58 protein-coding genes and 2 rRNA genes (1 of these 60 running past the window's edge) are annotated in these 55,004 nt (G+C 58.7%); 15 read left to right on the plus strand and 45 right to left on the minus strand.

Going from position 1 to position 55,004, the window contains the following annotated elements:
- From CWM58_RS22320 to CWM58_RS22335, 4 genes are all read left to right on the plus strand, one after another.
- Window positions 1-83 (plus strand): 23S ribosomal RNA (locus tag CWM58_RS22320); the annotation flags it as partial.
- Window positions 84-180: 97 nt separating this feature from the next.
- Window positions 181-296, plus strand: a 5S ribosomal RNA gene (gene rrf / locus CWM58_RS22325).
- 352 nt (window positions 297-648) lie between these two features.
- Window positions 649-924 (plus strand): DUF2574 family protein, encoded by a 276-nt coding sequence (locus CWM58_RS22330; protein WP_061155913.1) that lies wholly within the window; start codon window positions 649-651, stop codon window positions 922-924.
- A gap of 323 nt (window positions 925-1,247) precedes the next feature.
- The gene (locus CWM58_RS22335; protein ID WP_074387190.1) at window positions 1,248-1,565 is read left to right on the plus strand and encodes a hypothetical protein; all 318 of its coding nucleotides are present in this window, start codon (window positions 1,248-1,250) and stop codon (window positions 1,563-1,565) included.
- Between the two features lie 40 nt (window positions 1,566-1,605).
- Here CWM58_RS22335 and CWM58_RS22340 read toward each other — a convergent pair whose 3' ends face one another.
- From CWM58_RS22340 to CWM58_RS22350, 3 genes are read right to left on the minus strand one after another with little or no spacing between them, the layout of a single operon-like run.
- Window positions 1,606-2,730 (minus strand): ABC transporter permease, encoded by a 1,125-nt coding sequence (locus CWM58_RS22340; protein WP_100681819.1) that lies wholly within the window; start codon window positions 2,728-2,730, stop codon window positions 1,606-1,608.
- Complete coding sequence (rbbA, locus tag CWM58_RS22345) at window positions 2,730-5,474, minus strand: ribosome-associated ATPase/putative transporter RbbA (RefSeq protein WP_100681820.1); 2,745 nt, start codon at window positions 5,472-5,474, stop codon at window positions 2,730-2,732. The genes CWM58_RS22340 and rbbA overlap by 1 nt, the downstream gene beginning before the upstream one ends.
- Window positions 5,471-6,538 (minus strand): HlyD family secretion protein, encoded by a 1,068-nt coding sequence (locus CWM58_RS22350; protein ID WP_100681821.1) that lies wholly within the window; start codon window positions 6,536-6,538, stop codon window positions 5,471-5,473. The genes rbbA and CWM58_RS22350 overlap by 4 nt, the downstream gene beginning before the upstream one ends.
- A gap of 404 nt (window positions 6,539-6,942) precedes the next feature.
- Between CWM58_RS22350 and CWM58_RS22355 the strand changes: the two genes are divergently transcribed.
- Window positions 6,943-8,337, plus strand: coding sequence for a diguanylate cyclase (locus CWM58_RS22355; protein ID WP_100681822.1), 1,395 nt, complete (start codon window positions 6,943-6,945; stop codon window positions 8,335-8,337).
- Between the two features lie 48 nt (window positions 8,338-8,385).
- Here CWM58_RS22355 and trpS read toward each other — a convergent pair whose 3' ends face one another.
- From trpS to CWM58_RS22445, 18 genes are all read right to left on the minus strand, one after another.
- Entirely contained in the window at window positions 8,386-9,393 is a 1,008-nt protein-coding gene (gene trpS / locus CWM58_RS22360) for a tryptophan--tRNA ligase (protein ID WP_100681823.1), read from the minus strand.
- Between the two features lie 200 nt (window positions 9,394-9,593).
- Window positions 9,594-9,923 carry a DMT family transporter gene (locus CWM58_RS22365; protein WP_004204123.1) on the minus strand — a complete coding sequence of 110 codons (330 nt, stop codon included), beginning with the start codon at window positions 9,921-9,923 and terminating at the stop codon, window positions 9,594-9,596.
- 17 nt (window positions 9,924-9,940) lie between these two features.
- Window positions 9,941-10,354, minus strand: a complete 414-nt coding sequence (locus CWM58_RS22370; protein ID WP_100681824.1) for a DMT family transporter — start codon at window positions 10,352-10,354, stop codon at window positions 9,941-9,943.
- A gap of 31 nt (window positions 10,355-10,385) precedes the next feature.
- Window positions 10,386-11,054: a hypothetical protein gene (locus CWM58_RS22375; protein ID WP_100681825.1), complete on the minus strand. Its 669-nt coding sequence runs from the start codon at window positions 11,052-11,054 to the stop codon at window positions 10,386-10,388.
- Between the two features lie 12 nt (window positions 11,055-11,066).
- Window positions 11,067-11,687 (minus strand): phosphate propanoyltransferase, encoded by a 621-nt coding sequence (locus tag CWM58_RS22380; RefSeq protein ID WP_061155906.1) that lies wholly within the window; start codon window positions 11,685-11,687, stop codon window positions 11,067-11,069.
- Window positions 11,687-12,100 (minus strand): BMC domain-containing protein, encoded by a 414-nt coding sequence (locus CWM58_RS22385; RefSeq protein ID WP_100681826.1) that lies wholly within the window; start codon window positions 12,098-12,100, stop codon window positions 11,687-11,689. The genes CWM58_RS22380 and CWM58_RS22385 overlap by 1 nt, the downstream gene beginning before the upstream one ends.
- Before the next feature lie 12 nt (window positions 12,101-12,112).
- Window positions 12,113-13,060 carry a choline TMA-lyase-activating enzyme gene (cutD, locus tag CWM58_RS22390; RefSeq protein WP_047056429.1) on the minus strand — a complete coding sequence of 316 codons (948 nt, stop codon included), beginning with the start codon at window positions 13,058-13,060 and terminating at the stop codon, window positions 12,113-12,115.
- 85 nt (window positions 13,061-13,145) lie between these two features.
- Window positions 13,146-16,532, minus strand: a complete 3,387-nt coding sequence (gene cutC, locus CWM58_RS22395; protein WP_100681827.1) for a choline trimethylamine-lyase — start codon at window positions 16,530-16,532, stop codon at window positions 13,146-13,148.
- Between the two features lie 133 nt (window positions 16,533-16,665).
- The gene (locus CWM58_RS22400) at window positions 16,666-17,847 is read right to left on the minus strand and encodes a 1-propanol dehydrogenase PduQ (protein WP_100681828.1); all 1,182 of its coding nucleotides are present in this window, start codon (window positions 17,845-17,847) and stop codon (window positions 16,666-16,668) included.
- Window positions 17,848-17,864: 17 nt separating this feature from the next.
- Window positions 17,865-18,122, minus strand: a complete 258-nt coding sequence (locus CWM58_RS22405) for a EutN/CcmL family microcompartment protein (RefSeq protein ID WP_100681829.1) — start codon at window positions 18,120-18,122, stop codon at window positions 17,865-17,867.
- A gap of 24 nt (window positions 18,123-18,146) precedes the next feature.
- Entirely contained in the window at window positions 18,147-19,748 is a 1,602-nt protein-coding gene (locus tag CWM58_RS22410) for an acetaldehyde dehydrogenase (acetylating) (protein WP_100681830.1), read from the minus strand.
- 53 nt (window positions 19,749-19,801) lie between these two features.
- The gene (locus CWM58_RS22415; protein WP_004146125.1) at window positions 19,802-20,080 is read right to left on the minus strand and encodes a BMC domain-containing protein; all 279 of its coding nucleotides are present in this window, start codon (window positions 20,078-20,080) and stop codon (window positions 19,802-19,804) included.
- Window positions 20,081-20,092: 12 nt separating this feature from the next.
- Window positions 20,093-20,377 carry a BMC domain-containing protein gene (locus CWM58_RS22420; RefSeq protein ID WP_002442227.1) on the minus strand — a complete coding sequence of 95 codons (285 nt, stop codon included), beginning with the start codon at window positions 20,375-20,377 and terminating at the stop codon, window positions 20,093-20,095.
- Between the two features lie 17 nt (window positions 20,378-20,394).
- Window positions 20,395-20,673: a BMC domain-containing protein gene (locus CWM58_RS22425; protein ID WP_004182810.1), complete on the minus strand. Its 279-nt coding sequence runs from the start codon at window positions 20,671-20,673 to the stop codon at window positions 20,395-20,397.
- A 446-nt stretch (window positions 20,674-21,119) separates the two neighbouring features.
- Window positions 21,120-21,638 (minus strand): FidL-like protein, encoded by a 519-nt coding sequence (locus tag CWM58_RS22430; protein ID WP_061155900.1) that lies wholly within the window; start codon window positions 21,636-21,638, stop codon window positions 21,120-21,122.
- Window positions 21,635-22,438, minus strand: coding sequence for a winged helix-turn-helix domain-containing protein (locus CWM58_RS22435; protein WP_061155899.1), 804 nt, complete (start codon window positions 22,436-22,438; stop codon window positions 21,635-21,637). The genes CWM58_RS22430 and CWM58_RS22435 overlap by 4 nt, the downstream gene beginning before the upstream one ends.
- Window positions 22,439-22,459: 21 nt before the next feature.
- Complete coding sequence (locus CWM58_RS22440; RefSeq protein WP_023322005.1) at window positions 22,460-23,044, minus strand: TetR/AcrR family transcriptional regulator; 585 nt, start codon at window positions 23,042-23,044, stop codon at window positions 22,460-22,462.
- 141 nt (window positions 23,045-23,185) lie between these two features.
- On the minus strand, window positions 23,186-23,968 hold the full coding sequence (locus CWM58_RS22445) for an NAD(P)H-dependent oxidoreductase (RefSeq protein WP_100681831.1): 783 nt from the start codon (window positions 23,966-23,968) through the stop codon (window positions 23,186-23,188).
- Between the two features lie 86 nt (window positions 23,969-24,054).
- Between CWM58_RS22445 and CWM58_RS22450 the strand changes: the two genes are divergently transcribed.
- From CWM58_RS22450 to CWM58_RS22465, 4 genes are all read left to right on the plus strand, one after another.
- Window positions 24,055-24,963 carry a LysR family transcriptional regulator gene (locus CWM58_RS22450; protein WP_100681832.1) on the plus strand — a complete coding sequence of 303 codons (909 nt, stop codon included), beginning with the start codon at window positions 24,055-24,057 and terminating at the stop codon, window positions 24,961-24,963.
- Window positions 24,957-25,376, plus strand: coding sequence for a FosA5 family fosfomycin resistance glutathione transferase (fosA, locus tag CWM58_RS22455; protein WP_008807601.1), 420 nt, complete (start codon window positions 24,957-24,959; stop codon window positions 25,374-25,376). Before CWM58_RS22450 ends, fosA begins: the two co-directional genes overlap by 7 nt.
- A gap of 167 nt (window positions 25,377-25,543) precedes the next feature.
- A complete protein-coding gene (locus tag CWM58_RS22460) occupies window positions 25,544-25,831 on the plus strand; it encodes a BrnT family toxin (RefSeq protein WP_012542979.1) in 288 nt (95 codons plus the stop codon).
- Window positions 25,818-26,120 (plus strand): BrnA antitoxin family protein, encoded by a 303-nt coding sequence (locus CWM58_RS22465; RefSeq protein WP_012542978.1) that lies wholly within the window; start codon window positions 25,818-25,820, stop codon window positions 26,118-26,120. The genes CWM58_RS22460 and CWM58_RS22465 overlap by 14 nt, the downstream gene beginning before the upstream one ends.
- Window positions 26,121-26,199: 79 nt before the next feature.
- Here the strand turns inward: CWM58_RS22465 and CWM58_RS22470 are convergent, their stop codons facing one another.
- Window positions 26,200-27,612 (minus strand): PLP-dependent aminotransferase family protein, encoded by a 1,413-nt coding sequence (locus tag CWM58_RS22470; RefSeq protein WP_074387172.1) that lies wholly within the window; start codon window positions 27,610-27,612, stop codon window positions 26,200-26,202.
- Window positions 27,613-27,789: 177 nt separating this feature from the next.
- On the opposite strand from CWM58_RS22470, the gene CWM58_RS22475 reads away from it, so the two are divergent.
- From CWM58_RS22475 to CWM58_RS22490, 4 genes are all read left to right on the plus strand, one after another.
- Window positions 27,790-27,954 (plus strand): DUF1127 domain-containing protein, encoded by a 165-nt coding sequence (locus CWM58_RS22475; RefSeq protein WP_008807599.1) that lies wholly within the window; start codon window positions 27,790-27,792, stop codon window positions 27,952-27,954.
- Window positions 27,955-28,119: 165 nt separating this feature from the next.
- On the plus strand, window positions 28,120-28,584 hold the full coding sequence (locus CWM58_RS22480) for a MarR family winged helix-turn-helix transcriptional regulator (protein WP_074387171.1): 465 nt from the start codon (window positions 28,120-28,122) through the stop codon (window positions 28,582-28,584).
- A 6-nt stretch (window positions 28,585-28,590) separates the two neighbouring features.
- Window positions 28,591-29,658 carry an HlyD family secretion protein gene (locus CWM58_RS22485; RefSeq protein WP_100681833.1) on the plus strand — a complete coding sequence of 356 codons (1,068 nt, stop codon included), beginning with the start codon at window positions 28,591-28,593 and terminating at the stop codon, window positions 29,656-29,658.
- Entirely contained in the window at window positions 29,648-30,712 is a 1,065-nt protein-coding gene (locus CWM58_RS22490) for a DUF2955 domain-containing protein (RefSeq protein WP_074387169.1), read from the plus strand. The genes CWM58_RS22485 and CWM58_RS22490 overlap by 11 nt, the downstream gene beginning before the upstream one ends.
- Here the strand turns inward: CWM58_RS22490 and CWM58_RS22495 are convergent.
- The 8 genes from CWM58_RS22495 to CWM58_RS22530 all read right to left on the minus strand — a co-directional run bounded on the left by CWM58_RS22495 (window position 30,709) and on the right by CWM58_RS22530 (window position 37,362).
- Window positions 30,709-30,963: a DUF3343 domain-containing protein gene (locus tag CWM58_RS22495; protein ID WP_061155890.1), complete on the minus strand. Its 255-nt coding sequence runs from the start codon at window positions 30,961-30,963 to the stop codon at window positions 30,709-30,711. The genes CWM58_RS22490 and CWM58_RS22495 overlap by 4 nt on opposite strands.
- Entirely contained in the window at window positions 30,960-31,727 is a 768-nt protein-coding gene (gene yjiL / locus CWM58_RS22500) for a putative 2-hydroxyacyl-CoA dehydratase activator YjiL (protein WP_100681834.1), read from the minus strand. The genes CWM58_RS22495 and yjiL overlap by 4 nt, the downstream gene beginning before the upstream one ends.
- 9 nt (window positions 31,728-31,736) lie before the next feature.
- The gene (locus CWM58_RS22505; RefSeq protein WP_061155888.1) at window positions 31,737-32,888 is read right to left on the minus strand and encodes a double-cubane-cluster-containing anaerobic reductase; all 1,152 of its coding nucleotides are present in this window, start codon (window positions 32,886-32,888) and stop codon (window positions 31,737-31,739) included.
- 97 nt (window positions 32,889-32,985) lie between these two features.
- Window positions 32,986-33,225, minus strand: coding sequence for a DUF2164 domain-containing protein (locus tag CWM58_RS22510; protein ID WP_025713129.1), 240 nt, complete (start codon window positions 33,223-33,225; stop codon window positions 32,986-32,988).
- A gap of 25 nt (window positions 33,226-33,250) precedes the next feature.
- On the minus strand, window positions 33,251-34,498 hold the full coding sequence (gene mdtM / locus CWM58_RS22515; protein ID WP_100681835.1) for a multidrug efflux MFS transporter MdtM: 1,248 nt from the start codon (window positions 34,496-34,498) through the stop codon (window positions 33,251-33,253).
- 53 nt (window positions 34,499-34,551) lie between these two features.
- Entirely contained in the window at window positions 34,552-35,844 is a 1,293-nt protein-coding gene (locus tag CWM58_RS22520; protein WP_008807587.1) for a DUF445 domain-containing protein, read from the minus strand.
- A complete protein-coding gene (locus CWM58_RS22525) occupies window positions 35,837-36,499 on the minus strand; it encodes a LysE family translocator (protein WP_100681836.1) in 663 nt (220 codons plus the stop codon). Before CWM58_RS22525 ends, CWM58_RS22520 begins: the two co-directional genes overlap by 8 nt.
- A gap of 47 nt (window positions 36,500-36,546) precedes the next feature.
- Window positions 36,547-37,362 (minus strand): AraC family transcriptional regulator, encoded by an 816-nt coding sequence (locus CWM58_RS22530; RefSeq protein WP_100681837.1) that lies wholly within the window; start codon window positions 37,360-37,362, stop codon window positions 36,547-36,549.
- A 217-nt stretch (window positions 37,363-37,579) separates the two neighbouring features.
- Between CWM58_RS22530 and CWM58_RS22535 the strand changes: the two genes are divergently transcribed.
- Together CWM58_RS22535 and CWM58_RS22540 are read left to right on the plus strand one after the other, a co-directional pair.
- Window positions 37,580-38,518: an Rpn family recombination-promoting nuclease/putative transposase gene (locus CWM58_RS22535; RefSeq protein WP_064160787.1), complete on the plus strand. Its 939-nt coding sequence runs from the start codon at window positions 37,580-37,582 to the stop codon at window positions 38,516-38,518.
- Window positions 38,519-38,676: 158 nt separating this feature from the next.
- A complete protein-coding gene (locus CWM58_RS22540; RefSeq protein ID WP_100681838.1) occupies window positions 38,677-40,047 on the plus strand; it encodes an NAD-dependent succinate-semialdehyde dehydrogenase in 1,371 nt (456 codons plus the stop codon).
- 96 nt (window positions 40,048-40,143) lie between these two features.
- Here the strand turns inward: CWM58_RS22540 and CWM58_RS22545 are convergent, their stop codons facing one another.
- The 15 genes from CWM58_RS22545 to CWM58_RS22615 all read right to left on the minus strand — a co-directional run.
- Window positions 40,144-40,689 carry a YfaZ family outer membrane protein gene (locus tag CWM58_RS22545; RefSeq protein ID WP_004204167.1) on the minus strand — a complete coding sequence of 182 codons (546 nt, stop codon included), beginning with the start codon at window positions 40,687-40,689 and terminating at the stop codon, window positions 40,144-40,146.
- Between the two features lie 393 nt (window positions 40,690-41,082).
- Window positions 41,083-42,039 (minus strand): GTPase, encoded by a 957-nt coding sequence (gene yjiA, locus CWM58_RS22550; RefSeq protein WP_100681839.1) that lies wholly within the window; start codon window positions 42,037-42,039, stop codon window positions 41,083-41,085.
- Window positions 42,040-42,050: 11 nt separating this feature from the next.
- Window positions 42,051-42,254: a YbdD/YjiX family protein gene (locus tag CWM58_RS22555; RefSeq protein WP_004204171.1), complete on the minus strand. Its 204-nt coding sequence runs from the start codon at window positions 42,252-42,254 to the stop codon at window positions 42,051-42,053.
- A gap of 109 nt (window positions 42,255-42,363) precedes the next feature.
- A complete protein-coding gene (locus CWM58_RS22560; RefSeq protein ID WP_012542965.1) occupies window positions 42,364-44,514 on the minus strand; it encodes a carbon starvation CstA family protein in 2,151 nt (716 codons plus the stop codon).
- 295 nt (window positions 44,515-44,809) lie between these two features.
- Complete coding sequence (locus CWM58_RS22565; RefSeq protein ID WP_012542962.1) at window positions 44,810-45,322, minus strand: 4-hydroxyphenylacetate 3-monooxygenase reductase subunit; 513 nt, start codon at window positions 45,320-45,322, stop codon at window positions 44,810-44,812.
- A 19-nt stretch (window positions 45,323-45,341) separates the two neighbouring features.
- Window positions 45,342-46,904: a 4-hydroxyphenylacetate 3-monooxygenase, oxygenase component gene (gene hpaB / locus CWM58_RS22570; RefSeq protein WP_002887473.1), complete on the minus strand. Its 1,563-nt coding sequence runs from the start codon at window positions 46,902-46,904 to the stop codon at window positions 45,342-45,344.
- Window positions 46,905-47,129: 225 nt separating this feature from the next.
- Window positions 47,130-48,020, minus strand: coding sequence for a 4-hydroxyphenylacetate catabolism regulatory protein HpaA (hpaA, locus tag CWM58_RS22575; protein ID WP_061155881.1), 891 nt, complete (start codon window positions 48,018-48,020; stop codon window positions 47,130-47,132).
- 9 nt (window positions 48,021-48,029) lie between these two features.
- On the minus strand, window positions 48,030-49,406 hold the full coding sequence (hpaX, locus tag CWM58_RS22580; RefSeq protein WP_100681840.1) for a 4-hydroxyphenylacetate permease: 1,377 nt from the start codon (window positions 49,404-49,406) through the stop codon (window positions 48,030-48,032).
- A gap of 118 nt (window positions 49,407-49,524) precedes the next feature.
- Entirely contained in the window at window positions 49,525-50,316 is a 792-nt protein-coding gene (gene hpaI, locus CWM58_RS22585) for a 4-hydroxy-2-oxoheptanedioate aldolase (protein ID WP_100681841.1), read from the minus strand.
- 10 nt (window positions 50,317-50,326) lie between these two features.
- The gene (hpaH, locus tag CWM58_RS22590) at window positions 50,327-51,130 is read right to left on the minus strand and encodes a 2-oxo-hept-4-ene-1,7-dioate hydratase (protein WP_071033992.1); all 804 of its coding nucleotides are present in this window, start codon (window positions 51,128-51,130) and stop codon (window positions 50,327-50,329) included.
- Window positions 51,131-51,293: 163 nt separating this feature from the next.
- Entirely contained in the window at window positions 51,294-51,674 is a 381-nt protein-coding gene (locus CWM58_RS22595; protein ID WP_008807573.1) for a 5-carboxymethyl-2-hydroxymuconate Delta-isomerase, read from the minus strand.
- A gap of 9 nt (window positions 51,675-51,683) precedes the next feature.
- A complete protein-coding gene (gene hpaD, locus CWM58_RS22600; protein ID WP_061155878.1) occupies window positions 51,684-52,541 on the minus strand; it encodes a 3,4-dihydroxyphenylacetate 2,3-dioxygenase in 858 nt (285 codons plus the stop codon).
- A 1-nt stretch (window position 52,542) separates the two neighbouring features.
- Complete coding sequence (gene hpaE, locus CWM58_RS22605; RefSeq protein ID WP_100681842.1) at window positions 52,543-54,009, minus strand: 5-carboxymethyl-2-hydroxymuconate semialdehyde dehydrogenase; 1,467 nt, start codon at window positions 54,007-54,009, stop codon at window positions 52,543-52,545.
- Window positions 54,006-54,770, minus strand: coding sequence for a fumarylacetoacetate hydrolase family protein (locus CWM58_RS22610; protein ID WP_100681843.1), 765 nt, complete (start codon window positions 54,768-54,770; stop codon window positions 54,006-54,008). The genes hpaE and CWM58_RS22610 overlap by 4 nt, the downstream gene beginning before the upstream one ends.
- Window positions 54,767-55,004, minus strand: partial view of a fumarylacetoacetate hydrolase family protein gene (locus CWM58_RS22615; protein ID WP_100676424.1) — the final stretch only. It continues 395 nt past the right edge of the window; 238 of the gene's 633 nt are visible here — the last part of the coding sequence; its start codon lies beyond the right edge, outside the window; the stop codon is at window positions 54,767-54,769. Before CWM58_RS22615 ends, CWM58_RS22610 begins: the two co-directional genes overlap by 4 nt.

Raw genomic sequence — 55,004 nt, forward strand, 5'->3', positions numbered from 1 at the left:
GACGACGACGTTGATAGGCCGGGTGTGTAAGCGCAGCGATGCGTTGAGCTAACCGGTACTAATGAACCGTGAGGCTTAACCTTACAACGCCGAAGGTGTTTTGGCGATTTGAGAGAAGATTTTCAGCGTGATACAGATTAATCAGAACGTCTTTAAGACGGGCTGATAAAACAGAATTTGCCTGGCGGCACTAGCGCGGTGGTCCCACCTGACCCCATGCCGAACTCAGAAGTGAAACGCCGTAGCGCCGATGGTAGTGTGGGGTCTCCCCATGTGAGAGTAGGGAACTGCCAGGCATCAAATAAAACGAAAGGCTCAGTCGAAAGACTGGGCCTTTCGTTTTTGTGGTTTACGGCCAGACGCGCCGCCATCTCCCCGGTGGCGCTGTGCTTACCGGGGCTACAAACCGGGGCTGACTGGTAGCCAGGACAAGGTGCGCAGCACCGCCTCCGGGGAAACATCCGGCCCGACCGCCTGGTTCGTTAACATCAGTAATACCTATCACATTAATAGGTTATCCTGTAATTGTCCTTATTAATAATATGGATTATCTTCCCTGCGTGATGAATCAACGCATCATCTCTCCTGAGGGAGAAAAATAGAAAGCAACTCGCTTATTTCTCATCCTGTTAACTGGTTATAAATTCAATGAAAAAACCGCTAATTGGGATCCTAACCTTCGCTTATGGACTAAGCTTACCTCTGTTTGCTGCTGATACCGCCACATTAACGCTCTCCGGGCGGGTGGTTTCAGAAACCTGCAGCACCGATATCGTCAATAAACAACCTCAGCAGCGTTGCGGAAAGAATACCTATCTTATTGCTTCGCAAAATAGCGTGACGAATGCTCGTGGCGTGGTCACCCGGACGGTGAATTTACCGGATGATGCAAGTCGGAAAATAATTATCAGCAGCTACGATTAATATCATTTCTCTATTTCAGCGCCATTATATTGTACGTCGGTGAAATAATGGCGCTGCCTCTTCCTCCCGCAAAATAACGCGTTTACGATTCATAAAAAATATTTCCGTGACTGAATACTTCGCTCCCGGATGTATTGTGGCGAACGGCATGCTTCTTCCCTGTTTTTGTCTTAATGAGCTACATCATTAACACTTTGTTAACTTGATCTGGTTTATATGGCGGAAAATTTGTTATACAAAGAGGGATGATTGCCTGTATGGATGCTGCCCGAAATACCTTGCGAGACATATGCAGGTTATCGGCTGGCAATATGAGAATAGAAATGAAAATCCTGCTTAACTGGTCGCCACTGCGCCAGCTCTTCACTTACATTCAGGAGCGCTTTACCTTTCTGGTGCTGCTCTGCTGGCCAGCAATTATCTGGCTGTTCTGCCGGGTCGGGGTGTGGCTCACCGATAACGTGTACGAGCTGTTGGGGAAATCACCCGCGGAGTCCTTCACCGTCTACCTGCAGCCGTTTATGACCCCCGGTACGTTGCTGCGCATCTCCATCAGCTGGATTGTCTTATTGTTTATCCTGTTTAGTATGGCGATGGCCTTCACCTGGGGTTTACGTCGCTTTATGAACCGCCACAAATAAATCCCTGGGCCGCCGTCAGTCGACGGCCCTTCTTAAGCCCTTACGCCATCTCGCCAATAGTCTTACGAAAACGCAGCAACGCGATAGTAAAGAACACCCCGCCGATAGCCAGCAAGGTTAAGAACTGCGGCCAGACGATGGCAAAGCTGGCGCCACGGTACAGTATCGCCTGCGCCAGACTGACGAAGTGGGTGGTCGGCATGGTCACCATAATATCCTGTACCAGCTGCGGCATACTTTCCCGCGGTGTGGATCCGCCGGAAAGCATCTGTAGCGGCAGCAGCACCAGAATCATCAGCAGCCCCAGCTGCGGCATCGAGCGGGCGAGGGTGCCCATAAAAATGCCGATTGAGGTAGTAGCGAACAGGCTGAGCGCCACCCCCAGCATAAACAGTGGGATCGACCCCTCAATGGGCACCTGCAAAATCCCCTGCACCATCAGTATCAGCGACAACCCGGAGACCACCAGCACCACCAGGCCCATCGACCAGATCTTGGCCATCATGATTTCAAACGGCGTTACTGGCATCACCAACAAGTGCTCTATGGTGCCATGTTCCCGCTCGCGGATCAGCGCCGAACCGGTGAGGACGATCGCCAGCATGGTGATGTTGTTGATGATTGCCATCACCGCGCCAAAGCGCTCCTGCTCAAGGTTAGGGTTAAAACGCATCCTTACCGCCAGCTCTACCGGCAGCACGCTGTTATCCCGATAACGGGCGACAAAGCTGTTGACTTCGCCACTGATAATATTCTGGATATAGCCGTTACCGGTAAAGGCCTGACTCATTCGCGTGGCGTCAACGTTGACCTGGACTTCCGGCTGCCGACCGGCCAGCACATCGCGCTGGAAGTTAGGCGGGATGTTGATGGCGAAAGTGTAGCGCCCGGCATCCAGCCCGGCGTCCATCTCATCAGCGGTGATCAGCTCCGGCTCGAGAAACCAGGGACGGTAGAAAGCGTTAATAATGCGTGAAGAGAGCTGGGATTTATCCATATCAGCAACCGCGATCGGCGCCAGGTGCAGCGAACCGGGCATCACCGTGGCCGAGGAGTACACCGACACGGTAAAAGCAAACACGATCAGCGCCAGCATTGCTTTATCGCCGAGCAGGCTGCGCAGCTCTTTGACGCCAAGATTATAAATATTGCGTAATCCGCGCATCATCCCTCCTGTTTCTTCAGCAGCAGCACGCTCAGCCCGAGCACCAGCGGCACCGCAATCAATAGCGGAATGAAGGAGCCCCACAAATCACTGAGATTCAGCGCCTTGGAGAAGGTGCCGCGAGCGATAGTCAGGAAGTGGCTGGTCGGATAAATTTGCCCAATCCAGCGCCCGGGCCCTTCCAGCGACGCCACCGGATCGATCATTCCGGAGAACTGGGTTGCCGGGATCAGCGTAATGATCGCGGTACCGAAAATGGCGGCGATTTGGCTCTTCATAAAGGTTGATATCAGCAGCCCCAGACCGGTGGCGATGGTGACATACAGCAGCGCCGCCAGGGTCAGCGTCAGGAAGCTGCCCTTATGCGCGACGCCAAAGACAAAGACCGACAGCGCGCACAGCAGGAAGAAGTTAAACATCCCCAGTACGATGTAAGGCAGCTGCTTGCCGAGCAGGAATTCGCTGCGGGTAGTTGGCGTCACGTACAAGTTGATAATCGATCCGAGTTCTTTCTCACGGACTACGCTCAGGGCGCTAAGCATCGCCGGGATCATCATCAACAGCAGCGGGATCACCGCCGGGACGATGGCCGGCAGGCTCTTCACGTCCGGATTATAGCGATAGCGGGTCTCGATGGAGATGAGTGAGGTATCGCGCTGTGGGCTGCTCTGCCGGCCGGCCATCTCCTGCAGCCAGGCGAGATGCATCGCCTGCACGTAGCCGCGCACGGTTTCCGCGCGGTTGGGCATCGCGCCGTCCACCCAGACGCCGATTTGCACCGGTGTGCCGCGGGCGATATCGCGACCAAAGTTCGGCGGGATCTCTATTGCCACCGCCAGTTCGCCGTCGCGCATCCGGCGGTCCAGTTCGTCATAACTGTGCAGCGGCGCCTGTTCGATAAAGTAGCGTGAGCCGGCGATATTCTGCGACCAGCCCTGGCTGCTGATGGTTTGATCGCGGTCGAGGACGGCAAAGCGCAGATCCTCAACGTCCATGCTGATCCCATAACCCATGATAAACATCAGGATCACCGTCCCCAGCAGCGCCAGCGTCGATCGCACCGGATCGCGGCGCAGCTCCAGCGCCTCGCGGCGGCTGTAGCTAAACAGGCGGCGTAGACTGAAGGCCTGCCGTGGGGCCGTGTGTTCCGAATGCGATGCGACAGCAGACGTGGGTTCATCTGGTACTGGAGAGGACGGTTGGGCCTCTTTAAGCCAGGCGATAAACGCCTCTTCGAGGCTGGCGGCTCCGCGCTGCTCGACCAGCGCCTGTGGCGTATCGCTGGCCAACACCTTGCCAGCATGCATCAGGGAGATGCGATCGCAGCGTTCCGCCTCATTCATAAAGTGGGTGGAGATAAATATAGTAACGCGATCCTGGCGCGCCAGATCTACCATCAGCTGCCAGAACATATCGCGCGCCACCGGGTCGACGCCGGAGGTCGGCTCATCGAGGATCAGCATCTCCGGGCGGTGGATGACCGCCACCGCTAACGACAGGCGTTGACGGATCCCCAGCGGCAGATCGGCGGGAAGCGCGTCTTCAACCTCGGTCAGCATAAAGCGCTCGCTCATCTCAGCGACCCGGTTGGCTATTTCGTCGTCCGGGATATGAAACAGGCGGGCGTGCAGCTCGAGGTTTTGCCGAACGCTCAGTTCGCTGTAAAGCGAGAAGGCCTGTGACATGTAACCGACCCGCTGGCGGGTGGCGATATCCTTCGGGTCGACCGGCTGGCCGAACAGCCAGGCTTCACCTTCGCTGGCGGGCAGCAGGCCGGTGAGCATCTTCATGGTGGTGGATTTGCCGCAGCCGTTAGATCCAAGGAAGCCAAAGATTTCGCCGCGGGCGATGCGAAAGTTAACGTGGTCGACGGCAACAAAGTTGCCGAAGCGCATGGTCAGGCCGCGTGCTTCGATGGCGATCTCTTCCTCGCGGCTGTCGCGCGGCGGGATAACTACCGTCTTATGCGCTTGACGTTGTGCTTCAGGTAGCAGGGCGATAAATGCCTGCTCCAGGGTCTGGCTGCCGGTCTGGGCTTTGAGCTCCGCGGCGCTGCCGGTCGCCAGCACCTCGCCGGCATTCATCGCCACCAGCCAGTCAAAGCGCTCGGCCTCTTCCATGTAGGCGGTAGCCACCAGCACGCTCATCTCCGGCTGGCGCTGGCGAATACTGTCGATAAGCTCCCAGAACTGCGCCCGGGAAAGCGGGTCGACGCCGGTGGTCGGTTCATCAAGGATCAGCAGCTGCGGGTCGTGGATCAGCGCGCAGCACAGGCCGAGCTTTTGCTTCATCCCACCGGAGAGTTTACCGGCGGGGCGATCGCGAAACGGCGCCAGCCCGGTGCTCTGCAGCAGCTCGTTGATGCGCAGTTCGCGCTCGGCTTTATCGTGGCCGAACAGGCGGGCGAAGAAGTCGACGTTTTCATACACCGAGAGGGTGTGATAGAGGTTTTTCCCCAGCCCCTGTGGCATCCACGCGATTTTCGGGCACACGTCGCGGCGGTGATGCACATCACGCATATCGCCGCCAAGCACCATCACGTTACCCTGTTCAATGGCCCGCGCCCCGGCGATCAGCGAGAGCAGGCTCGATTTGCCGACGCCGTCCGGGCCAATCAGACCAACCATACGCCGTGCCGGGATCGCCAGGCTGATATCCCGCAGCGCGATGGTGGCGCCAAACTGCTGGCCAACGTTTTCCAGCAGGGCGACGGGGGGCGAGGTATCCTGCGGCGTCAGTTTCATTGCGGCAACCTCACCGTTAGCGCCTCAGGCCAGGGTTGTTGTTTATCCAGCCGTACGTAAGCCATGCCGGGCAGGCCGGTTTTGACATATTCCAGATGCTGCGCCAGCAGCTCCGGCGGGATGCGCGCTTTGACGCGGAACATCAGCTTAAGACGTTCGTCGCTGGTTTCTACCGTTTTCGGCGTGAACTGGGCGACGCTGGCGACAAAGCTGATGTTGGCCGGGATCACCAGATCCGGCGCGGCATCAAGGATCAAGCGCGCTTCGCTGCCGAGCGCCAGCAGACCTGCCTGCTCGGTTGGCAGAAAGAAGGTCATATAGACATCGGCGAGATCGACCATGTTCAGCACCCGGCCACCGGCGGCCAGGACTTCGCCTGGCTCAGCGACGCGATACTGAATGCGGCCATCACGCGGTGCTTTCAGCTCGCTATCGTCAATATCGGCAAGGATCCGCCGTTCGGTCGCCTGGGCGGCTTCGACGCGGGTTTGCGCCTGAATAATGCTGGTGCGGGCAGCTTCGATGGCGGCGCGGGCGGCAGAGACCTGGGCTTTTGCCGATTCCAGCGCCGCGCGGGCGCTCTCTGCTGCCGCGCGGTCGTCATCCAGCTGCTGGGCGGAGACGGCGCCTCGCTGCGACAGGGCATTCGAACGGACATGGCGTTTCGCCGAGGAGTCCAGCTCCGCCTGGCGCTGCTTCACGACTGCTTCACTGGCGCGCATTTCACTCTGCCGCTGATCGAGCAAGGCTCTGGCGGCGAGCACCGCGCTTTCCGCCTCCTTGATTTGTGCGGCGGCTTCAAGACGCTGCTCGTTCAGTACGCGGGTATCCATCCTCGCGAGGACTTCTCCCTGACGCACAAACTGGCCCTCTTTGACCAAAATCGTGTCGATACGCCCGGCGATTTTACTGGCAATATCGACTTCGGTGGCTTCGATTCGGCCGTTGCTGCTGGCAAAACCGTCCGGGAGGCCTGGCGGGCGCAGCAGCCACCATGCGGCGGCGGCGAGCACCACCAGTAAGCCGACAAGATACCCTGCCCAACGTTTCTTTAATTTGTCCATACGCGACTCGCTTGATTCCCTTTGCTGAGTGGTGCGCGTGTTTCCTCCGCCGAGCGGAGCGTCCTCCTTGCGAGGGACGAAAAGGTGGGGGTAAAGGCCGCTGACGCAGCGCTCTGCCGCGTCGATGCGCAGCCGATCGCTGTGCTACTTATGTGGTCATCATCAGCGATCCAGGCCTTAATGAAACACGCATAGTGAGAGCTATCGTCATCGCGATAGTAACATTCGTGGCGATGTTGTCCATACGAAGTGCGTGGTCTTGTCGGTGCGTTAACAGAAAACCCCAATGTCAGGATAAAACAGCGAAAACAGGCTGGTCCGTTTTGTTATCTGGTTGCCCCCCGGTAACTACGATATGATTCCGCTCCTGGCATTAAGAAACATCCGACGAGTGCTTTAATTTCATGAATGAAGAAAGCCAAAAATATATCGCCGTGATTTTTAAGGAATGGCTACCGCTGTATGACAGCCTGACGCCGGACGTCCGTGCATTGCTTAAAAAAATGGCTGATGAGCGATCGTCGATGTTAGCGACCCGCTTTTACGATTTTATTTTTCAGGATCCGGATATCGCCAGGCACCTCTCTTATGAGCTGGTTGAGGAACGTCTGAGCCGCTCTCTGGCGGGATGGGTGCAGCAGATCCTTACCTGTGAAAAAGAGGAGCTTCAGGCCCTCGCGGAGCGCCAGTATCAGATCGGCAGCATTCATTCGCGGATTGGCATCCCGGCTGAGGCGGTGCTGCGCGGCGCGCGGCAGATAAAAGCCGGGCTGGTGGAGGCGATTCGTGACAGCCAGGTGGAGCGGGACACCGGGATAGCGGCTATCCATTACGCGATCATGGCGATAAATATGGCAGTGGAGATGATGTGTCACGCCTATACGCTGTCGCATTATCGGGCTACCAAAAATGAAGAAGCCTTTCGTCTGTACAGCCTGATGGATAACGTCCCGATGGAGTATGGCAAGCAGCAGGCATCGCTTTCGGGTTGGGAAAATAGTGCGATTTTTAATATCGTCAGCGAGAACAGGACGGACCTTAACGCAACGTTATTATCTGAATCCGAATTTGGTTTGTGGTTTCGCCATAAATGCGTTCGCTATTTTAACCACAATCCGCAGATGGGGGAGATTACTGAATTAATCGGTCAGGTGGATGCGTTGATTACCGAATGGCGTACCGCGGAACAGGATGCTGGTTATAAAAATACTCAGAGCTTGCTGCAAAGGATCCATATCCATTGTCAGCACATCAGCAGCCAACTGGGGGTATTGTTCAGCAGTCTGTCGCAGATGCAAAACGGCAAAGACGCGCTAACCAGCCTGCTTAACCGTCGCTATCTGCCGGTGGTGCTCAAGCATGAAGTCACTCTGGCGATTGAGTATGACCTACCGCTGACGGTGGCAATTATCGATATTGATTTCTTTAAAGAGATCAATGACAAATGGGGCCATATGGTCGGCGACCGCGCCATTAAGCACGTAGCCGATCTGCTCAGCGATAATATTCGCTCCAGCGACTATCTCTTCCGCTACGGCGGTGAGGAGTTTCTGCTGGTGCTGGTGGAGACCCGTGCGGCAGAGGCTTCCCCTCTCCTTGAACGCCTGCGTAAAAAGATTGGTCAACTGGCGTTTAACGTTGGCGGCGACACGCAGATCCCGATTACCGCCAGCATTGGCTTTGCCGTCCACACGGGGCACCCCGATTACAACCTGCTGCTGCGTGACGCTGATAACGCGCTGTATGCCGCCAAGCGCGATGGGCGCAACTGCGTGAAGATGCACAAAGGTGGGGGATAAAACCGTAGCCCCGGTAAGCGTAGCGCGTCCGGGGAAGGGCTCTGAAACTCAGAACAGCACCGGCAGCCCCAGCCCGCGCTTCACTTCATGTAGCGTCTGCTGCGTGAGATGGTGGGCGCGTTCGCTGCCTTGACGCAACAATTCCAGCAGCATTCCTTTATCCTGACTGTAAGTGGCCCGGCATTCGCGGATTGGCGCCAGTAGCGCCTGCAGGCAGGTTTCCAGTTCATTCTTACACTGGCGATCGCCCAGCCCACCACGCTGATAGTGGGCTTTCATCTCAGCAACCAGCGCCTTATCGCTATGGAAAGCGTCGAGATAGGTGAACACCACGTTGCCGTCGACGTGCCCCGGATCGCTGACTCTCAGATGCGTCGGATCGGTATACATCGCGCTGACCGCGCGGTGGATCTCCTCTTCACTGGCCGATAACGTCAGCGTATTGCCCAGCGATTTCGACATTTTGGCGTTACCGTCGACGCCCGGCAGGCGGCCCACTTCGCTGAGTAACGCTTTGCAGTGGCGCAGCACCGGTTCGCCGGTCAGGCTATTCATTTTGTGGACGATCTCGTTGGTCTGCTCAATCATCGGTAGCTGATCGTCGCCCACCGGCACCAGCTCGGCTTTGAAGGCGGTGATATCGGCGGCCTGGCTAATCGGATAGGCGAGAAAGCCCACCGGCAGCGAGCGGGCGAATCCCTTCTGGGCAATTTCATTTTTGACCGTTGGGTTACGCTCCACGCGGGCGACGGTGACGATATTCATATACAGCGCGCTGAGCTCCGCCAGCGCCGGCAGAGCGGACTGCAGGCAAATAGTGGTGAGCCTGGGGTCGATGCCGATGGCCAGATAATCGGCCATGACTTCGAGGATATGGTGGCTGATTTTTTGTGGGTTGCTGCCGTTATCGGTGAGCCCTTGCAGGTCGGCGATCAGGATAAATTGCTGGTGGTCGTGCTGCAGCGCGACGCGCTGGCGCAGCGAGCCGACGTAGTGGCCAAGATGTAGTTGGCCGGTCGGGCGGTCGCCGGTGAGGATGGTTTGTGGATGGTTCATTAGGGACTCCTTATCAGACTGTTCAGCCGAAAGACGTCCTGGAAATAACAAAGCCGCCTTCCGGCGGCTTTGAAAATGGAAACGTGTATCATGCCGCCTGTTATGCAGGCAGCCACCAACGACGGGAGTAAGTAACGATAACGTTTCTGTTCATCTTTTTATCCTGCCACGAAATCACGGCGGGGTAAACCCGCCTCGTATTACATGGTCGAGAAGACGTTCATGATCACGCCGCCGGAGATAATCAGCGCCATGGCGATAATGGCCGCCAGGTCCGGTTTCTGCTTATAGAGGATCATGGAGCAGATAGTCACGCCGACGATACCGAAGCCGCACCACAGCGAGTAGGCCACGCCCACCGGAATAGTGCTCATCGCGCGGGTGAGGGCGAAGTAGCACAGGCCGTAGGCGCAGACCACCAGCACGGAAGGCGCCAGTTTGCTGAAGCCGTTGGTTTTTTTGATCATCGAGGTGCCGGTGATTTCGGAGCCGATAGACAGCGCCAGCCATAAAAATCCGAGATTAAACATAGGGTATTCCTTTCCTGTTAGTTGGCGATTTTCTTATCCATGGAGGCGACTGGCGCGACGGGGGCGGCCTCTTCGCTCTCTTCCGAACCCATTTTCGAGAACAGGTTCATGATAACGATGCCGCTGGCGATCACTGCCATGCCGATGATGGCGGCGGTATCCGGGTGCTGGCCGTAAAACGCCATTCCCAGCGTCGAGACCACCAGGATACCGGTGCCGGACCAGGTGGCGTATGCCAGACCGACCGGAATATCTTTCACCGCCCGCGACAACGAGTAATAACAGGTGCAGTAGAGCGCAATCAGCAGCCCGAGCAGCAGCATTTTGGTGCTGCCTTCGCTGCTACCGAACATTTTTAACGTCGAGGTTGCCGAGGTTTCGGAGAGGATAACCAGCAACATCCATAACCAGCATTTTGTTTTCGAAGACATCGTTAAGCTCCAGGTTTATCGTTGGGTAAGGTCATATCTTTCTGTTTTTTAAGTAATCAATGGCCGCATCGGTCAGCTGCGCGTGCGGGGTCGCTGCCAACGCTGGATTATTCACCACGTCTGTGACGGTGAGATAACGGCGCGGTTCACTACCCACAGCGGCAGGTGCGGCGGGCGCCTCCAGCTTCGCCAGCAGCTCATTCATGGTGCCGAGGAAGACGCCGCAGGCTTCCAGGCGAGTCAGCGTGGCCTGCAGATGCCCGGTATAGGCGCTGTCGGCCTGCGCCCCGCGCAGTTGATTGAGCTCGCTGTGCGGATCGCAGTGATAGCGCAGCGCCAGCACCGGAATACCCGTCAGCAGCGCCTCGTGCGCGCAGCGGGCGAGCGGGCTACGCAGCGTGCCGTTCAGCAGATCCGAGGCCAGCGTATAATCGAGAAACGGTAGCAACACCGCCCGCCACGGCGCTGACGGCAGGGCATCCTGCCACGCTGACGGAGCGAGAATTTCGCCCGTCTCCTGCCACGCGGCGGCGTCGGCAAGGCCCTCCTCCAGCGCGAGGCGCAGCGGGTAGCCGCAGCTTGCCAGGCGCTGGCGGATTGCCGCGCGGTAGCCGTCAGCGGCGGTCACCATCACCAGTACTGGTGGCCGCAGGCGTTGCAAAATCCGCGCAACTACACCTTCAATCTGTTCGTCGGTCATGGTGAGTCTCCGTTAGCCGATGAGCGTCACCTGCGCGCCGTTTTTCAACCCGGCGGCATTGGCTTCTTCGGTATCGATATGGAACTCAAGCGCGAAGTCATCGCGCACCCGCACCACCACTTCATCGAAGGTCAGCTGGCGTTCGCCGTTGCTGCGCACGCTGACCTTCTGGCCATTGCTAACGTTGAGTTGGCGCGCGTCCTGCGGCGACATATGAATATGCCGCCAGGCGCAGATCACCTGCGAATGGAGTTCAACGTGGCCAGCGGGCCCAATCAGCAGCGCGCTACCGGCATTCTCCAGTTGCCCGGACTCACGAACCGGCGCCTTAATCCCGAGCGTGAAACAGTCGGCGCGCGATACTTCCAGTTGCGATACCGGGCGGGTCGGCCCGAGGACGCGGACGTTGGTCAGCGAGCCTTTCGGCCCGACAACGGTCACGCACTCCTGGGCGGCGAACTGCCCCGGCTGGCGCAGCGGTTTGAACGGCGTCAGGCTGTAGCCTTTGCCGAATAGCGCCTCGACGTCCTGTTGCGCGAGATGGACGTGGCGGTTGGAGATCCCCACCGGGATCGCCGGCGCCGTTGCGCTCAGGCGGGTGGTGATTTTTTCGCGAAGCAGGGTGTCGATCATCACTTCTTCCCTTTCTTCAGCGTTGGGTTTTTATCTTCCGTTGCCTGCGGGGCGGCCTGCGGCGCGGAGGGAACGATCGCTTCTGGCGCGGCGGCGACAGCGACAGCTGCTGGGGCGGAGGGCTGCTTCGCAGGCGGCGGGTTGCCTTTGAGGTTGCTTAACGCTTCAACCACGCAGCGCTCCGGGCGGGCAATCACCAATGACTTCACGGTGTGCTCGGCGCCTGCCACCGCCACGCCGCGTTCAATGGCGGTGTGGATGGCGCTGATCTCCCCTTCAAAGCAGACGCTCACCAGCCCGGAGCCTGGTTTGCGATAGCCAATGCAGGTCACTCCCGCAGCTTTACAGGCGGCGTCGACGGCCTGAATGGCGGCGACCCATCCTCGCGTTTCAATTACGCCTAAACTTTTCATGGTCGGCTCCTGTTAATGGCGGACTAAGCGAATATCAAAATCAAATTGCTGGAAGAAGGTTTCCAGCCGGTCCAGTTCTTCCGGTGTATAAGACGGGTCCTGGGTAATCGGGTAGGGCATATCCAGGCGTTCGTACTTTTTGCGTCCCAACTGGTGGTACGGCAGCATGTCGATGCGGCGGATATTTCCACGCTTCGCCAGCTTCTGTACGTAATCAATGGCGCCGGTAATGGCGTCGAATGAGTCGTTGTAGCCGCGAATGAGCGGCATACGCACAATGACGTTGGCGCCGGAATCCACCAGCCATTCGAGATTGCGGCGGATCCCTTCGTTGCCGATGCCGAGCATCGCCTTGTGGTGTTCGCTGTTAATCTGCTTTATGTCGAACAAGAAGGTGTCGGTGACCGGCGCCAGCTTCTGGTAGTTGGCAAGCGGGGTGGTGCCCTGGGTTTCGACGGCGGTGTTAATCATCATTTTTTTGCATTCGCTGAATAAGGCGACGGCAAAATCGGTCTGCAGGCTCATCTCGCCGCCGCCGATGGTCACGCCGCCGCCGGAGGAGATGTAGAAGTCGTAGTCCTGCATGATGATCTCCATCAGCTCGCTGACGGTGACGTCCTTGCCCATAATGTCCAGCGCGTTCTGGGTGCAAATCTCTTCGCATTTGCGGCAGCCGATGCAGTCTTTATTGCGGTTGACGAAGTGCTTCATTTCGCCGTTCTCTTCCGCCCGATAATGAATACCCGCCGGACAGACGCTGACGCAGTCGCCGCAGTTAATGCATTTGTCGTGCGAGAACATCACCTGGAACTGGCTGTTCAGCCCTTCCGGGTTGGCGCACCACGGGCAGCGAATGTTGCAGCCCTTAAAAAACACCAGCGTGCGAATGCCATCGCCGTCATAGATCGAATATTTCTGGATATTGAAAATTCGGCCCGTTAATTCTTGTTTTGCGATCACGCTTGCCTCCCGCTCCGTCCCGTTACGGGACGGAGAACTTCCGGTTATTTCTCAAATACAGCTCATTTAATTCTCTTTAAGAGAACTAGAACTTCTCAATCACCGTACGGCTGATGATCTCGTCCTGGACCTCTTTGCACAGCTCAACGAAGTAGGCGCTGTAGCCAGCGACGCGAACGATCAGGTCGCGGTATTTCTCCGGCTCCTGCTGCGCCTTCTTCAGCACTTCGTTATCGACATAGCTGAACTGCATCTGGCCATTGCCGAGAATCGAGGCGGTACGCAGCAGGGTAATCAAGCCATGGCGGCCTTCCGGGGTATCCAGCAGCCCTTTGAGGAACTTGAAGTTGTGCACCATGCCGATGTTCATGGTTTCCACGTTCATCTTGCTGACCGACTTGATAATCGCCGTCGGGCCTTGTTTATCCGCGCCCTGAGTCGGGCTGATGCCGTCGGAGAGCGGCATCCACGCCAGGCGGCCGTTCGGCGTGGCGTTGGTCAGCTCGCCGATTGGTGTGTTGTTGGAGATAGACAGGGTGCCGTGGCTGAGGGTCGAGTAGAGCATCTTGTACTTACGGCACTCTTTCTCGGTCCATTCGGTAATATCCAGCGCGTACTGGTCGACGTAGTTATCGTCGTTACCGTATTTCGGCGCGTTCAGGCAGTCGCGGCGCAGCGCTTCGTAACCTTCAAAGTTGGCCAGCAGCGCATCGCGGATCTGCTCAAGGGTGTATTTCTTCTCTTCGAACACCAGCTTGCGGATCGCCGCCATCGAGTCGACGTAGGTCGCCAGACCGGAGAAAATCAACCCCGGCCCGTGGTTGACCATCGCCCCGCCGGCGGCGACGTCTTTACCGCTTTCCATACAGCCTTCAACCAGTAACGACATCAGCGGCTTCGGCGCCACATCGCGGTGGACGCGCTGGCTGATGACGGTACCGATGGCCGACAGGCGCACGATGTGGGCGATCTGCTGTTTCACCGCCGCGTCGAAATCGTCGAAGGTGCGCAGGTCGCGCAGGTCGCCGGTATCCAGCCCCTGATAGCTATCGAACAGCACCATCCGCCCGCGGTTGAGCACGAACTCGATAGCGATAGGCCACTGGGTGTAGCCGGTGGAGGTCCACTGGTAGATGCGCCCGGATTTCTGCGGCTCAACGCAGCCCATCAGGCAGTAATCACGGGCGTCTTCAAAATCGAAGCCCTTGCGCAGCATCATTTTGATGTGGGAGTCATCGAAGTGGCAGGCCGGGAAGCCCATTCCCGCTTTCACCACGTCGACGATTTTTTCCATGTATTTCTGCGGCGACTGGTTGTGGATACGGCAGGCCAGCGACGGCTGATACACCTTCACAAAGCGCACGGCGTCCATAATCAGGTAGGTCAAATCGTTGCAGGCGTCGCCGCCGCTACGTTTCTGGCCGCCAACGGTGAGGTTGATAAACGGCTGATAGCCAGCGAAATATTTCGCTCCCAGCTCGCTCGACATCCACATCAGTTCGGCACATTTGATGATGAACGCCTGCAGCAGCTCCAGCGCGCTGTCGTGGGTCAGGCGGCCTTCGCGGATATCAGCTTCGAACATCGGGTAGCAGTACTGGTCTACGCGGCCCAGCGACAGCCCGGTCTGGTTCTCTTCGATTTCAAACAGCGATTCGACGGTCCAGATGCTCTGCAGCGCTTCCTGAAGGGTCTTTGGCGGGTTGGCCGGTACGTTTTCATTGACGTCGGCGATGGTCAGCAGCTCGGCGCGGCGCTGGGCGTTTTGCTCTTTAGCCGCCAGCTCGCGGGCGCGGTCGGCGATACGGCGGGCATAGTTGACCACCCCTTCACAGGTTTCGATTGCCGCTTTGTAGTAGTAGATACGGTCGATATCTTCCGGGTTTTCCATGCTCAGGCTGGCCAGATGCGCCTCGGCATCGGCTTTAATCCCATTCATCCCTTTGGTGAACAGCAGCACGTCGTAGCCCGGGCAGGTATCGCCGCCGCCGTTAATCTGGTGATAGGAGAGGTCGCTGACGAAGGTCTCGCCGCTGAAGGCCCAGACGCCAGCCTCACGGTATTGCGCTTCGCAAATCTCATCCAGCGAACGGCCTTCCCAGAACGGGACGATCTCTTCGCGAATGGTTTTTTTATCTGCTTCGCTGATTTCAAACGGATCCTGCGGGCGGGTGCTCATGGTGTCGAGCTCGTCGCGCACCCAGCGCCAGGCGATATCCGGCGAGAAGGCGCCCGCGCGCGGCTTGCCGCACGGATGGCCGACGATCAGCTCATCGTCCTGAATCAGAATCGGCGCGGTTTCACAGGCGTGGCGGAAAGCTTTGGCGCGCAGCAAAATGGTCGGCATGCCAGGGTTGGCTTTGACCACTTCGGTAAAGGCCAGCGCGCGATAGATAGAGACGCTCGGGCGTACCGTCAGGTAGTGGTTACGCAGGCGCTGCATACGCGGGGTTAAGCCTTCCATCACCGGCGTGTCGGCGCAGGCGGCGAACGGCACGTGGCTGACCGGCTGTACGCCGCTAAACAGACGCACCGGCAGATTCAGCGCGCTGAGGTTGCGCTGGGCGCTGATAAACATGGCGGAGAGTTCGTTCACTTCAGCATGGTCAAAAGCGGCGCCGTGCAGCATGGCGTCGAGCATCGGATAGCCGTCAATGGCGCAGGCGGCGCGGACTTCGCTCAGTTCCGCCAGCTTGAACCACAGGCACTCCACGATCTCATACGCCTGTTGGGCATTGAGCGCGCCGCTGTTGATATCGCGCTGATAATAAGGCAGCAGCGCGATATCCGCCCCTTGCGGGTTAACCGCATAGCTGCCGTTGTCCAGCTGTAGCGCCAGCTGGAACAGATAGAATGCCTGGCAGGCTTCTTTGAAATTACGCGCCGGATGGGCCGGAACGTGGTGCAGAATGGCCGCGCTATCGAGCAGCTCGGCTTTGCGATAAGCATTGATTTCCGCTGCCGCCAGCTGTTCGGCGCTGTTGGCCAGATTTTGCGCCAGCGCTAACAGAGCGTCACAGGCGTAGATGGCGGCGCGGCAGCCATTGACTTCATCCATACCGCTGCGGCTGACCGCGCTACCGAGGGCGCGGGTTTTCTCTTCTAACTGGTGCTTAATCGCCAGCACGCCTTTTTCGACTACCAGTTTGTAATCTGGCGAGTCCAGCTCGCTATTGAGGTTGAGGAACTGGAAAACCGATGGACGACGGGTCGCGTTTTCGTCATGGAAAATCGCCCCGTGCGGTTTACGGGTCTGGTTGCCGACGATCAGCTCGTCGGCGCTGATGGTCAGCGGCAGCTGGCGCATCAGTTCATAGAAGCGGCGCGCCGGTTTAACGGCGGCGGGAACGCCCGCGATGTCGCCATCAAGAGCGTTCAGTGTGGTGGCATGTTCGGTGCACAGAGTGCTTTTCTGGGCGAGTAAACGGTCTGCCAGCACTTTTACGCGCGGCGTTAAGTTGTAGTGTGCCATGAAGTATTCTCCAGATGTTCTTTTTCCGCGGCTGATGACAACCCGGTTGTGGATACAGTGTCCGTATTCCTGCCGGGTGGCGGCTGACGCCTTACCCGGCCTACAAATAATTCAGCGATCACCCGGTTATCTGTTACCCGTAGGCCCGTGCAAGCGGAGCGCCGCCGGGCGATTCCTGGCAACCGGACCACGCCTGGCGATAAAGTTCGGTTAACGCGTTAGCGTCTGGCGCGCGTGGGTTGGTCGGGGTACAGCTGTCGCGCAGCGCCTGACCGACCATCTCCGGCAAACGGCGGTCGAATTCAGCCGCCTCGATGCCGGTTTCGCTGATGCCGGAGGGCATGCTTAGTTCGTCTTTTAACGCCTGAATGGCGACCAGCAGGCTGGCGACGCCCTGGCGTGGCGAGGCGGCAGGCAGATCCAGCAGATGCGCCAGCCGAGCATATTTCGTTGCCGCGAGGGTGTCGCACTGGCCGTGGAAATCGGCGTTCCAGGCGACGACGTGCGCCATCAGCAGGGCGTTGGCGCGGCCATGGGGCACGCGGAAGACGCCGCCGAGGGCGTGCGCCAGGCTGTGGGTTATCCCCAGCGACGCGTTGGTGAAGGCCATCCCCGCCATGCAGGAGGCGTTATGCATCTTTTCGCGCGTCTGCAGGTTGTCGCCGCTGCGCCAGCAGGTCGGCAGGTAGCGGAACACCTGCTGCACCACTTTCTCCGCCAGCGCATCGGAAAAGTCGCTGGCGGCGCGGGAGACGTAGGCTTCAAGGGCGTGACACAGCACGTCCATGCCGGTGTCGGCGGTAATCGCCGGTGGCACTGAAGCCACCAGCGCCGGGTCAAGAATGGCGATATCCGGCAGCAATGACGCATCCACCAGCACCAGTTTTTCCGCGTTGGCTTTCACCACCGAAAAGGCGGTGACTTCCGAACCAGTGCCGCTGGTGGTGGGGATGGCGACAAAGCATGGACGCGGGCGATCAGTCTGCGGACGGGTTTGCGCCAGGGAGAAAATAACCGCTTTGGCGGCATCGATTACCGAACCGCCGCCGAGCGCGATAACCAGATCCGGATAGTGGCTATCCATTAACTTCATGCCGCGCACCACGGTGGCGATATCCGGATCCGCCACCACGTCGTCCCACATCTGCCAGGCGATCCCGCGCTGGCGCAGCAGGGCGGTGACGCGCTCGGCGAGGCCAAACTTGACCATCGCTTTATCGGTCACCAGCAGCACGCTGCGGGCGGAGAGTTCGTTCAGCACCGAGAGGGCGTCCTGACCGAAGCAAATCCGCGGTTTCAGTAAAAATTCACTCATTGGGCTATTCACTCCTGTTAGGCGTCCCGAAACACCTTCTCGACAATGGCGACCACCGACATCGCTTTGTAGCGCTCTTTATTGAGCGCGAAGTACTCTTCCGCCAGCACGATGTCGTGCATGCCGGCGCCGACGTTATCGACGGCGACCCAGGTCTGGTCCTTCATCGGCTGCTGATTGTCATCCAGTCGGGTGACCAACAGCAGGTTGCTGCCGCGTAGCTCATCGCATTTCTGCGTGGCGACGACATGGCCGGTTACCTTTGCGAGAATCATCGTTTATCGCCTTATATCAGTGCGTTACTTAGCAAGGCGCTCCAGCACCTGGCGGATAACGCGTTCCACGTTTTGCTCGTTGATTTCGCCTTCCATGCTGGCGGCGCCTGCGCTGGCGAAACGGTCATCGCTGCCTGCGGAGCGCGCTGGCGCGGCGCTGGCCGGGGCGTTGAAACGCACGTCATCAAGAATGCTGCGCTGCGGATCGCTCGCCGGAGTGACGATGGTCGGCTGTGGTTCAGGGCGGCTGCCCGGCGCGCGAAGCTCGTCAATCGACCGCACGCCGTAGCCGACTTTGCGGATATTGAGCAGGTTCATCGGGCCGACGTTGTCGGAGCTGGATCCGCCGCCGACTGCGCCGCAGCCGAGGGTCAGCGCCGGGGAGATGTTAGTGGTCGCGCCGATACCGCCGAGCGCCGCCGGGGTATTAATCAGAATACGGTTGACCGGTTTTTCGAGGCTGAACTGGCGGATGACGTCCTGATTACGGGTGTGGATCACCAGCGTATGGCCGAGTCCTTCGTTGGTCAGCAGCTCCACCACGCGGTGGCAGGCGGCTTTCCAGTCCTCTGCCACGTACAGGCCGAGCACCGGGCACAGTTTTTCACGCGAGTAGGGGTTTTTCGGCGACACGGTGGTCTGTTCGGCGATCAGCACTTTGGTGCTGGCCGGAACACAGAAGCCCGCCATCTGGCTGAGGTACAGCGCGGTTTTGCCGACCACTTTCGGGTTGATGGTGCCGTTCGGGCGCAGCAGCAGCGCCGCCATTTTCGCCGCTTCATCTTCATTCATGAAGTAGGCACCCTGCGCTTCCAGCTCGCGGTGAACCTCGTCGTAAATGCAGCCTTCGACGATGATCGACTGCTCGGAGGCGCAGATCACCCCATTATCGAAGGTTTTGCTGGTGATGATATCTTTCACCGCGTGGTGGATATCGGCGCTGCGTTCGATAAACGCCGGGCCGTTGCCCGGGCCGCCGCTGATGGTTGGGGTGCCGGACGCATAGGCCGCACGCACCATGCCTTCGCCGCCGGTGGCGAGGATCAGCGACACGTCTTTGCTGTGCATCAGCTCAGAGGTGGCTTCGAGCGTCAGTTGGGTGATGCCATCGACGCAGCCCTCCGGCGCACCGGCCGCTTCCGCCGCGCGTTTGACGATTTCAATCGCCTTCCAGCTGCACTGACGCGCGCCCGGATGCGGGGAGAAGATAATGGCGTTGCCGGCCTTGAGGGCGATCAGCGCTTTGTAGATAACCGTGGAGGTTGGGTTCGTTGAGGGGACCAGCGCACAAATCACGCCCAGCGGCACGCCCACGTCCATCACTTTTTTTACCGGGTCGTCATGAATGATGCCAACGGTCTTCATATCTTTGATGGCGTCGTAGACGCGCAGCGAGGCGAAGCGGTTTTTCAGCACTTTGTCCTGCCAGTTGCCAAAACCAGTCTCTTCCGCGGCCATTTTCGCCAGCGCTTCGGCGTGGTGCGCTGCTTCCTGGGCCACGTTTTTCACGATGGCGTCGATTTGCTGTTGCGAAAAGGTGGCCAGCATCGCCTGCGCCTTTTTGGCGTTGCGCACCAGTTCCCTCGCGTTCTGCCGGGACTGCAAATCGTTATCCAGTTCAATCATGAGTCTATCCTTCATCAGACGAAAAGAGTGGGGACGGGGCGCGCCCTGTCAGGTCATGCTTTGTGCTGCGCCGCGATTTTTTCGATGTCGTTATGTGGACGCGCAATGACGCGAGAGCTGACGACTTCGCCGATGCGTTTCGCCGCTTCCACGCCGGAGTCGACCGCTGCGTTGACCGCGCCGACGTCGCCTTTCACCATCGCGGTGACGAGGCCGGAACCGACGTTTTCATAGCCAATCAGCTCGACGTTGGCGGCTTTACACATCGCGTCCGCGGCTTCAATACAGGCCACCAGACCTTTGGTTTCGATAAGACCAAGCGCTTCTTTCATCAGGTTTCTCCGTTAGTCCGCAATCTTGTAATGCGAGACGATTTTGTTGATGTCGTTATGCGGACGCGCGATGACCAGCGAGGTCACCACTTCGCCGATGCGCTGCGCCGATTCGACGCCGGAATCGACTGCCGCTTTTACCGCGCCGACGTCGCCTTTCACCATCGCGGTGACGAGGCCGGAACCGACGTTTTCATAGCCGATAAGCTCGACGTTGGCGGCTTTACACATCGCATCCGCCGCTTCAATGCAGGCCACCAGACCTTTGGTTTCAATCAGACCTAATGCATCACCCATTTGCGTTCTCCTGGCCTTCAGGCCTTGTGTTTAATGACGATTTTGTTGATGTCGTTATGCGGGCGAGCGATGACCAGCGAGGTCACCACTTCGCCGATGCGCTGGGCTGATTCCACACCGGAATCCACCGCCGCTTTTACCGCGCCGACGTCGCCCTTCACCATCACGGTGACCAGGCCGGAGCCGACGTTTTCATAGCCGATCAGTTCGACGTTGGCGGCTTTACACATCGAGTCCGCTGCTTCAATACAGGCCACCAGACCTTTGGTTTCGATAAGCCCCAATGCATCACCCATCGTGATCTCCTCCAGAACAGGTTTTGTGATTCGGGAAAACCGTCCGCGTAACGGCATCAACACGCGGAAGCGGCGTTCGGGGTTCACTATAGGGAATGGGGAGGAAAGTGAAATTTAAATCCGTGGTGGTGAATATTTTAGTGTTTTGCTCTGTAATTTAGCCTTATTTAGCGTTCAATTTATCTGTTTGTCCTGTTTTTTGCGTGATGATTTTCATGATGATATGGCGCTTTTTTAAGCTTATTATCGGCGGGAGATGAATGTTAATAAGATGCTAATTACTTGCCTGCAGGCGGTAATATAGCCGCGTGATAAATGTGGGTATGCTCAAGTTTTGCCACAAAAGCTAAATGCAAAACGTGCGCTTTTAGCATCGGAAAAAGAGGGGGCAAAAACGGAGTGTGAGCGAGGGCGCAGTTTCCTCGCGGCGGTTCAGGGGGGACGGGTTAGTTAAGCGTGCTGCCGGACTTCAGCGTGCAGATATAGAGCGGCGAGTTGATAGAGCTCAGCAGGATAGCTTTGTCGTTAAGCTTTTGCGCGTTGAGGAACAGGCCATCGTGGCTATCAGACATCTCGCGCATGAAGTAGTCGAAGATGACATTCGGCGATTCGTCGATGGATGAAGCGCTGGATTCCCATTTTTTGATGCGGTAGTGGCGTTCGGTTGCCGAGATGCGTTGGCTGGTGTAGCTGAATTTGACGTAGCGCTGCAGGTAGAGCCAGCCGGCGGCAGAGTCGGTATAGCCTTCCACCACCATCGAACCATTGCCATTAGCGGCAAAGTTAAAATGGATATTGCCGTTCACATTCTCTTTTTCCATGTTCTCAAAACGCATGATCGCTTTGGTGGAGCAGCTCATCACGCCGTCGCTGGCATCTGGCAGCAGGCGCCAGAGGCTAAACCCGGCGGCAGCGATAAACGCCAGAGCGGAAAGAGCGAAAAAGGTGCGGGGCGCGAGTTTCATTGCGGCTTCCAGGAGTAGTAAAAGTAGTTATCGCAATAGCTGAACGGGTTGTCTTCGTGCATCGCGCAGTGGGCGAGGAACACACGGCCCAGGCCGTTGGTTTCCAGTCGGTCGCCATAGAAAAAAACAAAACGTTCGCCCGGCTTGCAACTGAGCTTCAGCCGCTGACGCACCTCATCAAAATTTTTACCGTAGGCCGTTGCGGAGACCGAACGCAGCATCTCATCGCTGGCCAGCAGTTCGCACTGGCTGTGGTTCATCAGCGTCAGATTAATTGGCCGGGCGACGTGGGTACCGGCGAGACTAAACGCCACCAGCAGCAGGGCGATGACCAGCAGACAGCCGCCGGCCAGATACCAGCACATCCCGCGCGCATGTCGTGAATCGGTGGGCGGCGTTGGCGCCGCAGGGGGAGCGGCTTCATCAGGCTTATCGCATGTGAGAGCGGCATCGACAGTCGTCGGTTCGGCATCGAGCAGTTCAATGCTCAGATCCTGATTCAGCTGCAGCATGCCGCGCGACACGGTGACGATAATGTTATCGATATCGTAGTGGCGGAAGGTTTTGCGCAGCATGCTCAGGTACTGATTGAGGTTGCTGTTGGAAGAGGTTAAGCCGTTATCATCCCAGACTTTTTTTAATACTTCATCGCGGCTGACGACGCCGGTATGGCGGAGAAAAAAATAGAGTAGCGCGCTGGCGGTGATGGATAGCTGGCTATCCGGTTCATCGCTGCCGGGCAGGGTTAGCGTGCCGTCCGTTGCATCATAAATGAGACGGGCATTGATGTTGTAGCGCATCGCGGCCTCACTCTATTCGCTTCACGCGGGAAGCGTCATTTTGGTCAGATCGTTTACCAGCGACTGTCGGTGATCGCTGCTCATGGTACGCCCTTCGGTGAGTTCCGATAACCAGATGCCGTCGGCCGCGTAGCGCACCAGCGTGCCGGTCGGGCCGTTATCCAGCGCATCGCCCTGCGCCAGATGATCCAGCATCCAGTCGCGCCAGCATTTTCGCAGCACCGGCTCGTCCGGCATCGCCAGCGACAGCACCATCAGTTGGCGGCTTTCGTGGGTATCCGTCAGCTCCGGGTTGGACAGATAGCGCAAATAGGCGCGGGTAAAGCGTCCGTAAGCGATGTTATCGGCGGCCATCAGTTCGCTAATCGCCTTTTCCATGATCGCCAGCAGCCGGGCGAACAGGGCGAAAATCAGCGCCTGCTTATTGGGAAAGTGATGCAGGAGGCCACCTTTGCTCACGCCAGCCTCGCGGGCGACGGCGTTCAGCGACAGGGCGGCGATACCATCCCGGCCGGCAATCATCGCCGCCGATTCAATCAGCTGACGGTGGAGACGGACGGGATCTTTTTTACGATGCTGGGCTTCCATATTCATGGCCGGAATCATACCGACCAGACGGTATGATTATTCTTGATCGCTATCAATATGAACGGCGGCTTCGTGTGACGAGATGCTGTTAATGCGTGGAGGCTCACAAATTGTCATATTAATGAACGCGATAACCCGGATGGGCTATCGCGTCGAGGTTTATTTCGTTGCCAGATGCACCCCCAGACCGCTTTTCCCGGGCGCCAGCTCCGGGCGCAGCGTCAGCGACGGGATCAGATAATCGCCATAATTCTGCCGGCGGAATGGAATGGGCTCGGTTTGCCACAGCGTATCCAGCCGCTCGGCCAGGGTGGTGCACTGGTCGGCGAACTGGCCGGCGTCGATTTTGTCTGTGCGGTAGAACACCAGCGGCGGGAGTACCTCGAAGCCGGGATAGAACAACATGCCGTGCTGAATGGGGAACAGGATGTCGTTGATGGGGCCGTTGATCCCGCGCGGTGAATAGTGTTCTGCCCAGCCGCCGGCGGTGACGATCAGCATCGCCCGCTTGCCAGCGAAGGTGCCTTCTCCGTAACGGTCACCCCAGTGGCGGTCGCTTTGCTCGCCGACGCCATAGGCAAAGCCCCAGGCGTACACCCGGTCGATCCAGCCCTTCATGATGGCAGGCATCGAGAACCACCACAGCGGGAACTGGAAAATTACCGTATCGGCCCACAGCAGCTTTTCCTGCTCGGCTGCGATATCCGCGCTTTGGGTGCCCTGGGCAAAGGCCTGTTTGGAATCGAGGGTCGGCCGCCAGAACTCGCCGACCGGCGGGGCGCCGCTGTCGTCGGCGTCATATCCGGCCTTCCAGCGCATGGCGTAGAGATCGGAGACCTGGACTTCATGCCCGGCCTGCTGCAGGTGGTGGATGGCGAAATTTTTGAGTCCGCCATTAAGCGAGCGCGGTTCCGGATGGGCGTAAATCAGCAGTACTTTCATAACATCACCTCTGGAGTGGGGAGAGCTGCAGAGTAGGAAAGCTGACGCTATAGTAGAAATTAATTACTTAAATTCCAGGTATAGCCGTGATTAATTTACATCGTCTGGATCTTAATCTGCTGCGCACGCTCGACGTGCTGCTTAGCGAAAACAACGTCACCCGGGCGGCGCAGCGGCTGAATCTGTCGCAGCCGTCGGTCAGTATTCAGCTCGCCAGGCTGCGGGAGATTTTCGCCGACCCGCTGCTGATGCCGGGTCCGCGCGGCATGCAGCCCACCGCCCGCGCCGATGAGCTTCGCCAGCCGCTGCGCGCAGCGTTAGCCGCACTGGAGCAGGCAGTGGCGCCGGTGGCGCCCTTTAATCCGGCGACGGCGGCGGAGACCTGGCGGGTGGCGGCGACGGACTATATGGCCTCGGCGATCCTCCTGCCGATGCTGGGCAGGCTACGGCTGGCCTCTCCCGGCAGTCGGCTGGCGGTATTCGAGCTGCAGCCAGCGCGGCTGGAGCAGCAGGTGGCCAGCGATGAAGTGGATCTCTGCTTCCATACCCGCGAGGGCGCGCCGCCGGGGCTGCATCAGCGCCTGCTGTTTCGCGAACGGTACGTGCTGGCAGGCCGGGCGGAACATCCGGCGCTGCGGCCTGGGCTTAGCCTGGAAACGTTCTGTCAGCTGGAGCACGTGATCGTCTCCCCGGACGGAGGCGGCTTCAGCGCGGCGACCGATATCGCGCTGGCGAACCTCGGACTGACGCGGCGGGTTGTCCTTTCCGTGCCACATTTCCTGTTTATGCTGGAGACCCTGCGCAATAGCGATCTGGTGGCGGTCCTGCCGGAGCGGCTGGTGCGCGGGCAGAGCGGGCTGGTGATCGTCGAGCCGCCGCTGGCGGTCGCCGGCTTTGAGATGCTGATGCTGTGGCACGAGCGCTGGCACCGCGACCCGGCGCATCAATGGCTGCGTCAGTTCATCGTGAATTCACTGGAGGAACAGACATGCTGAGTGGACTGAATCATCTGACCCTGGCGGTCAGCCAGCTGGCGCCGAGCGTGGCGTTTTATCAGCAACTGCTGGGCATGACGCTGCACGCCCGCTGGGACAGTGGCGCCTATCTCTCCTGCGGCGATCTGTGGCTGTGCCTGTCGCTGGATCCGCAGCGGCGCATTACTCCGCCGGAAGAGAGCGACTACACCCATTATGCGTTTAGCATTAGCGAGGCGGATTTCGCCAGCTTCGCCGCCCGCCTGGAGGTTGCCGGCGTGGCGGTCTGGAAGCTAAACCGCAGCGAAGGCGCCTCGCACTACTTCCTCGACCCCGACGGCCACAAGCTGGAGCTGCACGTCGGCAGTCTCGCCCAGCGGCTGGCCGCCTGCCGTGAGCAGCCGTATAAGGGAATGGTGTTTTTTGACCAGTGAAGCTGATTTGCGGACGCGGGGTAACCCGTAGCCCCGGTAAGCGCAGCGCCACCGGGGAGATGCCTTTACAAATTACTCACTCAAAATGTGAGGTTTTTTCCAACGCTGTCACTATTATCACCGGATAATCGTATATACTTTTTTGTATATACAAAAGGATGAATAGTATGCCAATGGAGTTTGAGTGGGATGCAAACAAGGCATTAAGTAATCTACGAAAACATGGAGTCCGGTTTGAAGAAGCGGTATTAGTCTTTGACGATCCGCGGCACCTTTCCCGCCAGGAGCGGTTTGAGAATGGTGAATATCGCTGGCAAACCATCGGTCTTGTGCATGGGATCCTTGTTATCCTGGTGGCGCATTCGGTCCGTTTTGAAAGTGGAACTGAGGTTATTCGTATTATCAGCGCCCGGAAGGCGGACAGAAAAGAGAGGAATCGTTATGAGCATGGTTAAACATAAACGCGACAATACGGCGGCGCTTACCGCTAAGCGTGATGCCGAACTCAAAGCGCTAGCGAGCAAAGCCGATGAGGACATCGATTACAGCGATATCCCCGCTACAGACGATGCGCAATGGTCAGATGCCGTACGCGGCAAATTTTTTCGACCGCTAAAAACACAGGCTTCTGTGCGCATTGATGCCGATGTCATGGAGTGGCTCAAACGTCCAGGAAAAGGCTATCAAACTCGACTGAATGCGATTTTAAGAGAAGCGATGATTCGCGATCTTAATAAGAAATAGTTGCTGGTAGCGGCGCTACGTATTTTCGGAGCCCGTAGCCCCGGTAAGCGCAGCGCCACCGGGGAAAACAGGTTAAACTTCACTCCATCGCCACCTTCACCGCTTCTCCTAGCTTCACCATCACCGCTTTATGTTTCTCGGTCGGCGGCAGGGCGCAGTTGATCCTGACGCAGTTGCGATACTTGCCCGCAGCCGAAAACAGCGAGCCCGGCGCAACCTGGATCTTCAGCCGGCATAGCTGTTTGGCGACGCAGACCATATCCACCTGCTCCGGGAGCTCAACCCACAGCATAAAACCGCCTTTCGGCCGGGTGACGCAGATCCCGCACGGGAAAAACTCCCGCAGCCAGCAGGTGTAGATCTCCATATTACGCTGATAGATCTGCCGCATCCGCCGCACGTGACGGTGGTAGTGGCCTTCGCGAATGAAATTGCAGGCTGCCAGCTGAGTGGAGGGGACGTTGGTGCCGCTGGCGGCGTACTTCATCTGCAGCAGACGATCGTAATAGCGACCAGGGGCGATCCAGCCGATGCGCAGGCCGGGGGCGATGGTTTTGGTAAAGGAGCTGCAGAGCATCACCCGGCCGTCGATATCCCAGGAGTGAATGGTGCGCGGGCGCGGGTACTCGGTGGCCAGCTCGCCGTAAATATCATCCTCGAAAATCACGATATCGTGGCGCTGGGCCAGGTTCAGCACCGCGCGCTTACGGGCGTCCGGCATGATAAAGCCCAGCGGGTTATTGCAGTTCGGCACGAGGATCACCCCTTTGATTGGCCACTGATCCAGCGCCAGCTCCAGGGCCTCGATGCTGATCCCGGTTTCCGGATCGGTGGGGATCTCAATGGTCTTTAATCCCAGTCCGCGCAGCATCTGCATCGTGCCGTAGTAGCAGGGGGATTCCACGGCCACGATATCGCCAGGCTGGCATACCGACAGCAAGGCCAGAGACAGCGCGCTGTGGCAGCCGCTGGTGAGCACCAGATCGTCGGCCGTCACCACCGAGCCGCCGTCAAGCATCAGGCGGGCGATCTGCTCGCGAAGTTCCCGGCGCCCGGCCAGCTCGTCATAGTTCAGTACTTCGCTGAGGTTGTGCTGGATCGCCCGGCTCAGTTCGCGCCAGATAGGCTTCAGGCTTGGCTGAGTAACATCCGGCGAGCCGCCGCCGAAGGGGATAATCGATTTATCGTAGCGGGCGTCGAGCATGGTCAGCACCTGATCCCACTGGGTGATCTCCACCGGGCGCTGTACCGGACGCGACATCGGCGGCACCGGCGGCTGGGCCTTGCGGGGGGCAACGAAATAGCCCGATCGCGGCTGCGGCACAATCATCTGTTGCTGCTCAAGCAACTGATAGGCCTGCTGGACGGTGCTGATGCTGACGCCATGCTCCTGGCTCAGGCTGCGCACCGACGGCAGTTTTTCGCCGTGGCGATACAGGCCCTGTTCAATGCGTTCGGCCAGCAGGGCAGCGAGATGTTGGTAGCGGGTCATGCTGTATCCTTGATTGTCGCCATACAGATAAAAGAACCAGTACAGATGGGCGGAAAAAATGGGGTCTGGTGTACGTTTTAGCCAATCTGTATGTTAAAGAAAAGTGTTTTGTGAATCTGTATTCCTTGGCCCTAAATCCGTGAAGATAAAGCCTCTGGCAAGGTGAGGAGGTAGAGGATGGAATTTCACGAGAACAGGGCAAGACAGCCATTTATTGGTTTCGTACTGCTGGTGCGTTTTATCAAAAAATGGTGGCTTCAGGAGCAAACGCGCAGAGCTTTGCAGCGAATGAGCGACGAACAGCTGAAAGATATCGGCCTGCGTCGGGATCAGATCAATTAAAAAGTGCGGTTTTTTTCAGGCATCATTCCTTCTTTGCCCCGGTAAGCGCTAGCGACGCCGGGGAATACATTCACTAAATTTATCAATTGATGCGGCGCGATCGTCTGTTTCTTGATACTTACCCTGATAAGTATTATTTTCTTCCCAACAATGAGAGGAAAACCTGTGACCGAAGACGACCTGTTTGCCCGCCGTCCGTTGGGGATGAGAATGGCCATGGTGGTGCGCCAGTGGCGCGCTATTATTGACTCCGCTATCACCGATACCGGACTCACCCAGTCCAGCTGGACGGTGTTGATGCAGTTGCATCAGCTGGGAGACAACGTCTCGGTCAGCGAACTGGCGGAGGTGCAGGGGATTGAACTGCCGCCGCTAATGCGCACCCTCTCGTTACTGGAAAAGCAGGGCTATCTGCTGCGTTCTACATCGCCATATGACAAACGCATTCGCCTGCTGACGCTGACCGCCGAGGGGCGGGCGATTCTGGAAAAACTGAGCTGCGTGATCGAGACCTATCAGGAACGCGTGACTCAGACCATCCCGGAGGCCGACCTCGCCACCTTCAGCGCCACATTAAATCAAATCGCCTGCCGTTTGCGGAATATCCGCGAAGAAGATAACAAGATCTAACACACTATGATGACGCCTGAACAAAAATTTGCCCGCTGGGTACGGGCGAGTATTGCCGCTTTTCTGGCAATATTCGCCTGGTTTATCGTTGCCGATATCTGGATCCCGCTGACGCCGGACTCCACCGTGATGCGCGTGGTGACCCCGGTATCGTCGCGGGTCTCCGGCTATGTCTCGCACGTTTACGTGCACAACAACAGCCAGGTTAAAAAGGGCGACCTGCTGTATGAGCTCGACCCAACGCCATTCATTAATAAAGTTGAAGCGGCGCAGATTGCCCTTGAGCAGGCGAAACTGAGCAACCAGCAGCTGGACGCACAAATCGCCGCCGCCCGCGCCAACCTGCGCACCGCGCAGTACACCGCCCGTAACGATAAGGTCACGCTCGATCGCTACCAGCGCCTGAGCACGATGCAGAACGTCTCGCAGTCCGACCTCGATAAGGTGCGTACCACCTGGCAGACCAGCGAGCAGTCGGTCTCGGCGCTGAACGCGCAGATCCAGAACCTGCTTATCCAGCGCGGCGAGCGCGACGATAAGCGCAACGTCACCCTGCAGAAATACCGTAATGCGCTGGAGGAGGCGCAGCTGAACCTGGCCTGGACCCAGGTGCGTGCCGAAACTGACGGCATGGTTAGCAACCTGCAGCTTAACCCGGGGATCTACGCCACCGCGGCGACGGCTGTGCTGGCGCTGGTCAACAACAATACCGATATCGTCGCTGACTTCCGTGAAAAGAGCCTGCGTCACACCGCGGTGAATACCGATGCAGCGGTGGTCTTTGACGCCCTCCCGGGGCAAGTCTTCCCGGCGCACGTCACCAGCAGCGATGCCGGGATTCTGGCGGGGCAGGAGGCGGTGAACGGCCAGCTGTCGCAGCCGGAGCAGTCCACCCGCTGGGTGCGCGACGCACAGCGCATGCGCATTCACGTCGCCCTGGATCAAGCGCTGGACAAACCGCTGCCGACCGGCGCCCGCGCCACGGTGCAACTGTACAATAGCGAGGGGCCTTTCGCCCGCACCTTTGCCGGCCTGCAGATCCACCTGGTGAGCTGGTTGCACTATGTCTATTAATACCCTGGCGCACGTCTTTACGCCGCACGGCAATATCGTCTATACGGCGAATGATTTTCGCCAGACGGTGCGTATCGCTGTGGCCGGGACTATTGCGCTCAGTATCTCCACATTCTATGACGTCCAGTACGGTGTGTTTTTCGTGGTTTATCCACTGATGCTGATGTCGCTGGTGCCGTTCTTCAACCGCCATGTCGCCCGCCAGTTTGTGTTTAGCGCGGCGGTGAACTGCGTCGAAATGGTATTGATTGTCGGCTATCTGTCACAGTGGCCGGTGATCATGACGTTAGTCGTCTTTGGCCTGTACGTCATGCGCTTTCGCTTTATGAGCCAGGGACCGTTGTTCCTGCTGGGATCGATGGGGGTGGTGTGCCAGAGCACGATGCTCAACTTTATGAGCTATCCCACCAGCAACTGGCATACCCTGATGTTCTCTAACATGGAAGCCTGCGTGCTGGCGGTGGCGCTGAGCGCGCTGCTGCATTACCTGATCCCGGACGTCGAACCGCGCAAGCCGCCGCCGCGCATTGAAAAAGACGCCGCCCGCATTCGCCACGAGTCTCTGCTCTCCGGTACGGTCGCGACGATCATCTTTGTGGTGTTCCAGATCTGCGATCTCAGTGACTCGCTCTCGGCGCTGATGGCCGGGATCCTGATCCTGTTCCCGATGCACTATCGCGGGGCGGTGATCAGCTCGATCTGGCGCGTCGTCGGGGTGGTGCTGGCCTGTCTCTATATTCTGGTGGTGCAGCTGATCATCTATGATTTCAGCAACCACATGATCCTGATGATGCCGCTGATTGGTCTCGGGCTGGCCTTCAGCGCCCGCCTGCACGTGATGGAGAAAGTGGGCGCCGGGGTGGGCTTCGCCAGCATCACCACCATCGGCATTATGTTCGGCCAGAACCTGCATCCCTATCAGGATCTGGTGTTCAGCGACCTGTACCGTATCACCTCGGTGACGGTTTCGCTGGTGGTGACGCTGACTCTGGTCTTTCTCATGCACCGTCTGCTGAACTGCTTTGCGGCGACGCGCTTTGTGATCACCCATTAACCCGTCTGTGGGAAGGTAGCGAGGCAGCGCCACGCTTCCCCATCCTGCTGATACAGCGCCGCCGTCTGTTCCGGCAGGATCCAGCTGCGCGCCGCGTCTTCCGTCCCCTCCAGCAGTACGCACAGCCCGCAGCCGCTGCGCAGCTGGCGGGGAATATCTTTGACCTCGAAGGTCATCCCCGCCGCCTGCAGGGCTTTGCGCATCCGTACCACCCCCACCGTGGAATGAAATAAAAACAGAAAGGTTGTCATCCGCGCCTCCGCTGGCGCAGGCCGATCAGCGCCGCGCCGATCGCCCCGGCATACTGGGCATCGGGGTGGGTTGTCACCGCCATGCCGACATGGGTTTCCAGCATGCGGGCAAAGGTGGCGCAGTGGCTGACGCCGCCGGTAAACAGCAGCGGCCCCTGCGGCGATAAGCGGCCAATAAAGTTCGCGCTGCGCCGTGCCATGGCGTTAATCACCCCCGCCAGAATTGCCTCTGGCGCGACCCCCGCCGACCGCAGGCTGATGACCTCCGATTCGGCAAACACCGTGCACATGCTGGTAATCGCATGCGGCTCGACGCCTGCGGTGATGCTGTCGAGTTGTTCGACGCTGGCGCCAAGCGTCCGTGAAATGACGTCCAGGAAACGTCCGGTACCGGCGGCGCATTTATCATTCATCAGGAAGTCGCTGAGATTGCCCTCGGCGTCCAGCTGGATGACTTTGCTGTCCTGGCCGCCGATGTCAATCACTGTGCGGGTGTCCGGCGCCAGCAGGCGAGCGCCGAGGCCGTGACAAGAGATCTCCGTCACCTGCTTATCGGCAAAGTCCACCAGCTGGCGGCCATAGCCGGTAAGGGTTAAAAAAGGCGTCTCCATGAGGCCCGCGCGTAGCGTTTCCCAGGCCTCATGGATGGCGTCGGCGGGGCGAAAGGGAGTGGGGCAGAGGAAGCGGCGCACGATGACGCCGTCTGCCAGCAGGATGCCTTTCGTGGCGGTAGAGCCGGAATCAATGCCAACCGTGTAGATCACGCGCTCTCCTTACAGCATTTCGATAAAGGCGGCGACGCGGGTACTGAGCTGGCCGAGGTCCGCTGTCGAATAGTCGGTTTCAATCGCCATGTAAGGAAGATCGTGCTGCTGGCGCAGATGGCGTTTAATCGCCAGCGATTCCACGGCATAGGTATGGCAGGCCTGCAGAATGACGTCGATCACCCCGTCGGCCTGATACTCCTCCACCATCTGGCTCAGCAGCTGCAGACGCTGGTCGTTGGGGGAAATACAGGAGCAGCCGATGGCGAGATATTTATCGGTTAAGGCGTCGTAGACGTCACCCTCTTCCGCCACACAGCGCTCGGTCGCTTTCGCGCCGGTGCAGTTTTCATAGCCGACCACCCAGCCGCCGTTTTCCTCGATGGCGCGGACCACTTTTTCCGCCGCGCCGCCGATCGGGCAGCCAGTGATCAGGATCCGCGGACGTGGCTCGAGCCGTTTACCCTGCAGCCACTCCTGATGGATGCGCTCCGCCATGGCATGAAGTTCATCAATCAGGGCGGTTTTGTCGAAACGGAAGGTGGCGCCATACACCACTTTCAGGATGTCGCTGCCGCTGAGCGCCGGCGGATTGAGTTGCCCGAGACGATAAAAGTGGGCCAGCGCCCGGCGCTCGCGATTTTTCAACACGATGGCTTCACGCAGCGCCGCTTCGCTAATCGGCGTGCCAAACCGGGCCTCAATCACCTGCTGCAGGCGCAAGATCTCCGCTTTCCACAGCGCGCGGGAAGCCGCGTCGCTGGCGCTGTTCGGCAACTGCATGACGTGGACCGCCTTGAACTCGGCCATGTACTCGTACATCTTCTTTTTACCGTCGCAGGTGGTTTCCCCGACCACCAGGTCAGAGAAATAGAAGTACGGGCATTTATCGGTTTTGCCGAAGCCGTAGCTGCTTTTGATCAGCGGGCAGAGGTTGCGCGGGAGATCTTTTTCCGCTTCCTCGATGGTTTCATCGGAGGTCGAGCATAGCGAGACGACAAGGGCGCCCGCTGCCATGGCGATCTCCTGAGGCATAAAGGTGCAGTAGGTGCCCACCAGCGGCACGTTCTGCTCTTTAAGATCCATGACGGTGAGAAAGCCCTTCTGGCGAGCTTCTGAGAACTGGTCAAAAATGGCGGGTAGATCGGTGATAAGCGACATGATTTTCCTTCCCCGTACACGGGAGATGCTGAAAGAGTCGCCATTATAGCCCTGTTGTTTGTGTGCTTTTATTGATCTCCTGCGTCTGCGCGCGGCGTTAATAGACCTTCTTCAAATCCATCTCTTCCTGGATCCGCTCGCTCCACGCCAGATGGGTGCGGATGGCCTCTTCGATACCGGCGTTGTAAAACAGCGGCCCCAGCTCTTTGGCGATAAAGTCGACAAAAAATTCGGCGTCAAACTGCTCCAGCTCGAGGTTGAAGGTCTCTTCGCAGTACTTGCTGAGCTTGTCGCGCAGCAGGTCGCGCTGCGCCTGGCTGAGTTCAATGTCGTTCATGATGGGGCTTTCTCCGTAAAAGGGCTCACGACTGCCGGGCTTCGATCACCGCTTGCCTACGCTGGCGCTGGTGGCGTAACAGTCCGGCCAGGCAGCAGGCGGCGACGATCCCGGCGGCCACCGCCAACAGGTGGAAGGGGAGTCTGCCGCCATGGAACCACAGCCAGCGCGCGCCTTCAATCGATAACGCGCTGACGCTGAGGATCACGATATTCAGCGAGGCGGAGACCGTGCCTTTCGGCAGGTCGTTGGAAAAGAGGGTAAAGCGAAACAGCGTCGGGAAAATCAGCCCGATGCCGAAGGCGTAGAAGCAAGTGCCGAGCACTGACCACAGCCAGACGTGCGGCCATGCCAGATTTCCAACGATCAGAATGGCCAGGCCGAGCATCTGTACCGGCACCGCGCTGAGCACAAAGCGCGGGCGGGTGGGATCTTTTACCCAGCGCGCCACCGACAGGTTAGCGATGATGACGGCGCTGAAGACCGGCACCTGGCTCCAGGCGAACTCGCTGGTGGTCAGTCCGCCGGCGTCCATTAAAATCACCGGCGATACCGCCACCCAGCTCATCAGCGGAATATAGCTCAGCGCCAGCGTGGCGGCGCCGAGCAAAAAGATGCGGTTGCGGAAGACGTTGCGAAAATCGCGCAGCACGCCGACCAGGCTGAACGGCACATCGCCGCGGCGCACCGTCTCAGGCATGGTCAACAGCAGGCCGAGCCAGGCCACCAGCCCCATGGCGGCGATAATGCCGAACAGCGCTTTCCAGTGGATGAAATGCATCAGCGCCGCGCCGGAGAGCGGGCCGACGATTGGCGCCACCAGCACGACGGAGGTGATCACCGCCATCAGCCTGATCGATCTTTTTTCCTCAAAGGCCTCCTGCACGGTGACGTAGCCGACGGTGGCGATAAAGCAGATGCTGGTGCCCTGCACGAAGCGGGCAATCAGGAACTGGGTCATGGAGGTGGTGAACAACGTCGCCAGGCACGCGAGGGTGAAAATCAGCGCGCCGGTGAGCAGCACCGGACGCCGTCCGATCCGGTCAGAGAGCGGCCCCAACAGCCATTGCAGCGCCATGCCGCCGGCCATATACAGGCTCACCGAGGCAGGAGCCAGCGCCACATCGGCATTGAAATCCCGCACCACGTGCAGGATCCCCGGCTGGATCAGGTCGGTAGTGAGATAGGCGGAAAAATCATACAGGATTAGCGCCGCCGGGAAGAACAGCGCGGCGGCGTGGCGGGTCAGCCAGTGGGAAATCCGGTGCATCATTTCGCCCTCCCTGTGGAATATTTATCAGCGCTATTGTTCGGATAGTATCATTGCTAACCAATATGCAGATGCAGCAGCGAGGGGATCTGCGAGAACAGCCACAACATCAGGCCGATGGTCCCTCCCACCAGGGTGCCGTTGATGCGGATAAACTGCAGATCTTTACCGATATTGAGCTCGATCTGCCGCGACATATCGCGGGCGTCCCAGCTCTTCACCGTGTCGCTGATATGGCGGGTGAGGAAGGCGGCGAACTCCGGCGCCACCCGGTGTGCCGCCTGTTCCAGGTGTTCGTTAAGCGATTCGCGCAGGGCGTCGTCGCGGAGTAAGGTTTCACCGAACCACTGGCCGGCCTCGGCGATGCGTTGCTTAATACGTGAGTCGTCGCTGCTGATATCGTTTTTTACCCAGCTGCGCAGGTCGCCCCACACTTCACCGAGATAGCGGTTAAAGGTCTCATCATTTTTCAGATATGCTTTGATGTTCTCGGCCTTCTGCGCCATGAGCGGGTCGGATTTCAGGTTGTCGATAAGCTTCTGCACCGCGTGGTCGAAGGCCTGGCGGATCTGGTGGGTACGGTCATGACTCACCTCGTCCAGCAGGGTATTCACCGCGTCGGTGACCATCTCGGCGCTGTGCTCGCCGAGCCACTCGGTGGGCAACAGTTTGGCCTTCAGCGGGTGCTCGGTCTCCAGCCAGCGCACGATGCCGCGAGCGATAAAGGCGCGGGAGTTGTCCCGCTGCAGCAGGGCGATAAGCTGGCTTATCAGCGAATCCAGCAGCTTCTGGTGGCGATTGTCGCGGGTCATCCCCTCCAGCATCATGGCGCTGGTCTGCGTCAGGTCGACTTTATCGATCGCCTTATGTACCGCGCGGCGCAGCAGGCGCTGAATGCGCGCGTCGTCGGTCAGTTCAAGAAAACCGCTCATCACTTGCAGCAGGTGCTGGCCGACCCGGCGGGCGTTCTCCGGCTGGCTGAACCAGTTGCCGAGCATCAGGGCTGGCTCATAGCGGCGGATCAACGCGACCAGCGACGGGGTGTCGAGGAACTTCTCCTCAACAAAGCGGCCAAGATTATCGGCGATGCGGTCTTTGTTGCGCGGGATAATCGCGGTATGTCGGGCGACAAAGGGCAGCGGAATACGACGAAACAAAGCGACCACCGCAAACCAGTCGGCCAGCGCCCCGACCATTGCCGCTTCGGAAATGGCCTTTAGCGCGCTGACCCATGGCGTCGGCGGCAGCAGCAGGGTGGTGATAAATAGCGCGGCGGCGATCAGCAGCAGCGACAGCGCCAGCAGTTTGGCGCGTTTGAGTTCAGCGAGTTTTTCCATAAACTTAAGCATATAACCTGACGGCGAGGTCGTGCAAAAATCGCCAGATAATCCACAGACCGAAGATCATCAGGACCGCCCCTGCCGCCCGCTCGACCCGCCAGACGATGGCGCCCAGGCGGCGCTGTATCTGCGGCAGCGCCATCGCGCTCACCAGCAGTAAATCCCAGAAGAACACCACGCTGACCATCCACAACCCGCTCACCGTTTGCTGCAGCAGGGTGACCGCCGGCCCGAGCAGGGAAGTCATCAGCGCCAGATAAAACAGAGCGTTTTTGGGGTTGAGCAGCGATGACCCCAGCCCGAGCAGCAGCTGCCTGCCGAACCCCGGACGCGATGCGCGAATGCTCTCCACCGCCAGCGTCGCGGGACGGCTGCGTATCAGCAGGCTGCCAATCCACAGTAAATAGCCCGCCCCCAACAACTCGATGAGCAAAAACAGCAGCGGCGCCTGACGCAAAAGCCCCCAGCCGACGATGGCGAGAACAATATATAGCGCATTGCCGGCGGCGATGCCGAGACATAGCCCGATGCTGCCGCGGATCCGGTAGCGCACGGCGTAGCCGACTAACAGAAAAAAATCAGGGCCCGGGCTGAGCAGAGCGACAAAGTGAGACAGGGCTAGCGCCGGGAAGGCGGCGGGAAAGAGCGTCGATAAGGTATGCATAGTGGCCTCGATAATGGTACTGAGGCCACCCTAAGCGAAGTGCCGTATTACTTATTGTCGGATATTGATCTGCAATGCGCATATTGCCGCGGCGTGGCGGCGGTATAGCTGACAAAGGTTTTATGGAAATGGCTCTGATCGGCAAAGCCAGCCTGATAGCTGACATCGGCAATAGGGTCCCCGGCGCGTAAACGCGTTTTCGCATATTCGATGCGCGCCATGTTGATCAAACTGGCGGGTGTCAGGCCGGTATCCTGTTTCACGGCGCGGATAACGGTCTCTTTACGAAGCGCGCTGTCGTGGGCCAGCTTATCCAGCGACGGCGGCGCTGGCAGTTCTGTCGCCAGGCGCTGAAACAGCAGGGCGCTGGCGTGATGTGGCGCCTGCGGCGCGGCGGCGCACAGCGGCAGCGCGTGCAGGAGTTGCGCCAGCCGGGCGGGCAGTTGTTCAAGGCTCCCGCGGCTCATCAGGGCGACAACCTGCTGGAAACAGGCAAAGAGAGGGCTGTCGCGCAACAGTGGCTGCGGCGAGGCGATACTGGCGCCAGGGGGAATATCCGGGCGCTGCGCGTGGCACCATGCCGCCTCCAGGTACAGCATATGATAGCTGCGCGGCCTGTCATGCAGCGGATTACAGCTATGCGGCGCGTGCGGGGGGATCACGATCAGATCCCCGGGCTGCAGGAGATATTCCTCACCATTGCACAGGCAGCGCGTTTCCCCCTCGATAATCGCCCCCACCGAGAGCTGCGGGTGGCTGTGGCGTTTGTAGGCCTGGCGGCTGCGCCAGGTGCTGCGCAGCTCCAGCCACGGTAGACGATCGTCTCGCCAGAAGGTTTGGGGGATATCTCGGGTATGGTTCACCGCATCGACCTTTGCTGAGGAGGGAGAGGTCGTTTATAGCATGCTGCGCGGAGGCTGTCGCCCGCCTGGATTTGCGTACCGCCTCGAAAAAGGATGTCGCGCTTGCAGTCCGGGGAAATCTATTTTCGTGGCGGTGCGTAAAGGTTGTATTGCCCGGGTGTCAGAGACATTCCGAGCGCGTAGAGTCCCTGCAGGATAAGCAGGCAGGGATGAGCCGATGGCAAAGGGCACCACCTCGACGCCGCATGATGCGGTGTTTAAACAGTTTCTCACTCAGGCCGACACCGCGCGTGATTTCCTGGCGATCCACTTACCGCCTGCGCTGCGTCAGCGCTGCGACCTCGATACCTTACAGCTGGAATCGGCAAGCTTTATCGAGGAGAGCCTGCGGGCCTGGTACTCCGATGTGCTGTGGTCACTCAAAACCGCGTCTGGCGAGGGCTACATTTATGTGGTTATCGAACATCAGAGCTCGCCGGACGCGCAGATGGCTTTTCGCCTGATGCGCTACGCCATCGCCGCGATGCAGCGCCATCTTGATGGCGGTCATACCAGACTGCCGCTGGTGGTGCCGATGCTGTTCTATCACGGAGCGACCACGCCATACCCGTGGTCGCTCAACTGGCTGGACTGTTTTGCCGATCCGCAGCTGGCGAGGGCGCTTTATATCTCGCCCTTTCCGCTGGTGGATGTCACGGTGATCCCCGACGATGAGATCGTTCGCCACCGGCGCGTGGCATTACTCGAGCTGATACAGAAGCATATTCGCCAGCGCGATTTAATGGGCATTGTTGAGCAACTGACGACGATTTTACTTAGCGGGGACGCTAATGACAGACAGCTAAAAACGCTGTTTAATTATCTGCTGCAGACTGGCAACGCGCGCCGCTTTGGCCGGTTTATCCACGAAGTGGCGCAACGGGTTCCTCAGCACAGGGAGAGATTGATGACCATCGCCGAAAGATTACAGGAAGTGGGCCGCAGAAAAGGCAAACGGGAAGGCCGGCAAGAAGGATGGCAACAAGGCAGACAAGAAGGACAGCATGCCGAGGCGCTGCGCATTGCACAGAGGATGCTGGACGACGGTATTGCCCGCGAGACGGTGGTGAAAATCACTGGCCTGGCCGCCGACGAGATCGCCACGCTGGAACATTGATAACGGCGGGGCGGCCTGAGGGTAGCCCCGGTTAGCCTCTTTATGGAATATTCCGGATATACCTAACTTTACCCGCATCGCCAGCCATCTCGACTACCCTTAATATCCTTGACGGCATTTTTGACTGCCTTAATGGCGATAACAAGGAGACATGCGACATGGCTTATCAGACGGTGAATCCTGCGAACAATCAGCTTATTAAAACGTACCCGGCGCACAGCGATGCGGACGTGGAGGCGGCGCTGCAGCAGGCGGATACGCTTTATCATTCTGCCTGGGCAAAAGGCGATATTGAACCGCGACTGGCGGTACTGCATAAGCTGGCGGATCTTATCGACAGCCGGGCGGAGGCGCTGGCGAAAATCGCCAGCCAGGAGATGGGGAAACTCATTAAGCAGAGCCGCGGCGAAGTGAAACTTTGCGCGCAGATCGCCCGCTATTACGCCGATAACGCCAAATCGTTGCTGGCGCCGGTGAAATATCCCTCCGAACTCGGCGACGCCTGGGTTGAGCATCATCCCATCGGCGTCTTAATGGCGGTGGAGCCGTGGAACTTCCCCTATTACCAGCTGATGCGCGTCCTGGCGCCAAACCTGGCGGCCGGCAACCCGGTTATCGCCAAACACGCCAGCATTGTGCCGCACTGCGCGGAGACCTTTGCCCATCTGGTGCGTGAGGCCGGCGCACCGGAGGGGGCGTGGACCAACCTGTTTATCTCCCAGGATCAGGTGGCGAAGATTATCGCCGACGATCGCGTGCAGGGCGCGGCGCTCACCGGGTCGGAGAAAGCCGGCAGCGTGGTGGCGGCGCAGGCCGCGAAGCATATTAAGAAATCGACGCTGGAACTGGGCGGCAACGATGTGTTTGTGGTGCTGGACGATGCCGACCTGGAGCGCGCGGTGAAAATCGGCGTCCAGGCGCGGCTGAATAACGCCGGCCAGGTGTGTACCGCCGCCAAGCGCTTTATCCTGCACGAAAATATCGCGGATGCGTTCCTGACAAAATTTAGCGAGGCGTTTCGCCAGGTGAAAATCGGCGATCCGCTGGATGAAAGCACCACACTGGGGCCGCTCTCTTCCAAAGATGCGCTGGAAACGTTAAGAAAGCAGGTGGACGAGGCGGTGAAAAACGGCGCTACGCTGCATCTGGGCGGCAAAGCGGTGGCGCGAGAAGGCAATTTCTTTGAACCCACCATCCTGACCGGTATCACTCGTGATAACCCGGCGTACTTCGAAGAGTTCTTTGGCCCGGTGGCGCAGATCTACGTGGTGAAAAACGATGAGGAGGCAATCGCGCTGGCCAATGATTCCCACTATGGTCTGGGCGGCGCGGTGTTCAGTCAGGATATCGAACGCGCCAAACGGATGGCGTCGGCCATTGAAACCGGGATGGTTTACATCAACTGGCTCACCGATACCGCGCCGGAGCTGCCGTTTGGCGGCGTGAAGCGTTCCGGTTACGGACGGGAGCTCTCCGATCTCGGCATCAAAGAGTTTGTGAATCAGAAGCTGGTGGTGGTGCGACGCTAAGCCCTTAACCCGGCAATAAAAAACCTGCCATCCGGCAGGTTTTTTATGAATAGACCTTATTGCATGTCAATCTTATTGCAGGGACGTTGGCCGCTATCAGAAGGTGACCCCGCCGCCCACGTAGGCGCCATCAATCAGGGTGTGGTTTGGGCGACCCTCCTTGCCGTCAACGCTCACGTGACGGTAACCCACTTTCAGGGTCAGTGGACCCACCGGAGACCAGCTCACGCCGCCGTTCGCCTCAACATAGTTTTTCACGCTGTTGTTCAGGCCGTCCGGCGCGACATACCCTTCGCCAAACACGTGGATGCTGTCGGTCAGGGCCACGTTCACCCCGCCGCCGACCGGAAACGCGACGCCGTTATCGCCTTTTTTCGGCCCGAGGTAGATAGCTTTCGCGCCAGCGTTGAGCATAACCGGACCTACTTCCAGATTGTAACCCGCGCCAACGCCGCCGGTCTGGCTACCATCATCGGTATTCTTCAGCCAGTGGCTTTCGGCGTACAGGCCAGAAGAGGATTTACCCATTTCCATATTCAGATTGGTGAAGTTTTTACCTTGTTCAACGGTAAATCCCATCGCCATGGCGGAACCAGAGACCGCGGTCAGGGCAGCAACAATCAGGATGTTAAGCTTTTTCATGGTTTGCTCCTCGTCATTAAATTTGTCTGAGCGCACCTTAACAATCGATGTTTACCTCTGCAAATGTGACTTACGTCAATTTTTTATGCTGGGTTTGTCAGGGCGGTGTTTTGAAAATGTTGTAATGACGTTGGGTTACGACGAGGTCAATCATCAAATTTGGTCTGTTTAGCCGCGGTTTAATGGGTGGGCTAAACAGAAACTGAACAGGGCGGGCATTAATTATTAAGGATCCTATTCATTTAGTTTCTTATTATTTCCAAAAGTGTTTCTGCTGTTACTTATTAAAACGTTGCTTTACATTTTTCGACGCGCTGCCGACGTTTGGTCCCTGTTTTTGGCGAGGTGTCAGAGAGAGAACGGTGCCTGCGCCTTAGCGCGCAGGCGGGCAGGTTAGCGTCGTAACCCGGCAAATGCCGCGCGAATCTCTTCTTCCGGCAGCTGAATGCCGATAAACACCAGCGTGCTGTGCGGGCGCTCATCGCCCCACTGGCGGTCCCAGTCGGCGCTGTAGAGGCGCTGCACGCCCTGGAACAGCAGGCGATTCGGCTCGCCATCGATCCACAGCATGCCCTTATAGCGCATCAGCTGTTCGGCAAAGGAGAGCAGCAGATTTTCCATCACCCGTGATACCTCGCTGATGTCCACTGGATAGTCGAGCTCGACCACAATCGACGAGACGTCGTTCTGCTTTTCTGCAACAAAATGAAAACGCGGTTTGGCGCTGACAACCTTTTCTTCCAGCATAAAGCCGCTGGTGTTAAACAGCTGGCTTAGATCAATATCACCGTGTATGACGGTATAAACCGGCGCCCGCGCATTGATGCGCGCCAGCCGTTCGCGCAGCTTCTCGGTGTCGCCGGCAACGTCGGTTTTGGTTAGCAAAATGCGGTCCGCATAGCCGACCTGCGACTGGGCGATGGTGAACTGATCCATCTGCTGGTCGGCATGGACAGCATCCACCAGGGCGATCACGCCGTCCAGCAGATAGCGCTCGCAGAGCACCTCATGGGAGAAAAAGGTCTGGATAATCGGCCCCGGGTCGGCCATGCCGGTGCACTCAATCACCAGCCGGTCAAACTCGATTTCGCCGCGATCGCGACTGTCGAGGAGATCGAGCAGGGCGTCTTCCAGTTCGTTGGAGCGCGTACAGCAGATACAGCCGTTGGTCAGGGTTTTGATCTGCGTGGCGCGGTCGCCGATCAGCTGATCGTCAACGGAGACTTCGCCAAATTCATTTTCAATCACGGCGATTTTGAAACCGTGCTGCTCATTAAGGATATGGCGCAGGAGGGTGGTTTTTCCTGCGCCGAGAAAACCGGTGAGTAGGGTGACTGCAATCGGTGCCATTATTGCCTCCATTAACAACAGCGTACGCCGCCTTTGCCATCGCCGCCGTAGCGGGCCTGCTGGCGCTCGCGGAAGAATTCTTCATAAGTCATGTACGGCTGATCCGGATGGTTGGTTTGCATATGCGCGACGTAGTTGTCGTAATCCGGAATGCCAATCAGCATTTTTGCCGCCTGACCGAGATATTTTTTTGCCTGACCTAAGTTACCAAACATTATAAGTTCCAGATAACGAATAAAGCCGGATGGCGGCTAGCGCCTTATCCGGCCTACGTTAATGCACTTTTTGTAGGCCGGATAAGCGTAGCGCTATCCGGCATCAGAGTTAATGATGTGACGAGGTCTTCACGCCGCCTTCCGGTACCGGCACGTACGGAGTCTCTTTGTCGGTACGCACCTTATTGTTGCGCACGTTGAGCCAGGTTTTGATGCCGTAGAAGATGATGCTGTACACCACCACCAGGAACAGAATACTCAGTCCGGCGTTGGTGTAGTTGTTGACCACGATATGGTTCATGTTGGCAATCTGCTGCGCGGTCAGCTCGCCGCCGGCGGCAATCTTCTCTTTATACTGCTGAGCCATAAAGAAGAAGCCTTCCATCTGCGGGTTGGTGCTGAACAGCTTCAGACCCAGCGCCCAGGTGGTGCACAGCAGCAGCCACGCTGCCGGGATAACGGTGACCCAGATATATTTGGTGCGCTGCATTTTGACCAGCACCACGGTGCCAAGCACCAGCGCCACGGCGGCCAGCATCTGGTTAGAGATACCGAACAGCGGCCACAGGCTCTTCACACCGCCCAGCGGGTCGACCACGCCCTGATACAGCAGGTAACCCCACAGGCCGACGCAGCCGGCGGTACCGATAATCCCGGCGACCAGCGAGTCGGTTTTTTTCAGGAACGGCACGAAGTTACCCAACAGATCCTGCAGCATAAAGCGGCCTGCGCGGGTACCGGCATCCAGCGCGGTGAGGATAAACAGCGCTTCAAACAGGATACCAAAGTGGTACCAGAAGCCCATATCCGCCATCGGGATGATTTTATGGAACACGTGGGCGATACCGACGGCCAGTGTCGGCGCGCCGCCGGCGCGGTTCAGTACCGAAGGTTCGCCGATATCTTTCGCCGTCTGCAGGATCTGCTCAGGTGAAATCACGAAGCCCCAGGAGCTGACGGTCGCCGCCGCGTGGACGGTGACTTCTTTCAACTGCGCAGCGATCATCGCCGCGTTTTCACCGCCCATTTCATGCAGGTTTGGCATGACGATGCCCAGGCCCGCCGGCGGGGTGTTCATCGCGAAGTAGAGACCCGGTTCGATAATCGAGGCGGCGACCAGCGCCATGATGGCCACGAAAGACTCCATCAGCATCGCGCCGTAGCCGATAAAGCGGGCATCGGTTTCGTTGGCCAGCAGCTTCGGCGTGGTGCCGGAGGCAATCAGCGCGTGGAAGCCGGAGACCGCGCCGCAGGCGATGGTGATAAACAGGAACGGGAACAGGGCGCCTTTCCACAGCGGACCGGTACCATCAATGTACTGGGTCACTGCCGGCATTTTCAGGTCCGGGTTGAGGATAACGATCCCCAGCGCCAGGCCGACGATTACGCCGATTTTCAGGAAGGTGGCCAGATAGTCACGCGGCGCCAGAATCAGCCATACCGGTAGCAGCGCGGAGATAAACGCGTAGCCAATCAGAGTAAAGGTGATGGTGGTGTCTTTAAAGGTCAGCGCCGGGCCCCAGTACGGGTCGTGGGCAATGATGCCGCCAAACCAGATGGACGCCACCAGCAGCACGATACCGATAACCGAGACTTCACCCACGCGGCCAGGGCGCAGGAAGCGCATGTAGATCCCCATAAACAGGGCGATAGGCACCGTCGAGCAGACGGTAAAGACGCCCCACGGGCTTTCCGCCAGCGCTTTCACCACGATGAGCGCCAGCACCGCGAGGATGATGATCATAATCAGGAAGCAGCCGAACAGCGCGATAGAGCCCGGAACCGGCCCCATTTCCTGCTTGATCATCTCACCCAGCGAGGCGCCGTTACGCCGCGAGGAGATAAACAGCACCATGAAGTCCTGTACCGCACCTGCCAGCACCACGCCGGCCAGCAGCCACAGGGTGCCCGGCAGATAGCCCATCTGCGCGGCCAGCACCGGGCCAACCAGCGGGCCGGCGCCGGCAATGGCGGCAAAGTGGTGGCCAAACAGCACGTAGCGGTTGGTTGGCACGTAGTTCAGGCCATCGTTATTAATGACCGCCGGCGTCGAGCGCGTCGGGTCAAGCTTCATCACCTTCTGCGCGATATACAGGCTGTAATAACGGTAGGCGACGAGGTACACGGAAACCGACGCCACCACGATCCACAGGGCACTGACGTGCTCACCGCGGCGCAATGCGACGACTGAGAGGCAAAATGCCCCGATGATTCCCAGAATCACCCAGGGTATGTGCTTGAATAGTTTTTTGGTATCCATAGTAAAACCTGGCGTTAATTAGATGAATAATTGGCCGAAGCCGTCTGGTTTTAAGTAAGGGTTGATGGAGGTATTGATTAGCTAGGCTGCCTTCGATCTTGCCAGAACAGCGCACGCGTAAAGTTGGGTAAATGGGTGAGTGGTTGTATAGGGGGTTAAGCGGTTACTGGAAGGCGTAAGCGGTGGGTTGTGAAGTGAGCAGGTGGAGATTATGTGATTGAGATCACAGGGTATTGCGGCCAGTTCCCTTGTTGGGAAAGGCTCCTCCCCAGCCGGAGAGGAGCAGACGAGGCCATTACACCGCGACTTCCATTTCCATCATCACCGGGTGGAAACGGCGTTTAAAGTAAATCAGACCGTGCCCTTGCGGGCTCAGGGTAATATTCCTGATCTCCACCAGATACACCAGGTGGGTACCAATGGTTTGCACCTGGCTAATCTCGCCTTCGAGACTGGCCAGCGAACCCTTCAGCACCGGCTGTCCGAGCGCGCCCTGCTGCCAGCCGCTGAGGGCGAACCGCTCTTCCATCGTCACCCCGGTCATCCCGGCGAAATGACGGGCCATGATTTCCTGTTCGTGGTTCAGCACGTTGATGCACAACTTGCCGTTACCCTGAAACACCGGGTTCATCGCGCTGTTGGCGTTGATACACACCATCACCGACGGCGGCGTATCCGTCACTGAGCACACCGCCGTGGCGGTAATGCCGCAGCGACCGGCTTCGCCTTCGGTGGTGACAACGTTAACCGCAGCCGACAGGCTGGCCATGGCATCGCGAAAACGCAGGCGTTGTTCATCTAATTGCATTATGACCTCCCGCTGTGAATTACTTCAGCAGCTTATCCAACATGTTGATATCAGCGTTATTGTGCAGATGCGGCACCGTCCAGCCGTTCTGGTCGTACTCGGACAGGCAGCGGTCGACCATCGCCATCATCTTGTCCATATTGCCGGAGCTCTGCGCCTGGCGCAGACACTGCAGGCGGATTTCATCCTGGCTACCGGAGTAGTTGATCTCATACAGTTCATGGCGGCCGCCGAATTCGCTGCCGATCGCGTCCCACATCAGTTTGAGGATCTTGATGCGTTCAACGTGATCCATACCGTTGGAGCCGCGCACGTACTTCGCCAGATACTGGTCGATCTGCGGGTTGTTCAGATCGCGGGCGCTGGAGGGCAGATAAATCAGGCCGCTGGTGACGTTACGCTCGATGATGTTCTTGATCTTGGCGTAGGCCATCGGGGCCATCACGCGATAGGTCTGCAGCGCGGCGTGATCCGGCAGCCATGCGCCATTGACCCACGGCGTCGCTTCCGAGCACATGGAATCGCTTAACGCCCAGAACATGTTGCGCCATGCGACTACTTCGCCGAGGTCGGCCTGCACGCCGCGGAATTCGAGGGTGCCGGTACATTCCAGAGAACGCTTCAGCAGGGCAGTGATAAAGTCCAGTTTTACCGCCAGGCGCACGCAGGCCTGCAGCGGGTACATGCGGGCGAAACCGCCTTCCATGGTCCAGCGGCGGCAGCGGTCAAAGTCGCGATAAATCAGCACGTTCTCCCATGGGATCAGCACTTTATCCATTACCAGAATCGCGTCGTTCTCGTCGAAACGGCTGGAAAGCGGATAGTCGTACGGGGAGCCGGTCGCACCGGCGACCATCTCATAGGAGGCGCGGGAGATAAGCTTGACGCCTTCGGCATCCATCGGCGCGACGAACATCAGCGCGAAGTCCGGGTTTTCACCCATCACCTGCGCGGAGCCGAAGCCGATCATGTTGTAGTGGGTCAGCGCCGAGTTGGTGGCGACCACTTTCGCGCCGCTGACGATGATCCCGGCATCGGTCTCTTTTTCCAGCTTGATGTAGACGTCCTTCACTTCATCGGCCGGCTTGTGGCGGTCGATCGGCGGGTTGACGATCGCGTGGTTAAAGTACAGGCCGGTTTCCTGAATGCGGGTGTACCAGTTGCGGGCGTTCTGCTCGAACTGGCCGTAAAATGCCGGGTTGGCGCCCAGCGCACAGCCGAAGGCGGCTTTGTAGTCCGGGGTGCGGCCCATCCAGCCGTAGCTTAAGCGCGACCACTCGGCGATGGCGTCGCGCTGCTGGCGCAGATCGTCGGCGCTTTTCGCCACGCGGAAGAATTTGTGGGTGTAGCCACCGCTGCCGGTATCGGTGCCCCAGCACAGGGAATCCTGCATCTCCGGTTTGTGCAGCGCATCGTACAGCTGCGCGACGGAAGCGGCGGCGTTACGGAAGGCCGGGTGGGTGGTGACATCCTTCACGCGCTCGCCGTAGATATAAATTTCGCGGCCATCCTGCAGGCTTTTTAAATACTCTTCACCAGTTAACGGGCGTTTCGCGTCGGCGCGGAAATCTTCAGGTTTCATAGGGGCCTCTTCAGTATTTATCGGAAAAATAATGTTAAATATATGTTTTGTTTTTGTTGTTTAATTGAAGCGGTTATTGCGCTTGCCGTGAAGGGACGTTTGCGACAACGGCGGGTACTTTTCAGGCGGGATTAAATTTTGTGATCTCGGCAGCTTTTGGCGGGTGGCGCGGTGCTGACCCGTCCTGTGGACCGTAGCCCCGGTAAGCGCAGCGCTACCGGGGAATTACGACACCGGTACTTTTTGCGCCCGGTAGCTACTGGGTGAACAGCCGACCTGGCGGCTAAAAAAGCGCGCGAAATAGGCGGGGTCTTTAAACCCCAGCTGCCAGGCAATCTCATTCACCGCGCTATCGGAGAACAGCAGCAGCCGCTTTGCCTCGCGTAGCTGGCGGTCGAATATCAGCCGCTTTGGCGGGCGGTTGGCGAAGCGGCGGCAGATATCGGTCAACCGTGATTCGGTCAGATGCAGCTCCCTGGCGTAATCCGGTACCGTCCAGTGCTGATGAAAGTGGCTGTCGATCATCTGGTTAAAGCGCTGGAATAATTTCAGCTCGCCGCGCATGCCGCTGGCGGCATGATCGTCGAGCCTGGCGTTGCGCAGCAGCAGGGTAAATACCGCCTGCGCCAGCAGCGCCAGGGTGTGTTCCCGCCCGGGCAACTGGGCGGTGGACTCGCGGCGAATCAGCTGCCAGTAGTGGGCCAGCGCCGCCAGCTCGTCGGGTTTATCTGCCAGCGACAGACAGATCCCCGGCAGGCCGAAGGTCTCCCGTGTACCGGGATAGAGCACCTCCAGCAGCGGCCAGATCAGCTCCTCATGGACCGTCAAAACATGGCCATCGCTATCGGACTCGGTAATAAACGCGTGCGGCACCGAGGGCGGCGTTAACACAAACAGCGGCGCCTGCACCGAATAGCGATGGTCATCAAGCTGCAGCTCAATCTGCCCGGTATCAAGGTAGTGCATCTGGAAATAACGGTCGTGACGATGCGCCTGCATGTCGCGGCCAAAAAAGGCCGCCATGCGGGAAAACGACTGGTAGTGCACCTCTTCGGTGCCCAGACTCTCGTCGTAATCTTTATTGATATCGATATTGGCGATTGGGCTTTGGCACATAGCGGCTCCTTACGGTGTCGCGCGAGGGCGCGAGCCCTTCATCGGAATCGCCCAGATGATCACCGCGCCAATCACCAGCAGCGCGGCGACGAACCACAGCCCGCTGCTGAAGCTGCCGGTAATATCCTTCAGCCAGCCGATCATAAAGGGACTGAGCGCCGATCCGATATTGCCGGTGGCGTTGATCACCGCGATGCCGATTGCGCGGGCACGCAGACTGATGGACTGATCCGGCGTGGTCCAGAAGATGGCCATGGCGCTAAACGATCCGGTGGAGGCCATTACGATCCCGAGCAACTGGATCAGGTTGTGATCGGTGGCCGACGCCAGCAGCCAGCCCGCGGCGGCGAACAGGAACGGCAGGGCGGTGTGATGCTTCCGCTCCTGGTATTTATCGGAGTGGCGGCTCCAGTAGATCATCCCGAGAATGGTACAAATTTGCGGGATCGCCGCCAGCAGACCGATGGTGATATTGCTGCTGCTTTCGTTAAAGCTTTTGAGGATCTGCGGCGTCCAGATGCTGATCGCGCTGAGCGTATTGGTCAGACAGAAGTAGGCGAGGGTGTACATCAGCACGATCGGGGTGAAGACTTCGCGCCACAGGCTGCGTTGCTGCATGGAATGATGGCTGATGGCCCCTTCTGGCTGCACCAGGGTCAGACGATCGTTATCCATCATCTCCTGCAGACATTTCTTGTCCTCCGCCGTCAGCCACCTGGCCTTCGACGGTGAATCATCCAGCCAGAACCAGACCATAATGCCGAGCAGCACCGACGGGAAGCCTTCCAGCAGGAACAGCCACTGCCAGCCGTGCAGGTTCAGCAGACCATCAAGGGACAAGATATAGCCGGAGACGATCGACCCCAGCGCGGTGGTCACCGGCATCGCAATCATAAACAACGCGTTGGCGCGGGCGCGGAAAAAAGCCGGGAACCAGTAGGTCAGGTACAGCAGGATACCCGGCAGGAAACCGGCCTCGGTGATCCCCACCAGCATGCGCAGGATATAAAGACTGTTTGGTCCGGTGGCGAACATGGTGGCGGTAGAGGCGATGCCCCACAGCACCATGATGGTGGCGATCCAGCGTCGCGCGCCGACGATGCTGAGCATCACGTTGCTGGGAATGCCAAAAATGACGTAAGTGGCGTAAAACAGGGTGGTGGCCAGGCCAAACATGGTGGCGTTGAGGCCCAGATCCTGCCCCATGGTTAATCCGGCAAAGCCAATGTTGATCCTGTCTAAAAACGAAAAGATAAACAGGACGAATAAAAACACGATCAGACGGCGGAAGAGCTTGTTGATAACCGACTGCTGCTGCGCCGTCAGCTGTTTGTGCTGATTCGCCGGATCGAACTTTTCCGGGATGGCAGGTGATGTATCGCTCATTATTATTTTCCTCTAATGGGAATTTTGTAGGGTACTGCGGGTTGCCCGGTAGTGCTGCGCTTACCGGGCCTGCGATTCGCTGCTGCTCCGGGCCGGATGAGCGTAGCGTCACCCGGCGTTAGTAGACGCCTGACGAACCCAGGGCGGTTTTTTCCGCGCCAAAACGCGCCGCCAGCGCTTCTGCGCCGCGAGCCAGCAGGGTGGTATCGACGCCGACGGCGACGAACAGCGCGCCCAGTTCGAGATAGCGTTTCGCCAGCTGTTCATTGGCCATCAGGATCCCCGGCGCCTTTCCGGCCTGGCGGATTTGCTGGATGGCATCTTCAATGGCGGCCTGCACTTCCGGGTGTTGTGGGTTGCCGCCGTGGCCCATATCAGCGCTGAGATCCGCCGGGCCGATAAACACGCCATCCACCCCTTCGACATCGAGGATCTGCGGCAGATTTTTCAGCGCTTCGCGGGTCTCAATCTGTACCAGTACGCACATGGCGTCATTGGCCTGGTGGATATAATCCGGGACGCGATTCCAGCGCGAGGCGCGGGCCAACGCGCTGCCGACGCCGCGGATGCCGGCTGGCGGGTAGCGGGTGGCTCTGACCGCCAGCCGCGCTTCTTCGGCATTCTGCACCATCGGCACCAGCAGGGTTTGCGCGCCGACATCCAGCAGCTGTTTAATTTGTACCGGATCGTTCCACGACGGTCGCACCACCGGCTGGCTGGGGTAGGGCGCAATGGCCTGGAGCTGGGTCAGCACCGTTTGCACGTTGTTGGGCGCGTGTTCGCCGTCGATCAGCAACCAGTCGAAGCCCGCGCCGGCCAGCAGTTCGGCGCTGTAGCTGCTGCACAGCCCAAGCCACAGGCCGATTTGCGGACGCCCGGCCTTGATTGCCGCTTTAAAAGCGTTGTTCATGTTGCTCTCCTCAAACAAAGCGGCAGCTGATGGCGCCCATGTTGCCGTAGTCGACGTGGAAGGTATCGCCCTTGCGCGCCGGAACCGGGCGGGTGAAGGAGCCGCCGAGGATGATTTGCCCGGCTTCGAGCTGGACGTCATACGGCGCCAGTTTGTTGGCCAGCCAGGCCACGCCGTTCGCCGGATGATTGAGTACGCCCGCGGCGACGCCGGTCTCTTCAATCACGCCGTTGCGATACAGCAGGGCGGAGATCCAGCGCAGGTCGAGCTCGTCCGGTTTAATCGGCCGGCCGCCGAGGATCACCCCGGCGTTGGCGGCGTTGTCGGAGATAGTGTCGAACACTTTGCGCGGACGCTGGGTTTCCGGGTCGATGTTGTGGCAGCGCGCGTCGATAAGCTCCAGCGCCGGGATAACGTAGTCGGTGGCGTTGTAGACATCAAACAGCGTACAGTTCGGGCCGCGCAGCGGTTTGGCCAGCACGAAGGCCAGCTCGACTTCGATACGCGGAACGATAAAGCGGTCGGTGGGAATATCGCTGCCGTCGTGGAAGAACATATCGTCGAGCAGCGCGCCGTAGTCCGGCTCGCTGATCTGCGAACTGGCCTGCATCGCTTTAGAGGTCAGGCCGATCTTGTGGCCTTTGAGTACGCGGCCTTCGGCGATCTTCATGTCGACCCACTCGCGCTGGACGGCGTAGGCGTCCTCAATGGTGATCGACGGATAATCCAGCGAGATCGCACGGATCTGTTCACGCTGTTTTTCGGCCTGGTTCAGCCGCTGGGCGATCAGGGTTCGGGTCTGTTTATCGAGCATAGTGATTCCTGTGGCATTACCGGAAATGTGCACAATCGAGTAGCCCGGGCGAGGCGTTTACGCCGACCCCGGGGCGGCCCGGAGCAAACCCCGGCGTCGCGTTGCTCGGCCGGGCTACCTGCTGTAGGCCCGGTAAGCGCAGCGCCACCGGGCAATTTGCACGTTATTTAAATAACGCGTGCACGTTGTTCTGTTTGTAGTTCAGCGTCGGATCCAGCTCTTCCATGGCGAACGACAGCGCCAGATAGCGGCTCTCCATCAGCGCGGCAAAATGGGCTTTGATCAGCGCAAACAGCATATCTCCCACGTCCTGACGGCTCTCCAGGCTGCGCCCGGCGCCGATTTTCAGGGTCATATGCACGAAGGCGTAATCCTGCTTGCCGTCGGCCATCTGCCAGGTATCCAGCCAGTGGGCGCGGCTGCGAATACCGCCGATCGGGAAGATACCGGTGGCGGCCAGCGCCTCGTTGACTTTGGCAAACAGCCCAGGCAGATCGGCCTGCTCGCGGATGTTGTCGGTACACTCGGCGATAAAATGCGGCATGGGGCCTCCTTACGCCTGCGCCGGCAGCGGGAACACGGCGTTGACCTGGCCGGTGCCGGAGCTGGCGAATAGCTCGGTGATAAACTCCACCTTGCCGTCGTATTTATCCCAGCCCAGCAGGCCAAGCAGCATCACCGTGTCGTGCATGTTGCCTTCGCCATAGCAGTAGTCGGCGTACTCCGGCAGCATGGTGCAGAACTCTTTGAATTTGCCCTCGCGCCACAGCTTCACCACCCGCTCATCCATTTGATGGTCAAACTCGCGGGTATAGCTGTTCATGCCTTCTTCGGCACGCTGGTCGTCGATAAAGCGGTGCGACAGCGAACCGCTGGCCAGCACCGCCACGGTGCCATCATATTTCTCGATAGCGGTGAGAATGGCTTCGCCCAGCCTGCGGCTGTCGGCAAAATCGTGGACGGTACAGAAGGCGGAAATGGACACCACCTTGAAGTGCTTATCGCTGTTCATGTAGCGCATCGGCACCAGGGTGCCGTACTCCAGCTTCAGGCTCGGAATATTGTGTGCTTTGGCGCGCACCCCGAGCTTCACGGCCTCGTCGGCGATAAGCTGCCCCAGCTCCGGATTGCCGTCGTAGTCGTAGGTCATGTCGCGAATAAAATGCGGCAGTTCGTTACTGGTGTAGACGCCCTGGAAATGGTCAGCGCAGTTGATGTGATAGGCGCTGTTGACCAGCCAGTGGGTGTCGAACACGATGATGGTGTCGACGCCCATTTCACGGCAACGCTTGCCAATTTCTTTATGCCCGTCGATAGCGCCCTGGCGGCAGCCGTGGTTTTTCCCCGGCAGCTCAGACAGATACATCGACGGCACGTGAGTGATTTTTGCTGCTAACGCTAACTTACCCATATCAGACTCCCCATTTCGGGATCGGATGGTCGCCCATCGAGATGCAGACGTTTTTCATTTCGGCGAACACTTCAAAGCTGTACTCGCCGCCTTCGCGGCCGGTGCCGGAGGCCTTCACGCCGCCGAACGGCTGACGCAGGTCGCGCACGTTCTGGGTGTTGACGAACACCATCCCGGCTTCAATACCGCGGGCCAGACGCAGCACTTTGCTGACGTCCTGGGTCCAGATATACGACGCCAGGCCGTATTCCACATCGTTGGCCAGACGCAATCCTTCCGCTTCGTCTTTGAACGGCAGCAGGCAGGCGACCGGGCCAAAAATCTCTTCCTGGGCGACGCGCATGCGGTTATCGACATCCGCCAGCACCGTCGGGCGCAGGAAGTTGCCGGATTTCAGATGCGCCGGCAGGTCGGACGGTTTATCCGGGCCACCGGCCAGCAGGGTGGCCCCCTCTTCGATGCCGAGGCGAATGTAGCCGGACACTTTCTCCCAGTGTGGCTTGCTAATCAGCGCGCCGACCTGGGTATTCGGATCGGTCGGGTCACCGACGCGCAGGCGGTTGGCGCGCTCGGCGAAGCGCTTGACGAACTCCGGATAAATACTCTGCTGAATGAAAATGCGCGAACCGGCGGTGCAGCGTTCGCCGTTGATCGAGAAAATGGTGAACAGCGCGGCGTCGAGGGCGCGCTCAATATCGGCGTCTTCAAAAATCAGCACCGGCGACTTTCCGCCGAGCTCCATGGAGTATTTTTTCAGGCCGGCGTTTTTCATGATGTTGCGTCCGGTGGCGGTGCCGCCGGTAAAGGAAACGGCGCGAATATCATGATGGCGCACCAGCGCATCGCCCGTGGTAGCACCATAGCCTTGCACCACGTTGAGCACACCTGCAGGGATCCCAGCTTCCAGCACCAGCTCGCCCAGGCGATCGGCGGTCAGCGGCGACAGTTCGGACATTTTCAGCACCGCGGTATTCCCCAGTGCGAGACACGGCGCGACCTTCCAGGTGGCGGTCATAAACGGCACGTTCCACGGCGACACCAGCGCGCACACGCCAACCGGCTGCACGAGGGTATAGTTGAGCATCTTGTCGTCGACCGGATAGGTCTTGCCGTTCATCTGCTGGCACACTTCGGCGAAAAATTCGAAGTTATGCGACGCCCGCGGGATCAGCACGTTTTTGGTCTGGTGGATAGGCAGGCCGGTATCGGCGGTTTCCATCGCCGCGATCTCCGGGACATTCTGATCGATCAGATCCCCCAGGCGGCGCATCAGGCGCGCGCGCTCTTTCATCGGCAGGTTAGCCCACTTCGGAAAGGCCTCTTTTGCCGCCGCTACTGCCTGGTGGACCTCGGCTTCACCGCCGGAGGCGACTTCAGCCAGTACCTCGCCGGTGGCCGGGTTGGTGGTATGAAAATAGTCTGCGCCGGCAACGTTTTTACCGTTGATCCAATGGTTAATCTTTTTCATGACAGTGTCTCCTCATACGCTTGCTGGCTGATGATATGGTTGACCAGGCGGCCCACGCCCTCGACTTCGACGATCACTTCGTCGCCCGGCACCACATCGGACAGCCCTTTCGGCGTGCCGGTGGCGATCATGTCGCCCGGTTGCAGGGTCATAAACTCGCTTAAATAAGCGATGAGAAACGGGATGCTGAAAATCAGATCGGCGGTGGTACCCTGCTGGCGCAGTTCGCCGTTGACCCAGGTGCGCAGAGCCAGATTATGCGGGTCCGGGATCGCCTCTTTGGCGACGATCCACGGGCCGATCGGCGTCAGGGTGTCGCGGCTTTTCACCCGCAGGTTCGGGCGGTAGTAGTTTTCCAGATAGTCGCGGATCGCGTAGTCGTTGCAGACGGTATAGCCAGTGACATAGTCCATGGCCTCGGCTTCGCTGACGCGGCGGGCGGTTTTGCCGATCACCACCACCAGTTCAGCTTCGTAGTGCATGTATTCGACGTTATCCGGGCGTACCGACTGCTGCTGGTGGCCAATAAAGGTGTTCGGCGCTTTGATGAACACCAACGGCTCGGTTGGCGGCTTAAACTCCAGCTCGCTGGCGTGGTCGGCGTAGTTCAGCCCCAGCGCGAACAGCGTGCCGTCAGCAGGCGGCAACCAGCGGAATTCGCCTTCTTTTAACACCGTGCCATCGTCCAGGTGAACCTGATCGCGTTCATCGACCAGCACGTCGCGTACTCGTCCCTGCCATTCAATGCGTGCCTGTTTCATGCCAGCTCTCCTTCTGCGACAACCGGATTTTCCAGCGCCGGGAAACCGTCGGCGAGAATACGTACGCGGTCGCCGGGGCGCAGCGTGACGCGGGAGTGGGGCGTACCGATGAGGATCGCGTCGCCAGGATTGAGGGTAGCGAACTCGCTTAAGGCGCTCAGCAGCTGCGCGGCGTTACGCTGCAGATCGCCGGTATGCCAGCTATCCGCCTCGCGGCCGTTGATTTCGGTGATG

It is taken from the genome of Klebsiella sp. H-Nf2 (assembly GCF_002806645.1).
GTDB classification, from domain to species: domain Bacteria; phylum Pseudomonadota; class Gammaproteobacteria; order Enterobacterales; family Enterobacteriaceae; genus Klebsiella; species Klebsiella variicola.

What these genes read in the sequence shown, in the direction of transcription:
- CWM58_RS22330 (WP_061155913.1), top strand. Translation starts at nt 649, where the DNA reads ATGAAAAAACCGCTAATTGGGATCCTAACCTTCGCTTATGGACTAAGC.
- CWM58_RS22335 (WP_074387190.1), top strand. Translation starts at nt 1,248, where the DNA reads ATGAAAATCCTGCTTAACTGGTCGCCACTGCGCCAGCTCTTCACTTAC.
- CWM58_RS22340 (WP_100681819.1), bottom strand. Translation starts at nt 2,730, where the DNA reads ATGCGCGGATTACGCAATATTTATAATCTTGGCGTCAAAGAGCTGCGC.
- rbbA (WP_100681820.1), bottom strand. Translation starts at nt 5,474, where the DNA reads ATGAAACTGACGCCGCAGGATACCTCGCCCCCCGTCGCCCTGCTGGAA.
- CWM58_RS22350 (WP_100681821.1), bottom strand. Translation starts at nt 6,538, where the DNA reads ATGGACAAATTAAAGAAACGTTGGGCAGGGTATCTTGTCGGCTTACTG.
- CWM58_RS22355 (WP_100681822.1), top strand. Translation starts at nt 6,943, where the DNA reads ATGAATGAAGAAAGCCAAAAATATATCGCCGTGATTTTTAAGGAATGG.
- trpS (WP_100681823.1), bottom strand. Translation starts at nt 9,393, where the DNA reads ATGAACCATCCACAAACCATCCTCACCGGCGACCGCCCGACCGGCCAA.
- CWM58_RS22365 (WP_004204123.1), bottom strand. Translation starts at nt 9,923, where the DNA reads ATGTTTAATCTCGGATTTTTATGGCTGGCGCTGTCTATCGGCTCCGAA.
- CWM58_RS22370 (WP_100681824.1), bottom strand. Translation starts at nt 10,354, where the DNA reads ATGTCTTCGAAAACAAAATGCTGGTTATGGATGTTGCTGGTTATCCTC.
- CWM58_RS22375 (WP_100681825.1), bottom strand. Translation starts at nt 11,054, where the DNA reads ATGACCGACGAACAGATTGAAGGTGTAGTTGCGCGGATTTTGCAACGC.
- CWM58_RS22380 (WP_061155906.1), bottom strand. Translation starts at nt 11,687, where the DNA reads ATGATCGACACCCTGCTTCGCGAAAAAATCACCACCCGCCTGAGCGCA.
- CWM58_RS22385 (WP_100681826.1), bottom strand. Translation starts at nt 12,100, where the DNA reads ATGAAAAGTTTAGGCGTAATTGAAACGCGAGGATGGGTCGCCGCCATT.
- cutC (WP_100681827.1), bottom strand. Translation starts at nt 16,532, where the DNA reads ATGGCACACTACAACTTAACGCCGCGCGTAAAAGTGCTGGCAGACCGT.
- CWM58_RS22400 (WP_100681828.1), bottom strand. Translation starts at nt 17,847, where the DNA reads ATGAGTGAATTTTTACTGAAACCGCGGATTTGCTTCGGTCAGGACGCC.
- CWM58_RS22405 (WP_100681829.1), bottom strand. Translation starts at nt 18,122, where the DNA reads ATGATTCTCGCAAAGGTAACCGGCCATGTCGTCGCCACGCAGAAATGC.
- CWM58_RS22410 (WP_100681830.1), bottom strand. Translation starts at nt 19,748, where the DNA reads ATGATTGAACTGGATAACGATTTGCAGTCCCGGCAGAACGCGAGGGAA.
- CWM58_RS22415 (WP_004146125.1), bottom strand. Translation starts at nt 20,080, where the DNA reads ATGAAAGAAGCGCTTGGTCTTATCGAAACCAAAGGTCTGGTGGCCTGT.
- CWM58_RS22420 (WP_002442227.1), bottom strand. Translation starts at nt 20,377, where the DNA reads ATGGGTGATGCATTAGGTCTGATTGAAACCAAAGGTCTGGTGGCCTGC.
- CWM58_RS22425 (WP_004182810.1), bottom strand. Translation starts at nt 20,673, where the DNA reads ATGGGTGATGCATTGGGGCTTATCGAAACCAAAGGTCTGGTGGCCTGT.
- CWM58_RS22430 (WP_061155900.1), bottom strand. Translation starts at nt 21,638, where the DNA reads ATGAAACTCGCGCCCCGCACCTTTTTCGCTCTTTCCGCTCTGGCGTTT.
- CWM58_RS22435 (WP_061155899.1), bottom strand. Translation starts at nt 22,438, where the DNA reads ATGCGCTACAACATCAATGCCCGTCTCATTTATGATGCAACGGACGGC.
- CWM58_RS22440 (WP_023322005.1), bottom strand. Translation starts at nt 23,044, where the DNA reads ATGATTCCGGCCATGAATATGGAAGCCCAGCATCGTAAAAAAGATCCC.
- CWM58_RS22445 (WP_100681831.1), bottom strand. Translation starts at nt 23,968, where the DNA reads ATGAAAGTACTGCTGATTTACGCCCATCCGGAACCGCGCTCGCTTAAT.
- fosA (WP_008807601.1), top strand. Translation starts at nt 24,957, where the DNA reads ATGCTGAGTGGACTGAATCATCTGACCCTGGCGGTCAGCCAGCTGGCG.
- CWM58_RS22460 (WP_012542979.1), top strand. Translation starts at nt 25,544, where the DNA reads ATGCCAATGGAGTTTGAGTGGGATGCAAACAAGGCATTAAGTAATCTA.
- CWM58_RS22465 (WP_012542978.1), top strand. Translation starts at nt 25,818, where the DNA reads ATGAGCATGGTTAAACATAAACGCGACAATACGGCGGCGCTTACCGCT.
- CWM58_RS22470 (WP_074387172.1), bottom strand. Translation starts at nt 27,612, where the DNA reads ATGACCCGCTACCAACATCTCGCTGCCCTGCTGGCCGAACGCATTGAA.
- CWM58_RS22475 (WP_008807599.1), top strand. Translation starts at nt 27,790, where the DNA reads ATGGAATTTCACGAGAACAGGGCAAGACAGCCATTTATTGGTTTCGTA.
- CWM58_RS22485 (WP_100681833.1), top strand. Translation starts at nt 28,591, where the DNA reads ATGATGACGCCTGAACAAAAATTTGCCCGCTGGGTACGGGCGAGTATT.
- CWM58_RS22490 (WP_074387169.1), top strand. Translation starts at nt 29,648, where the DNA reads ATGTCTATTAATACCCTGGCGCACGTCTTTACGCCGCACGGCAATATC.
- CWM58_RS22495 (WP_061155890.1), bottom strand. Translation starts at nt 30,963, where the DNA reads ATGACAACCTTTCTGTTTTTATTTCATTCCACGGTGGGGGTGGTACGG.
- CWM58_RS22505 (WP_061155888.1), bottom strand. Translation starts at nt 32,888, where the DNA reads ATGTCGCTTATCACCGATCTACCCGCCATTTTTGACCAGTTCTCAGAA.
- CWM58_RS22510 (WP_025713129.1), bottom strand. Translation starts at nt 33,225, where the DNA reads ATGAACGACATTGAACTCAGCCAGGCGCAGCGCGACCTGCTGCGCGAC.
- mdtM (WP_100681835.1), bottom strand. Translation starts at nt 34,498, where the DNA reads ATGATGCACCGGATTTCCCACTGGCTGACCCGCCACGCCGCCGCGCTG.
- CWM58_RS22520 (WP_008807587.1), bottom strand. Translation starts at nt 35,844, where the DNA reads ATGCTTAAGTTTATGGAAAAACTCGCTGAACTCAAACGCGCCAAACTG.
- CWM58_RS22525 (WP_100681836.1), bottom strand. Translation starts at nt 36,499, where the DNA reads ATGCATACCTTATCGACGCTCTTTCCCGCCGCCTTCCCGGCGCTAGCC.
- CWM58_RS22535 (WP_064160787.1), top strand. Translation starts at nt 37,580, where the DNA reads ATGGCAAAGGGCACCACCTCGACGCCGCATGATGCGGTGTTTAAACAG.
- CWM58_RS22540 (WP_100681838.1), top strand. Translation starts at nt 38,677, where the DNA reads ATGGCTTATCAGACGGTGAATCCTGCGAACAATCAGCTTATTAAAACG.
- CWM58_RS22545 (WP_004204167.1), bottom strand. Translation starts at nt 40,689, where the DNA reads ATGAAAAAGCTTAACATCCTGATTGTTGCTGCCCTGACCGCGGTCTCT.
- yjiA (WP_100681839.1), bottom strand. Translation starts at nt 42,039, where the DNA reads ATGGCACCGATTGCAGTCACCCTACTCACCGGTTTTCTCGGCGCAGGA.
- CWM58_RS22555 (WP_004204171.1), bottom strand. Translation starts at nt 42,254, where the DNA reads ATGTTTGGTAACTTAGGTCAGGCAAAAAAATATCTCGGTCAGGCGGCA.
- CWM58_RS22560 (WP_012542965.1), bottom strand. Translation starts at nt 44,514, where the DNA reads ATGGATACCAAAAAACTATTCAAGCACATACCCTGGGTGATTCTGGGA.
- CWM58_RS22565 (WP_012542962.1), bottom strand. Translation starts at nt 45,322, where the DNA reads ATGCAATTAGATGAACAACGCCTGCGTTTTCGCGATGCCATGGCCAGC.
- hpaB (WP_002887473.1), bottom strand. Translation starts at nt 46,904, where the DNA reads ATGAAACCTGAAGATTTCCGCGCCGACGCGAAACGCCCGTTAACTGGT.
- hpaA (WP_061155881.1), bottom strand. Translation starts at nt 48,020, where the DNA reads ATGTGCCAAAGCCCAATCGCCAATATCGATATCAATAAAGATTACGAC.
- hpaX (WP_100681840.1), bottom strand. Translation starts at nt 49,406, where the DNA reads ATGAGCGATACATCACCTGCCATCCCGGAAAAGTTCGATCCGGCGAAT.
- hpaI (WP_100681841.1), bottom strand. Translation starts at nt 50,316, where the DNA reads ATGAACAACGCTTTTAAAGCGGCAATCAAGGCCGGGCGTCCGCAAATC.
- hpaH (WP_071033992.1), bottom strand. Translation starts at nt 51,130, where the DNA reads ATGCTCGATAAACAGACCCGAACCCTGATCGCCCAGCGGCTGAACCAG.
- CWM58_RS22595 (WP_008807573.1), bottom strand. Translation starts at nt 51,674, where the DNA reads ATGCCGCATTTTATCGCCGAGTGTACCGACAACATCCGCGAGCAGGCC.
- hpaD (WP_061155878.1), bottom strand. Translation starts at nt 52,541, where the DNA reads ATGGGTAAGTTAGCGTTAGCAGCAAAAATCACTCACGTGCCGTCGATG.
- hpaE (WP_100681842.1), bottom strand. Translation starts at nt 54,009, where the DNA reads ATGAAAAAGATTAACCATTGGATCAACGGTAAAAACGTTGCCGGCGCA.
- CWM58_RS22610 (WP_100681843.1), bottom strand. Translation starts at nt 54,770, where the DNA reads ATGAAACAGGCACGCATTGAATGGCAGGGACGAGTACGCGACGTGCTG.